Annotated in this window: 44 protein-coding genes; 28 read left to right on the top strand and 16 right to left on the bottom strand. The window is 39.5% G+C overall.

Features of this window, described 5'->3' with window-relative positions:
• Positions 1-1,725: filamentous hemagglutinin N-terminal domain-containing protein (locus tag RM368_RS15335; protein WP_322694846.1), on the bottom strand; the 1,725-nt coding region annotated here is incomplete at its 3' end.
• 198 nt (positions 1,726-1,923) lie between these two features.
• Here RM368_RS15335 and RM368_RS15340 point away from each other — a divergent pair.
• The 3 genes from RM368_RS15340 (at position 1,924) to RM368_RS15350 (ending at position 7,890) form a co-directional block, all read left to right on the top strand.
• On the top strand, positions 1,924-3,429 hold the full coding sequence (locus tag RM368_RS15340) for a toll/interleukin-1 receptor domain-containing protein (RefSeq protein WP_322694847.1): 1,506 nt from the start codon (positions 1,924-1,926) through the stop codon (positions 3,427-3,429).
• Positions 3,429-7,022, top strand: a complete 3,594-nt coding sequence (locus RM368_RS15345) for a hypothetical protein (protein ID WP_416212234.1) — start codon at positions 3,429-3,431, stop codon at positions 7,020-7,022. The genes RM368_RS15340 and RM368_RS15345 overlap by 1 nt, the downstream gene beginning before the upstream one ends.
• Before the next feature lie 322 nt (positions 7,023-7,344).
• Entirely contained in the window at positions 7,345-7,890 is a 546-nt protein-coding gene (locus tag RM368_RS15350) for a hypothetical protein (RefSeq protein ID WP_322694849.1), read from the top strand.
• 137 nt (positions 7,891-8,027) lie between these two features.
• Here the strand turns inward: RM368_RS15350 and RM368_RS15355 are convergent, their stop codons facing one another.
• Positions 8,028-8,225 (bottom strand): hypothetical protein, encoded by a 198-nt coding sequence (locus RM368_RS15355; protein ID WP_322694850.1) that lies wholly within the window; start codon positions 8,223-8,225, stop codon positions 8,028-8,030.
• Positions 8,226-8,269: 44 nt separating this feature from the next.
• Positions 8,270-8,767 (bottom strand): hypothetical protein, encoded by a 498-nt coding sequence (locus tag RM368_RS15360; RefSeq protein ID WP_322694912.1) that lies wholly within the window; start codon positions 8,765-8,767, stop codon positions 8,270-8,272.
• A gap of 491 nt (positions 8,768-9,258) precedes the next feature.
• Between RM368_RS15360 and RM368_RS15365 the strand changes: the two genes are divergently transcribed.
• The 3 genes from RM368_RS15365 to RM368_RS15375 all read left to right on the top strand — a co-directional run bounded on the left by RM368_RS15365 (position 9,259) and on the right by RM368_RS15375 (position 10,417).
• On the top strand, positions 9,259-9,423 hold the full coding sequence (locus RM368_RS15365; RefSeq protein ID WP_322694851.1) for a hypothetical protein: 165 nt from the start codon (positions 9,259-9,261) through the stop codon (positions 9,421-9,423).
• A gap of 132 nt (positions 9,424-9,555) precedes the next feature.
• A complete protein-coding gene (locus tag RM368_RS15370) occupies positions 9,556-10,074 on the top strand; it encodes a hypothetical protein (RefSeq protein WP_322694852.1) in 519 nt (172 codons plus the stop codon).
• A gap of 127 nt (positions 10,075-10,201) precedes the next feature.
• Complete coding sequence (locus RM368_RS15375; RefSeq protein WP_322694913.1) at positions 10,202-10,417, top strand: hypothetical protein; 216 nt, start codon at positions 10,202-10,204, stop codon at positions 10,415-10,417.
• Positions 10,418-10,478: 61 nt separating this feature from the next.
• Here the strand turns inward: RM368_RS15375 and RM368_RS15380 are convergent, their stop codons facing one another.
• On the bottom strand, positions 10,479-11,447 hold the full coding sequence (locus tag RM368_RS15380) for a tyrosine-type recombinase/integrase (RefSeq protein ID WP_322694853.1): 969 nt from the start codon (positions 11,445-11,447) through the stop codon (positions 10,479-10,481).
• 338 nt (positions 11,448-11,785) lie between these two features.
• Here RM368_RS15380 and RM368_RS15385 point away from each other — a divergent pair, with 338 nt between their 5' ends.
• From RM368_RS15385 to RM368_RS15420, 8 genes are all read left to right on the top strand, one after another.
• Positions 11,786-11,947, top strand: coding sequence for a hypothetical protein (locus RM368_RS15385; protein WP_322694854.1), 162 nt, complete (start codon positions 11,786-11,788; stop codon positions 11,945-11,947).
• A gap of 255 nt (positions 11,948-12,202) precedes the next feature.
• Positions 12,203-13,291 (top strand): AAA family ATPase, encoded by a 1,089-nt coding sequence (locus RM368_RS15390; protein ID WP_322694855.1) that lies wholly within the window; start codon positions 12,203-12,205, stop codon positions 13,289-13,291.
• A complete protein-coding gene (locus RM368_RS15395) occupies positions 13,288-13,938 on the top strand; it encodes a DUF4276 family protein (RefSeq protein ID WP_322694856.1) in 651 nt (216 codons plus the stop codon). Before RM368_RS15390 ends, RM368_RS15395 begins: the two co-directional genes overlap by 4 nt.
• Before the next feature lie 500 nt (positions 13,939-14,438).
• The gene (locus RM368_RS15400) at positions 14,439-15,131 is read left to right on the top strand and encodes a hypothetical protein (RefSeq protein WP_322694857.1); all 693 of its coding nucleotides are present in this window, start codon (positions 14,439-14,441) and stop codon (positions 15,129-15,131) included.
• 16 nt (positions 15,132-15,147) lie between these two features.
• On the top strand, positions 15,148-16,185 hold the full coding sequence (locus RM368_RS15405; RefSeq protein WP_322694858.1) for a DUF1822 family protein: 1,038 nt from the start codon (positions 15,148-15,150) through the stop codon (positions 16,183-16,185).
• A 104-nt stretch (positions 16,186-16,289) separates the two neighbouring features.
• Positions 16,290-18,569, top strand: coding sequence for a caspase family protein (locus RM368_RS15410; protein WP_322694859.1), 2,280 nt, complete (start codon positions 16,290-16,292; stop codon positions 18,567-18,569).
• A 342-nt stretch (positions 18,570-18,911) separates the two neighbouring features.
• Complete coding sequence (locus tag RM368_RS15415) at positions 18,912-22,673, top strand: hypothetical protein (RefSeq protein WP_322694860.1); 3,762 nt, start codon at positions 18,912-18,914, stop codon at positions 22,671-22,673.
• Positions 22,674-22,833: 160 nt separating this feature from the next.
• Complete coding sequence (locus RM368_RS15420) at positions 22,834-25,839, top strand: CHAT domain-containing protein (RefSeq protein ID WP_322694861.1); 3,006 nt, start codon at positions 22,834-22,836, stop codon at positions 25,837-25,839.
• A 174-nt stretch (positions 25,840-26,013) separates the two neighbouring features.
• Here RM368_RS15420 and RM368_RS15425 read toward each other — a convergent pair whose 3' ends face one another.
• The 11 genes from RM368_RS15425 to RM368_RS15475 form a co-directional block, all read right to left on the bottom strand.
• Positions 26,014-27,012 (bottom strand): hypothetical protein, encoded by a 999-nt coding sequence (locus RM368_RS15425; protein WP_322694862.1) that lies wholly within the window; start codon positions 27,010-27,012, stop codon positions 26,014-26,016.
• 266 nt (positions 27,013-27,278) lie between these two features.
• Positions 27,279-29,180, bottom strand: a complete 1,902-nt coding sequence (locus RM368_RS15430) for a hypothetical protein (protein WP_322694863.1) — start codon at positions 29,178-29,180, stop codon at positions 27,279-27,281.
• On the bottom strand, positions 29,180-29,746 hold the full coding sequence (locus tag RM368_RS15435; RefSeq protein WP_322694864.1) for a hypothetical protein: 567 nt from the start codon (positions 29,744-29,746) through the stop codon (positions 29,180-29,182). The genes RM368_RS15430 and RM368_RS15435 overlap by 1 nt, the downstream gene beginning before the upstream one ends.
• Positions 29,747-29,800: 54 nt before the next feature.
• Complete coding sequence (locus tag RM368_RS15440; protein WP_322694865.1) at positions 29,801-30,406, bottom strand: hypothetical protein; 606 nt, start codon at positions 30,404-30,406, stop codon at positions 29,801-29,803.
• Positions 30,403-30,528 (bottom strand): hypothetical protein, encoded by a 126-nt coding sequence (locus RM368_RS15445; RefSeq protein WP_262984711.1) that lies wholly within the window; start codon positions 30,526-30,528, stop codon positions 30,403-30,405. Before RM368_RS15445 ends, RM368_RS15440 begins: the two co-directional genes overlap by 4 nt.
• Entirely contained in the window at positions 30,525-30,956 is a 432-nt protein-coding gene (locus tag RM368_RS15450) for a hypothetical protein (protein WP_322694866.1), read from the bottom strand. The genes RM368_RS15445 and RM368_RS15450 overlap by 4 nt, the downstream gene beginning before the upstream one ends.
• Positions 30,957-31,020: 64 nt before the next feature.
• Complete coding sequence (locus RM368_RS15455) at positions 31,021-31,200, bottom strand: hypothetical protein (protein WP_322694867.1); 180 nt, start codon at positions 31,198-31,200, stop codon at positions 31,021-31,023.
• 7 nt (positions 31,201-31,207) lie between these two features.
• Positions 31,208-31,474, bottom strand: coding sequence for a hypothetical protein (locus RM368_RS15460; protein ID WP_322694868.1), 267 nt, complete (start codon positions 31,472-31,474; stop codon positions 31,208-31,210).
• Positions 31,474-31,635: a hypothetical protein gene (locus RM368_RS15465; RefSeq protein WP_322694869.1), complete on the bottom strand. Its 162-nt coding sequence runs from the start codon at positions 31,633-31,635 to the stop codon at positions 31,474-31,476. The genes RM368_RS15460 and RM368_RS15465 overlap by 1 nt, the downstream gene beginning before the upstream one ends.
• A complete protein-coding gene (locus RM368_RS15470; RefSeq protein ID WP_322694870.1) occupies positions 31,632-32,042 on the bottom strand; it encodes a hypothetical protein in 411 nt (136 codons plus the stop codon). The genes RM368_RS15465 and RM368_RS15470 overlap by 4 nt, the downstream gene beginning before the upstream one ends.
• Before the next feature lies 1 nt (position 32,043).
• A complete protein-coding gene (locus tag RM368_RS15475; RefSeq protein WP_322694871.1) occupies positions 32,044-32,976 on the bottom strand; it encodes a ParM/StbA family protein in 933 nt (310 codons plus the stop codon).
• 332 nt (positions 32,977-33,308) lie between these two features.
• On the opposite strand from RM368_RS15475, the gene RM368_RS15480 reads away from it, so the two are divergent.
• The 14 genes from RM368_RS15480 to RM368_RS15545 all read left to right on the top strand — a co-directional run bounded on the left by RM368_RS15480 (position 33,309) and on the right by RM368_RS15545 (position 52,470).
• On the top strand, positions 33,309-33,527 hold the full coding sequence (locus RM368_RS15480) for a helix-turn-helix domain-containing protein (RefSeq protein WP_181927076.1): 219 nt from the start codon (positions 33,309-33,311) through the stop codon (positions 33,525-33,527).
• A 1,441-nt stretch (positions 33,528-34,968) separates the two neighbouring features.
• On the top strand, positions 34,969-37,146 hold the full coding sequence (locus RM368_RS15485; RefSeq protein WP_322694872.1) for a hypothetical protein: 2,178 nt from the start codon (positions 34,969-34,971) through the stop codon (positions 37,144-37,146).
• A gap of 884 nt (positions 37,147-38,030) precedes the next feature.
• Entirely contained in the window at positions 38,031-38,519 is a 489-nt protein-coding gene (locus RM368_RS15490; RefSeq protein WP_322694873.1) for a hypothetical protein, read from the top strand.
• A 373-nt stretch (positions 38,520-38,892) separates the two neighbouring features.
• Positions 38,893-41,949 (top strand): helicase HerA domain-containing protein, encoded by a 3,057-nt coding sequence (locus RM368_RS15495; protein ID WP_322694874.1) that lies wholly within the window; start codon positions 38,893-38,895, stop codon positions 41,947-41,949.
• The gene (locus tag RM368_RS15500; RefSeq protein ID WP_322694875.1) at positions 41,946-42,503 is read left to right on the top strand and encodes a hypothetical protein; all 558 of its coding nucleotides are present in this window, start codon (positions 41,946-41,948) and stop codon (positions 42,501-42,503) included. The genes RM368_RS15495 and RM368_RS15500 overlap by 4 nt, the downstream gene beginning before the upstream one ends.
• Positions 42,445-43,215: a hypothetical protein gene (locus tag RM368_RS15505; protein ID WP_322694876.1), complete on the top strand. Its 771-nt coding sequence runs from the start codon at positions 42,445-42,447 to the stop codon at positions 43,213-43,215. The genes RM368_RS15500 and RM368_RS15505 overlap by 59 nt, the downstream gene beginning before the upstream one ends.
• Complete coding sequence (locus tag RM368_RS15510) at positions 43,205-44,257, top strand: hypothetical protein (RefSeq protein ID WP_322694877.1); 1,053 nt, start codon at positions 43,205-43,207, stop codon at positions 44,255-44,257. The genes RM368_RS15505 and RM368_RS15510 overlap by 11 nt, the downstream gene beginning before the upstream one ends.
• Complete coding sequence (locus RM368_RS15515; protein WP_322694878.1) at positions 44,254-44,970, top strand: hypothetical protein; 717 nt, start codon at positions 44,254-44,256, stop codon at positions 44,968-44,970. The genes RM368_RS15510 and RM368_RS15515 overlap by 4 nt, the downstream gene beginning before the upstream one ends.
• A 4-nt stretch (positions 44,971-44,974) precedes the next feature.
• Entirely contained in the window at positions 44,975-46,492 is a 1,518-nt protein-coding gene (locus tag RM368_RS15520; protein WP_322694879.1) for a TrbI/VirB10 family protein, read from the top strand.
• A 92-nt stretch (positions 46,493-46,584) separates the two neighbouring features.
• The gene (locus RM368_RS15525) at positions 46,585-47,424 is read left to right on the top strand and encodes a hypothetical protein (RefSeq protein WP_322694880.1); all 840 of its coding nucleotides are present in this window, start codon (positions 46,585-46,587) and stop codon (positions 47,422-47,424) included.
• Complete coding sequence (locus tag RM368_RS15530) at positions 47,421-48,695, top strand: hypothetical protein (protein ID WP_322694881.1); 1,275 nt, start codon at positions 47,421-47,423, stop codon at positions 48,693-48,695. Before RM368_RS15525 ends, RM368_RS15530 begins: the two co-directional genes overlap by 4 nt.
• A 2-nt stretch (positions 48,696-48,697) precedes the next feature.
• Positions 48,698-50,548 carry a type IV secretory system conjugative DNA transfer family protein gene (locus RM368_RS15535; RefSeq protein ID WP_322694882.1) on the top strand — a complete coding sequence of 617 codons (1,851 nt, stop codon included), beginning with the start codon at positions 48,698-48,700 and terminating at the stop codon, positions 50,546-50,548.
• A gap of 154 nt (positions 50,549-50,702) precedes the next feature.
• A complete protein-coding gene (locus tag RM368_RS15540; RefSeq protein WP_322694883.1) occupies positions 50,703-51,104 on the top strand; it encodes a hypothetical protein in 402 nt (133 codons plus the stop codon).
• The gene (locus RM368_RS15545; RefSeq protein WP_322694884.1) at positions 51,097-52,470 is read left to right on the top strand and encodes a hypothetical protein; all 1,374 of its coding nucleotides are present in this window, start codon (positions 51,097-51,099) and stop codon (positions 52,468-52,470) included. The genes RM368_RS15540 and RM368_RS15545 overlap by 8 nt, the downstream gene beginning before the upstream one ends.
• A gap of 230 nt (positions 52,471-52,700) precedes the next feature.
• Here the strand turns inward: RM368_RS15545 and mobF are convergent, their stop codons facing one another.
• Positions 52,701-57,161: a MobF family relaxase gene (gene mobF, locus RM368_RS15550; RefSeq protein ID WP_322694885.1), complete on the bottom strand. Its 4,461-nt coding sequence runs from the start codon at positions 57,159-57,161 to the stop codon at positions 52,701-52,703.
• Positions 57,162-57,671 lie beyond the last annotated feature (510 nt).

Raw genomic sequence — 57,671 nt, forward strand, 5'->3', positions numbered from 1 at the left:
ACCATTGCCTGTTCCAGAGGAGCTATTTATCGAACTAGTGTCAATAGTGCCTGAGTTAGAATTTATGGAAATCGTTCCTCCGTTTCTTCGCGAAGAGGAACTATCAATTGAATCTGCACTTATATCACCAGGAGCGCTCAAAATAACCGAGCCACCCTCTACATTTTCTTCACTGGAAGCAGAAGTCTTGATATCTCTTGCTGTGATACTGGCTGGAGATGACGGTCCGCCAGGAGAGGTAAAGGAGGTTCCCTGCTGGGACTGAGGCACGTTGGCAGGGTTTGCTAGTGTATTCAAGCCAGCCTGTAGGATTAAGGCTCGGCTACTAGTCAAAGTTGAAATATCCGAATCTGAGCCAGTAAGTGACGTATCCGGACCCGTGATAGTGATATTTCCAGCGCTAATACTTCCTACTGCTTCTACCTTGAGGGCTACCCCAGTGTAATCACCAAAAGAAACATCTCCATTAGAACTAATAATGGGGTCGTAGAGACTGACAAAATTTCCCGGTTGACCCGATAAATTAAGGATTGAAAAATTACCCTTACTAGCAAAGTGAGAATCACCTGAAACAACACCATCACTGACCAAGCTGAGGTTTCCACCACTTTGAAAGGGGGTTCCTGGATGGTTTAGTGCCAAGATATCTATGCCCTGATTGCCTTGGATGTAGAGGTTCCCTTGAGAGTGGGCAATGAAAGGATTGGCGATGCGATCGCGCACTTGCACGGTGTTCCCAGCTAGTAAATTTAAGTCTCCAGTGGTATTAAGTTGGCTCTCTATTAAAGTTAGGTTACGGTTGGCTGACAGTGTAGCTGTTTGGGTTGTCACCTGCTTTGCTATTACATCTCCAGCTTCTACAGGCAGATTTGACCCTGCCAGGTTTACCTCACCGTTGCTATTAACGCTCACACCGCTAACGTATTGCCCACCTTTACCAGTCAACAGTTCGGGGAGAGAGGCTATTGGAATAGTCCAAGTATTTGGTTGACTTCCAGTAGCTGAAGGTGGACGAATTTCCAGACTTACCACCTGCCCCGGCGGGCTGATACGCACCCAGTTTCCACCTGGAACTGCGGACACCATAATTTGTCCTTGGGGTGCTGAAAGCTGCCCGGTACTAATTACAGTGCCGCCAATTAAAGTTAAATTTTGTCCCTGTGTCACCGACAGGTCGCCTGCATTGATGATACCGCCAGGTTGTGACATTGTGAAGGCAAATGTACCAGGATTACTTACTAGGGACGAGTAGTCGTTAAGACCAGTGGCATTAAACCAATTTGAGCCAAAGCCAATACTGTTTGCTGTTGTTGCAGTAAAACTACCTGGTAGATTCAGGCTGGCGTTGGTGCCAAACACAAACCCCACAGGGTTCATCAGGAAGAGGTTAGAATTACCACCACTGACTTGAAGTAACCCATTAATTACTGAGACATCCCCACCTGTAATCCTTCCCAAGATGTTTTGAATTTGGGGGTTGGAAAGAAAATTAGCAATTTCGCCTTGGCTTAAGTTTAGTTGGATGAAACTGTGAAAGAGATTTGCACCATCTCTAGAAAGCTGTCCACCACCGATGTCTAAGCGATTACTGTTGGGAGTAATGATAGTACCTGTACCGTCAGTGTCTGGAAGTATAGATTGAGCCTTTGACGGTACTGAGACTGCTATTGAAGACAATACTCCTAGTACGAACAAATACTTATATTTATTTTGAAACAGTTGCATTTTTATCACGCTGAGATAAAATACTCAGTAAATTCTATTATAAATAATGTACCTCTATCTATATATCTATGAATTTTTCACTACTCATCGCCCTAAGCAAAAAAAATTTTATACTAAAATTCTCTTAAAACTAAGCAGTAAGAGTACCAAAAGCTGATTAGTGCCGATACATAACTGTATTTAAAGCTGAGTATCATTATGATTACAAATGACGTTTCTACAAACCATGAGAGATTTGTTTTTATTAGCTACTGCCGTGATGATAATGAACCCCAAAATAGCGGATGGGTGACACGTTTTGATAAAACTTTGAACGAATACGTTAAGATGCGCCTTAAAGGTGGTGGAAAACTAAAGTGTTGGCGAGATGAGAGGTATTTAGAAGCTCATGCGGTATTAGATGAAGCTCTTGAAACGCGAGTAAGAAGTTCTGAGTTTATGGTTTGTGTAGTATCACACAACTACATGAACTCAGCATATTGTATGATGGAGGTTAGGTTATTTCATCAACACTTAGGTCAAAGGCTCTATATTGGTGAAAAAATGCGGTTATTTAAAGCGCTTATAAATAATATACCTCTTCACGAACAGCAGCCAGAAATTTTACAGAAGTCTTTGGGGTATCATTTTTATGATGAACAGGAAAGAGAACGCAGATATCCAAGACAATTTAGACCCGAATTCGGTGGTAATGATAGCAACCTTTTTTATCAAAATATAGATAAGTTAGCTCGTGATATTAAAGAACTTTGCTACACCATAGAAAACAATGATGGCACTCCAACTTCGCCAAGTAATTCTCATCACAAGACAAGATGTTTATATTTAGCAGAGACAACCTCTGACCTTAACGAAGAACGAGAACTTCTTCGCTATAAACTTGAACAAAGTGGCTATCAAGTATTTCCAAAGATAGATAAACTATTGCCTAATGATAGTAGTATTGAGAAAACTATCAACACTTATTTAGACCAGTGTATCCTCTCAATACATTTAGTTGGTATTTCGTATGGTATTATACCTGAAGGTAATGAACGTTCAGTTATGGAAATTCAAGGTAGATTGGCAAATCAATGTAGCCAAAATTCTAAAGAATTCTCTTGCTTAATCTTCATGAAAGAGGGCTTAGAAATAAAGGATGAACGTCAAAAACAATTTGTTAAATTTTTACATAAAGAAGCTTACGTAATAGAAACGAATTTACTGGAAGAGTGGGAAACTGAAATTTATCAAAGGTTAAAATCAACGAATATAAATAACTTCCAATCAATAAATATTTCAGGATCTAATCAGCGGCAGGTTTATTTAGTCTACGATAAGACCGATATTGATGCTGTTAGTGCGATTAGAGATGATCTTAAGCAACAGCAAAGATTTCAAGTCATAGAGTCCCCATTGCCAAGAAACGGCTCTGATAATGATTTTCAACTTAGACGAACTCACAAGGAGTATTTGAAATCATGTGATTCTTTAATCATCTACTGGGGAAATGCTGAAGAAAGCTGGGTAACAGCAAAGCTTAGAGAGCTACTCAAAGTGCATGGATCTCGTTCGTCTCCGATCCCAAATGCGGCTCTTTGCTTGAGTGAGCCTTTACTAAGCTTGAAGAGGGATTATCAAACTGATTATGTTTCCTTGGTCATTTCAGGTTTTGAGGTAGTTTCATCAGATGACGTTGCCGCATTTATAGATAGGATCGTTTAATGGTTAGCGCTGGCACCTCCTTTAATCCCTTTCCCGGACTACGCTCCTTTGAAACGGAGGAAAGCTATTTATTCTTTGGGCGGGAATTCCAGATAGAAGAACTGCTCCAAAAACTACAAGAGCATCGATTTATTGCAGTTTTTGGGGTGTCAGGAAGCGGAAAGTCATCTCTTGTGAAAGCAGGGCTTCTGCCTGAACTCTATGGTGGAGGTATGGTTGGGGCAGGTTCAAGATGGCGGGTAGCTGTCGTTCGTCCCGGCAATGCTCCAATTAATACATTAGCAAACGTACTCAATAAGCATGATGTTCTTGGTAATGAGCTAGGAGAATATTCGACGAGCAAGCAGTTTTCAATTCTCTTCACCGAAACTATGTTGAGGCGCGGTCGTTTAGGTTTAATCGAGGCTGTTGAGTATGCTGAACTACCTACCGACGTTAACTTGTTAGTTGTTATCGATCAGTTTGAAGAAATATTTCGATATAAAGTTACACATAAAGATACAAATGCAGCAGATGAGTCAGCAGCTTTTGTCAAACTCCTTCTTGAAGCAATAAAAAGAAAGCAACCTCCTATATACATTCTGCTGACAATGCGATCTGATTATTTAGGAGAATGTTATCAATTTGAGGGGTTGGCTGAAGAAATTAATAAAAGTCACTATTTGGTTCCTCGCATGACTCGCGACCAGCTACGAGAAGCTATTCTGAGTCCTATCGCGGTGGCATCTGCGAGAGTTGGAGGAGCAAACATTACAACGCAACTGCTCAACCGTTTACTAAATGATGTGGGTGACAACCCCGATCAACTACCTATTTTGCAGCACGCTTTAATGCGAACTTGGAATAATTGGATGCAGGATGAGTCCACAAGCCATGATAAATTTATAGACCTCAAGCATTACATAAATATTGGTAGTATGCGCGAGGCATTATCCCAACATGGAGACGAAATTTATAACGAACTATCTCTTCATCAAAAACAAATTGCTGAAACGCTCTTTAAATGTTTAACTTTAAAAGAAGATGGTAAGTATATTCGTCGTCCCACTAAATTAGAAAGAATTTGTGATATTGCCAAAGTAAGCGAAGAGGATGTTATCCAGATTGTTGACCAGTTCCGCAGTGAAGGTCGCTCGTTTTTAACGCCATATACCGGAGAAATAAATTTTAAGGATGTGATTGATATTTCTCATGAAAGCTTGATACGACTTTGGAAAAAGTTGCAAAAATGGAGCGATGAAGAAGCAGATAAAGCTGAAGATTATCATCGATTAGTGGAAGACTGGAAGTTAAAAGAGCGTAAAAAAGGCGGTTTACTAAACATTCGCCGACTAGAAGTTGCTTTAGATTGGTGCGAGAAATATAACCCTGATGAAGCTTGGGCAGCAATGTATGCTGATAAATCTGGAGACGCTACTGACTTTAAAGCTGTGATGCAATTTTTAAAAGATAGCAAAATAGAAGATGAGAAAAAGAAAGCAGAGGAAAAGCGTCAGCAGCATATAAAAATTAGGTTGGCATTTGGGTTAACTGCGGTTGTTACGCTTGCTTGCATTTTTCTTTTCTTCCTTTGGCGAGAAACCAAAAAAGGTCAGTTAAATGCCCTTAGTTCATCCTCAGAAGCTTATTTTGCTTCAGACCAGCAGCCTGATGCATTAATAGAGAGTTTGAAGGCAGGTAGGGAACTGAAACAGTGGTATTCTCAGGCGATAGATTCAAAAACAAAATCGCAAGTGTTAGCTGTACTTAGAGAAATGGTTTATAAAGTAAATGAACGCAATATATTAAAAAAACATACAGGTTGGGTTACTTGTTTATCATTTAGTAAAGATGGGAAATTACTGGCATCTGGCAGTGAAGATAAAACTATTAAACTTTGGGAACGGGATGGTCGTTTTTTCAACGAAATGGATAACAAGAGTCTTGTTAAAAGTTTGGCTTTTAGTCCAGATGGAGAAGTTCTTGTTTCTGGAGATGACGAGAAAACTATAAAACTTTGGAGCATACACAAAACTCATCCTATTATGGAGCTTCCAAAGCAGGAAGATTCAGTTACAAGTGTTGACTTTAGTCCGGATGGAAAGAGATTTGTTTCAGCTTCTGGACGTAGAATTACACTTTGGGAACGAAATGGAAGACTGATTAAAATTTTTCCTAATCTGCATACTGCATTGGTAAATAGTGTAAAGTTTTTAGATAACAACACAATAGCTTCAGGAAGCGACGATAAAACCATCAAAAATTGGAGAATTGATGGTAAAGAAATTGCGACTTGGGAAGATACTAATAAGATTGCAGATATATCATTCAACCCAAAACTGCAATTAATAGCGTCAGCTAGTGGAGACCAAATAAAGCTTTGGAGTCGTCGAGACGGAAAACAACAAGGAAAACCTCTAGAAGGACACAATAGCACAATCTTGACACTGAATTTAAGTCATGATGGACAATCACTTGCTTCAGCCGATCTCGATGGTAGGGTTATAATTTGGAACTGGAACACTAAAACTTTAACTTTTGAGCCGATTGAAAATATTAGAGGTCATCATGATGATGTTTCCAGTGTAAGGTTTAGTCCTGATGATAAAACACTTGCTTCGGCAAGTTACGATCAAACCGTCAAATTTTGGAGCCGTGATGGTAAAGAAGCGCTAACTATCCTTGACAAGCATACAGACACTGTGAATGAAGTTAGCTTTAGTCCTGATGGGCAGAAAATTGCTTCGGCTAGTACTGACAACACAGTTAAACTTTGGAGCCGTGATGGTAAAGAACTTAAAACACTAAATGGCCATAGTAATCCGGTTTATAGTGTCAAGTTTAGCCCTGATGGTCAAAGAATTGCCTCAGCTAGTGAAGATAAGACTGTTAGACTTTGGGATAGTGAGGGAAATTTACTTAAAACCCTTGATAAACATACAGATGCAGTTCGTCATGTCAGCTTTAGCCCTGATGGCAACATACTTGCTTCAGCTAGTGATGATGGTAAAATTATACTTTGGAATCGAGATGGTAATCTTCTCAAAACTTTGGAGGGAAACGACGGTGCAGTTGTTAGAGTAAGTTTTAGCCTAGATGGACAGAGGATTGTTTCAGCCCATGAGAAAACTATCAAGATTTGGAATCGTGAAGGAATTTTCCAAAAGAGTCTTCCAGTAACTGGAAGCATACGTAGTATAAATGTTAGCCCTGATGGAGCAATAATTGCCTCATTTGATAGTGGTGAACCCATAAGACTTTGGAATAAAGATGGCATAAATCTCAGTTCCCCAGCAATAGAGGATAAAGATGTTTGGGACTTAAGTTTTAACCATGATGGACAGATGATTGCCTCAGTCGGTTCAGATGATAACACTACAAAGCTATGGGACCGTAACGGAAAGCTTATTAATAGCTTTGAGGGACATACAAGCACTGCTTACAGTGTTGTTTTTAGCCCAGATAACAAACTTTTAGCTTCAGCAGGCAGTGATAAGAAAGTGATTATATGGTATTTGTCACTAGATGACTTACTTGTTAAAGGCTGCAACAAAATCCATGATTATTTAATTCAAACTGATATTGAACAATACAGTTATCTTTGTAATAAATAAGAGCTAATTACCTAAAAAAATGTGAGACGAGCATCCAAATTAGTAAATCAACAAGGCATTCTCTGCAATATTTATTTACAACGTGTCCCAATTTGCAGGTATCCCGGCGGTCGCCCTAATATATGAAAAATTAATTTAATCTCCCTGCACCCTGCTTTTTCAACTCAGATAGGCACAAATAAATCTAGCTATGTAACGAAACATTTATTGATTGTTAAAACTCCCTGTCATTGAATCATTCTACTACGTTAGAATCGCAATGAAATATTTGTAAATTTGATTGCCGACTAAATTGCTGTTCAATAAACATAGGGTTTCTCTAATGAACAATAGATCAATGTATTTTAATTGTTTATCTTGTTTAGCTATAACAACTTTTAATACACTGGCTTTACTACCTATAAAATCTAGGGCTGAATTATCGCAAACAGATACAAACCAATCAAGCAATGAATGCTTTTCTCAATCAGGAGAAACTGATATAGATAATAGCTTTAAACACTATTTTCAAAGTAGTGACTATTTTGAACAAGGAAAACTCTCAGAAGCAATTGAGAGCCGAAAAATAGCGATAATATTTGCTCCTGACTACTGGTTTTGTGAATTACAACGTGTTCGTGGTCCCAAAGAAGAGGAAGAAGGAAAAAGATATTACCAACGCGCTTTAAATGAATATAAAGCTCCAAATGGAAATAGAAAGAAGGGAAAAGAACACCTTATGAGTGCTTTTAAGAGGTTTGAAAGTATACAAAATACAGAGTGTAAGAACGAAGTTAAGAGTATACTAAATAATCCATCATCGAGTAATTTTAAATTAAAAAACCCTAGCTCCTCGTGCCTGCCATCAAAATCAAAGGCCTCGAATTAGATAAGCTTGAGATAAGTAGGTGGGCGCTAAAAAACACAACTAGATTAATAAATGTAAATCGCTTAAAAGCTTATATTCAAAGCGTTTCTGGTGCTTTACATAAGTTTATGTAGTTCGGTTTAATTGTGCCTACCTACTTATTTTTGGTATTGAGTTAGGTCGAGGGGGAGTATTATCTCCCGCCCCTCAACACACTGAGTATACAAACTTCTTAATTCTACTTTCTGCCATCTTCCTAATCCATATTTACCAATAAAGAAAGCAGCAGCTTTGATTCGTGGAATTACTTTTTGAATCTCTTCTTGAATAATTTGCCTTGGTAAAATTGTTTCCACATCGATCCTTTGATTAAACTTAGTTTTGAGTTTGCAGACACACGCTACTTCTTATTAATACCAACAATTTTTCCCAAAACATTTGTATACTTTTCGAGTTCTTTGCTTAAATTCTTCAACTCGCTGCGTAGTTGAGGTTCCCTATTCCACCTCTTTTCATGTTCTTTAGGACTTTCATTTTGGGATCGTTGTGCCTCCCATGCTAGAAGTGCAGGATGCCACTCAGAGAGGAAGGGGCGTAAGCCTTTATTGAGTACCTCAATAGCAACCCCTCCAACTGAATCGGGCGAAGCGCCAACATTAGGTCCAGCTTCCCTCAAAATTTGGCGCGTAGTTGAAAACAAACTGTACAGAGAATTCAGTGCTTCTCTCATTAGTCCCTCATCAGCTTCAAGCTGTTGAGTAGCGATGCGTGTCGTCAACTCAACATAAAGTGCCCATGCAGCCCTTCTTGCTGTTTCGTCTGTCTGTAATTCAACTTGCCCTAAGCCGAATGGAAGACTTACTGATGCTGTTTTAATTTTGAAAGTTTTCTTTTTGATTACAGAAATAACTAAAAGTAGTCCCAAAAGAACTAGAACAGTGATGATGCCAATCCAAATGTTCCTGCGAATATCATTTTCGCGCTTGACTTGCTCAGTATAAGCATCGTCATAAATTCCCCTGATTGCAGGAGCAGTTAAACTTACTGCATTATTTTTATACAAATCAAGAATCAAATTAGTTCGTCTAGGAATATCATTTTCAGCATCACTACGAGCCAGTGCTTTAATTTCCTTGGTAAGCTCACTTTGAGGATTGGATGCTGGAGTTTGAGCTAGTGCTGGCTCTACTGGTTTTAATTCAGATAAAAATGCTAGCAACAGTGCAATAGTAGCAGTGGAGAATGTTCTTCCAAGCTTTTGGTGTAAAAGCTGCCTTATTTGTTGAGATCGTTTAATCACCCTAGTTTTATTCCAGCCAGTTGATTGAAGAGGTAATATCATATCCGGATAATCGCTTACGATAAAAGTAGTGAGTGCAAAGATGAGTAATGCCAAAACGAATTCGTGTAGCCACGCATCTAAATCTTGAAGAATTAGAACAACGTTACCGTCCAGCTAGTGATGGAATACAAAGCCGTCAGTATCAGATTATCTGTTTATGGCGTTCTGGTAGCAAGCGTACAGAAAGTTACGCTAAGACAAACTTTGCCTAAAAGAGAACCTAGCCAAAAGAAGCGATTTCATGCAGCTTGCGCCCTACGAGGGTTAATGATGAGCCAAGTTGTGGCAGAGGTAATTGGGCAATGGCTAGAATCAACGATAAATAAACAAAAGAGTAAAATATTATGCCTGTTAGTAAAGAGATCAAGGTTAAAATTAAGCTACCTTTTATAGGCGAAATAGAAGGTTCCTGGCAACCTGATGAAAACGATGAGAAAGCAGCTTGGGAACTTTATGTGGAATTAATAACACGTATATCTATTGTAGAGCTAAAACCTGATGAAGGTTTGCTGCGAGAAGCCTTGTCTTCTCTTTATTCAGTTTTCGCCAATACTAGAGAAATATTGAAAAAATATGGTGCTTCCATCGCTCGTTCTAAAAATGAAAGCCCAATATCTTTTGGTTATTTAGCAATAGCAGTTCTCAACACAGTTTTACGCCCTGTTTTAGCGAAATGGCATCCTTTACTATTAGATTATGAAAGTAAAAAGCCTAAAGAAATGTCGCCAGTTGAACATGAAAAATTGTGGGAGAGAAATCAAGAATTAAGAACCGAAATAAATCAAGTTAGGCATATTTTAGTGGAATATGCGGAAATCTTATCAGAAGTTGCCAAAGTACCACTTTTAATTGTAGATAGATAGCTTTATGTGTAAAGACCTAAACAATAAACAACATGGAGATTGGAAGCACAATTAAGGTAAGAACTGGAATCACTGAGAAAAGATTTGGAACAGTATGCTAATGCGTTGGCAATTATTGCTGGTGTAAATGATTAACAGGAGGAACAAAACAGAAAAAGTATTAGGTTTTCTTCCTTTATTTTTGCAAAATTGGGATGCTCCCGACGATGTAGTCATTGCTTTAAATGCACCTCAGAATATGCAATTAGAACATACTGATAATTCTTTTGACTACTTATGTCCCTCGATTAATCAGCCTCATTACAAACATCCGTCAGAAAATCAGATAGTTACTAATATATGAAGTAATGACAAACAATAATTGGAACTAATCAACTTAGTTCGGAGAGAGCAACTAGATACCATCAAACCAAATCCGCCAGCACGCTACTCACCTTCAACTGGTGCTGCTGTCGATTATCGTCATAAATCATTAACGTCTCCAACTTGGTGTGCCGACTCAGCTTTTGCACCTCCCGCACACTCTGCCCCGCATCCAACGCCGCCGTAATCGAACTGTGCCGAATGCGGTGCGGACTTAACGGCTTACTAATATTCGCCTTTTTCGCCCGCGTTCTTACCATCTTGGCAATCCCCGTATCCGTCAAAGGATGCCCCGGCGTATTCAGATCCAACGCCACAAACAACGCATCCTTAGTTGATGCCAACCCCCGAAACGCCAACCAATAACAAATTGCATCCCTAGTCTTGGGAGTCAAATCAATCGTCTCCCGTTGACTACCCCTTCCCTTACCCAAAATCAGCAGTTTGCTATTTTGACGGTCAAAATCCCCCATCTTTAACTTCGCAATCTCCCCCCGCCGCAGCGCATTATCCCAAAGCAAGCGCAGCAAAGCATAATCCCTGACCCCCTTCGCCGTCGTTGGATCGCAAGTCAAAAGTATCTGCTTAAATTCCTGGGGAGTAACACCACTGGTATCTCGGTATTTAATGACAGTTTCACCCTTAATATCCTCCAAGGTGTAACCACAAACCCCCAACACCCTACCCTTATGCACCAGCGCCCGTAGAGCTGACAACCGCCGGTTAACCGTGGCCTCCGATAACCTCTGCTCAATCATCTTGGCTTTGTACTTGACCACCCACAAGAGTGCTTGCGCCCCCGGCAGTGCCAAAAATCGCACTACCCATTCCGCCGTCGATTCCACCCCAAACATCTTGGTAAAAAAATCTTTAATGTCCCGATCATAAGCTTGACGCGTGGACTCACTACGCTTCTCTGACAACAACATCGCCAACACATCCGGCTGAGTCCACCAATCCAGCACGGAAGGCAAAGTATTATTATTGACTTTCAGGATGCGACCGGACATAAAAACTAGGTGACGATAATAGTTCTTTACGTAACCTTATACCCCAATTTGTCACCTCTCGCCTAGTTTTTTTACCTCGTTGCCCCAAACTCGATCTAACTGTCCCAAAAAAAGTCATTCTGGTGCGATTATTTGACTATCTCTAAGATCATCTATGCTTTGCAATCCACCCTTAAGCGATTGATTGAGTTTGGCTCTAACAGCTTCAACTCAGTGATCATTCCTTACTAGGTGTTTCTGATATTCGCAAATACTTTAACTCCTATGTAAAAACCCATAACATTAAGTAAATTTTGTGATTCCTGGTAAGATGTGAGCTAGTAGAGGTAAGACAACCTGTGAGTGAAGTACGAGCCGACTATGACGGTGCTTGGTTGGAACGTTTTGAGGCTGAACAGCAAATGACATACATGACAAGCATAGAACTTCCCAGGAAGCTTGCTCTGATTAAGTTTCAGATTGAGCAGTTTCCAAAGCCTATTACCCCGCAAGGGGACTGAAACCTACCTTAGTCATATTTACACTTATATATTGTTCATGGGGAGCAACGCGATTTTGTGACGTGCTAAAAATTATGGGTATAAATCACCTGTTTAATAGTGCGATCGCGGTGAAATACCTGTTTTTATTGAGAATCTAGCTATGTAACTGAGAATTAAACCCCGATCTCACTTTTTCGCGTTGCTCCCATGACTCCAATTACCAAATAAAATGAAACCAACAGATAAAAAGCCTGTATATTGGGAGACTGTTCTATGACGGGGACGAACCGTGACAAACAACTGTCGAGAATAGTTTTAAAAGGCTTCAAGTCTATCGCCAAGTGTGACCTTGAACTCTCCAGAGTGAACATTTTGATTGGCGCTAATGGGGCGGGTAAATCCAACTTTATCGGCTTCTTCCGCATGGTTGGGCAGTTGCTGGAGGAGAACCTGCAAGTTTTTGTTAGTCGCCAGGGCAGTCCTGATGCCTTATTGCATTTTGGGCGGAAAACAACGGAACAATTAGAGTTTCAGTTATACTTCGGCAATAATGGATACTTCGCTACCCTTGAACCAACCCAGGATAATCGCTTGATGTTCGCTAGGGAATCCTTCTGGTGGAACAGGAGTGGTGAGTATGAAATAGGTAGGGGTCATTTCGAGACAAAGGCTTTGACCGGCACAGGAACGGGAATTGATGAGTACGTTTTGTCAGCTATGCAACAGTGGCGAGTTTATCATTTTCATGACACAAGTGACAGCGCCTACATCAAACAGCCGCAGGGTATCAATGACAATGCTTACCTGCGTCCTGATGCACGTAACCTTGCATCCTTTCTGTATCTATTGCGCGACAGCTACCCAGCCTCCTATCAAAGAATCGTCAAAACTATTCGACTTGTTGCTCCGTTTTTTGGGGACTTTTACCTGCGTCCTGCTCCACAAAACAAAGAGGTAATTGAGTTGGAATGGTTCGAGCGGGGGCAGGATATTCCGTTCAAGGCACACTTGCTTTCGGATGGCACGCTACGTTTTATGTGTTTAACAACGGTTTTTCTGCAACCTGAAGACCTCCAACCGGAAACAATTTTAGTTGATGAGCCAGAACTAGGACTTCATCCCTATGCTATTACGGTACTGGCTTCGTTGATCCGTACTGTCTCCAAACAAGTAATTGTTTCTACTCAATCCGTCGAACTGCTCAACGAGTTTGAGGCCAACGATGTGATTGTCGTAGACCGCAATGAAGGGAATTCTTACCTTCGGAGGCTAAATCAGCATGAGTTGGAGGCATGGCTATCGGATTATAGCTTGGGTGAGCTTTGGCACAAGAACCTCCTGGGCGGGAGACCTGCACGATGATCCGGGTCAATGTTTTCGTGGAAGGGCAAACTGAGGAAACTTTCGTTAGGGAACTGCTCTACGGGTATTTTTTGTCGAAAAATATCTACCTAAATCCGATTCTCGTAAAAACCAGTTCCACTGGGAAGGGTGGGGTGGTGAGTTATGCCAAAATCAAGCCGCAGTTAAATCGTAAGTGTCTGGAGGATAAAACGGCTTTCGTCACTACAATGTTTGATATGTACGCCTTGCCTAATGATTTCCCAGGAAGTAATTCCATACCTAAAACTAGCGACCCATTTTATAAGGCTGAATATCTAGAACGGGAGATGGGCAAGGATATTGGTTACAAGAATTTTATCCCGAATTTGCTGGTGCATGAATTTGAAGGGCTGCTGTACAGTCAGCCACAAGCGTTTGCTTTGTGGTTCGATGATAGTGTGGTCAGTATTTTACAAGCCGAACGTAACGCCTTTCCTTCTCCTGAGCATATTAACGATCGCCCACTAACAGCACCATCAAAACGAATTCGTAATTGTTGCAATGGCTACGACAAAGCACTACATGGTTCCCTGCTGGCGATCGATATCGGACTGGATACAATACGCCAGGAATGTCGGCATTTTCACCAATGGTTGTTGCGCCTGGAAAATATAATTCCAAGCTGACTGGATTTTATAGCCTATATCGAAGTGACGACAAGCTCAGTACAAAGAAGGCGATCGCTGTTTGTTGGTATTGAGCCGAGATGCGCGACGTGAAAATTGTGCCTCTAGGCTCAATACCAATTTACCCTGAAGACTCCTCAGCAGCGTTCTCTAACCGTTGCGATTGTTGCAACTTGTTCGTGAGAAAAAATCTCAGTTTACTTTCCTTACCCAGATTAGCACCGCTAATTTTGGGCGATTTTACATTAATGCATCTATCTAGTAGAGTATTTTTCAATAAAAAATAATTTTACGGAAAATGCATAAAAACTCACTCTTGTTATGGAGAGTGATATGGGAGCGCGAAAGAGGAGGAGAAAAGGTTCTTCTGTTTCGAGCATCTCATGATTAGCGATCGCTAAAAACCCACTCCTTATGCAAATTTTTGTAAACAGTGATTACAAGAATAGCCAAATATACAGAAACAGAGATAACAGGAACGCACGCAGGAGTATTTTGCTATGGGGAAATCTTTTTCTTCTCTAGAAGAACTAGCTGTAAAAGCTCAACAAGCAGGGATACAAGCTGAGGATAATTCGCTTAGTTTTGAAGTAAGACAACAAGCATTGTTAGACAAACAAATGGCGCTGACAGAACTAATGACTCTATTAATGGAGCGAATAAAAATTGAGTTACCAAAACCAAGCAATATTGGTTTATCAGAATATATTTATGAAGAAACACTGCAAAATATTATGATGTATATATTTCAAAATATAAAGAAATATAACTCTAATAAACCAGTGATGGCTTGGGTGATGTTTTTATTCAATAAACGCAAAAATAATGTTTTTCATTGGCTGAATTGGGATGAAAAAGTTAGATATAAATATGAAACAGAAAATCAAGATGGAGATGAATATCAAGTAGATATTATTGAAAGTTACCAACCTCCTAATATGAATCCTCTTCCATCTGAAAAATTGATGGAATTTATTAAAGAAGACCCAGAAGGATTATTAGCAGGCAAGTTGTTTAACAAAAACCCCAAAGCAAGCTTCCAAGCTATTTTGCTCAAAAAGTATGAAAACAAATCATGGAAAGAAATTAATCAAGAGTTAAATTCTGAAAGAACTCATGGTTCTATTCACTCATTTTATAGTCGCTGTTGTAAAGAATTTGAACCTTATTTCCGAAAATACTTATGGGATTAAGTTAATTAGGTCAATAATGAAAATTATTGATCTGAATAGATTGCAAAACAAGTCAGGAGAAACAGTAATGAATTCTAATCATTTGGCTTTTATAATACCCATTGATGGCAAAATGTTTCAAATTGCTGAAAATTTCAGTCAGCAACAACAAAATAAACAAAAATCGCGTGCAGTTTATCTCAATACTTTAGCGATATTGGCTGTTGACTTTTACTGTCAGTGTGTAGGTATAAAAACAGAAGCAAGCAAAAGTCATGGTTTAGATAATATTATGTCATCTTTAATGAATACAGCTAGTTTGTTTATTAAAGATAACGGTTTACTAGAATGTCGTCCCGTACTTCCAAAAGAAGAGTTTTGCGAAATACCATCTGAAGTTTTATCAGAACGTATTGGTTATATGGTGGTAGAAATTGATGAAGGTAATAGACAAGCAAGAATATTAGGCTTTGTCGAATCTGTTGAAAATGAGAGATTACCTTTAACTAAATTAAATTCTCTGCGAGATTTCTTGATTTACCTACACAAATTACCACCAGTAGAATTAGTTTCAGAAATATCAACTAATAAAGTTGATATGGTTGAAGAAGTTGCTGTTAATCAAATCAGCGCAGGAATAGTGAAATTAAGCAAATGGTTTGAAGGGTTATTAGATGATGGATGGGAAGCAGAATTAGCATCTGCGAAAGATTTAGCTATTTCCCAAGATATTTCTTCTGCCAATGAAATAGAAAAAAGAGAATCTGGTGCTGCAAAATTTATATATCTACAACATTCCTCAGAACGAGTTTTGCTAATACTGCGTCAAACACGAGTCAGTCAAGATGAAGTTGAGATTGTTCTACGACTTTATCCCGCTAGTGAATCAATATTTTTACTAGATGGGATCAAGATAGCATTACTAGATGAGTCAGATAAATCAATTCCTCAACTTGAAAAACAATCCAAAGCAAGTAACTGGTTACAACTTAGATTCAAGGGAAATCTGGGAGATAAGTTTAGTTTAAAAATTAGCCTGGGAGAAGATAATATCATCGAACATTTTATTATTTAGTTAAGTTATTAACTTTAATATTTCACATCTGGCAATAATGTCTGTGCCAATATTACCAATACAAACAAATTAGTTTTGATGTAAGACTGATAAACGGAGATAAGATGATGGTTCGGAATATTTATGTTTTAGCAGTTGGGATTAATAATTATAAATCTTCTATGATTCCTCCCTTAAGAGGTTGCGTGAATGATGTCACTGCGCTAGATGAATTTTTAAAAAGGCATTTAGCAACGAATGGGGAAAAATTACATATTAAAAAACTGATTGACGAACAAGCAACTCGTCAAGCAATTATTGATGGTTTCCGCGAACATTTGTGTCAAGCTAGAAATAATGATGTAGCATTATTTTACTTTAGCGCACATGGTTCTCAGGAATATGCTGGTAAGGAATTTTGGCATTTAGAACCAGACCATTTGAATGAAACTTTGGTTTGTTGGGATAGTCGTACAGATGGTATTTGGGATTTGGCTGATAAAGAACTTGCGAAATTAATTGCAGAGGTTTCTCAAAATCATCCTCATTTTGTTGTGATTTTGGATTGTTGTCATTCTGGTGGAGGAACGCGAAACCAAAATCATGTATCTTTGGTTGAATATACAGGTATACGCACAGTTAATACAGAATTGCAAGAAAGACCATTTTCCAGCTTTATATTTTCAAATGAAGAAAGAAATAGTTTACTTTCTGCGTCTAATAGATTTTCTTTACCTAGAGGGGAATATATATTACTAGCAGCTTGTCGAGATAATGAGTTAGCTAGAGAACATCAATACCAACAAAGAGGAATTTTCTCCTACTTTTTACTTGATAGTATACAAAGAAATAGTAATTTAAGTTATCGCGATTTATTGAAACGCTCTAATATTTTAGTGCAGAGTTTTTATGCAAATCAATCACCACAAATTTTAACGACAAGCACTAGCTATTTAGACCAACCTTTTTTAGGTGGGACAATTACTAGAAGACAAACTTACTTTACTGTTATGTATAACGGAAGTAATGGTTGGATTATTGACGTTGGTGCTGTTCATGGTATTCTCTCTCCTCACGGAAATCAAAAGACAATATTAGCAATTTTCCCCATAGGTTTAGAAGATATTAGTCAATTAACAAATGCAATCGCCGTGGCTGAAATTATAAAAGTTTTCCCCCAATCAAGCATAATTAATATATCTGGGGAAAGAGAAGAATTAAACCCAGAGTTAATTTATAAAGCAGCGATTACTTATCTGCCACTATCTTCTTTAAAGGTTTATATTACAGGGGATACGTCTGGAGTTAGTTTTGCACATCAAGCTGTGCAAACAGCTAGTTTTGGTGAAAATGCTTCGCTTTATATTTGTGAAGTAGATAATTCCCAAGAAGCTGATTTTCACCTCAAAGCTATCAATGATGAATATCAGATTATTCATGCTAGCGATAATCGTCAGTTAATATTTCCGATTTCTGGTTTTACTCTGGAGAGTGCATTCCGAACAATTTATATTTTAGAACATATTGCACGGTGGAGAAATATTGCTTCTATTACTAGTCCTGCAAATAGTTTGATTCCAGCTAATGCGGTAAAAATAGAGTTTTATCCCCAACATGTAGAAACTTTTGAAACTCAAAATTATCAACTTTCTTTGACATATCAAATCACAGATGGGAGATTACAACCTCCGGCAATACAAGTTAAATTAATTAATACAAGTCATATAAAACTTTACTGTGTTTTACTAAACTTAACGGAACTTTTTGCCATAAAAGTAATTCCTTTTACTGGGGGTTGTACTGGAATTTGGCTGGAACCGGGACAAGAAATATGGGTTTTAGAAGGGGAATATATCCCGATATCTATCCCAGGAAATTTTCAGCGACGTGGAGTTAGGGAATATAAAGATATTCTGAAATTGATTTTGAGTACGAGTGAGTTTGATGGTAATTTATTAGTACAAGATAAGATTGAAAACCTCAATATACGTTCTGCTAGCTCTAATAATGTTGGAGAAGGCGATTGTCTGATTCAACAAATGCAAAAGCGTGCGATCGCACCTTATCCAGATGAACCCGAACAGCCTCAAATATTGGATGATTGGGCAACTAATGAAATTTTGATTGTTACTACAATACCCAGACATATTAATTTACAAATTCCTGACAGTCAAATCTGCAATCAAAGTTCACAATCGCCGCCGACAAATGATATATCCACTGATTCGAGGAAATTCAAGTCTTCGCAATTGATGGTAGCTATTTCTGTTGTTTTTATTTTGACGTTATTTGGAATTGGAAGTTGGATAATAATTCAGAGAGGAAAACAAGATAAACAAAAGGCATCAGAATACTTACTATATTTTGATGAACCAGTTAGCATTACAAAAAATAAAATATATTAATGTTTTTTCATAAAAATTGCATAAAGCTTCTATCAAGATTAAATATTCTACATGCGAATAAATATTTGGAGCAACATAATATTTGTACAACGAAGTTCCTTTAGATGAACAAATGGAATACTTAATTTTTGTAATATATTTCCGAGGTACTAGACCTAGATAATTTCGGCTGACTCTTATTACCTATCAGTTTATTTTTCCATTATAAGCATAGTAAATAATTCAAGAGGTACTAATGTTTTCCACTGGATAACAACAATTCAATTTTCTGACTATTTCAGCAAAGCAAAATCAAGAAAGATATAAATCATTTAATACTTATCACTAAGGAGATAGATATTCATGAGAAACAAAGTTGTTAGATTCGTATCTATAGTAATGGCAGTTGCTTTGTCTATTATCTTTTATTTTTATTTTTCTCAATTACCTAAAGCAATTGCTTTCAACGACTTTCCATTAAATCAACAAAAAGTTATTGACTTTCGTCCCGATGATGATAGCTTTAAGCGACTGAACACAAAAGAACAAAAAGGTCAGTTTCTGGATTGGTTACTTTTCACAGTTGTATCCGATCGCGATTTTGAAGCAAATACAATCAACAAAAGTTTATATGATTTTTCCCCAATTCGTAATGGTTACATGACACCAGTTTCAAACTTCGAGTATGGGGATACTCGTTCACTGTATGTTGGAAATGGGACTGTTGCAGCATTAATACCTAAAAAGATAAAGGAGAATGACAAACAAGTTCCAAGAGAGATAACAAAAGAAGAACGTATTGATTTTTTAACTCATATTGCGGATAAGCACCGTCAAAATGTTGGGGAAATTCCCAATGTAATGCAAGTATTTGACTACGACATAGATGTAAATAAGCAATATGCTTTGCTAAGTCGTACAGAAAAAATCGATGCTCACAAGTTATTTACTGATGAAAAGTATGGTTATCATGAAACGACCATTACGAATCTCAAAGACTTTGAAAATTTCATGCAAAAAGTCGATGATATTACTTTTGCTCGTGTCAATGGTTCTAATGTGACTATTGGTGGACGAAAAATATTTGGTCATTCTTATCAAAATATTAGAGTAGAAGATGTTGCGGTTATCTGGAAATCAGAGAAAAAAAGACGTGAAGATATTGAAAAAACTTGGTCTGATCTGACACAGAAACCAAAAGAAGTAGATGTCATAACAAAAGAATTACTCAACTTAGATTCGGTAGACTCATCAGATTCACCAGAGGAACTAAATAAAAGGTTCCAGAGAGAACTAGAAAAAAGAAATATACCGAATGGAAGTGGATTTTCTTTAGATTGGGGTGTGAACTATCAAAGTCTTTTGAAGAGTTTCAAGGAAGCCAAGCCAGAAATACAATCAATTCTTTTGAATGGTAAACCTTTAATTTCCAATAAGGATATTCAAGAAGTAGAGCAGGATCTGTTACAAACAAATACAGAATCTTATGAAAGAATAGTCAAAAAAATCAAAACCTATTTAGAATCCGAAAAAAATTATGATGCTCTTAAGGGCGAATTGTATAAAGCTGAATTCGAGAAAGAAAAACCTTATTTGGCTCAATTAGAGAAAGAACTTAAAGAAGAAAAGGAACGGTTTTATCAACAGTTACAAGTAGAAATTGAAAAAGAACTACAATTAGGTAAATCAGATGAACAACTCAAACAAGTATGGGAGACTAAAGCACAACAAAAAGAGCAAGAATTTAAAGCTTTAAAAATTAATAAATTAAAGGAGAAATTTTATCAAAAAATTGAAAATAGACTGAAAAAAATTGATGATTTTTTGAATACACCAAGATCGCAACTTTTCCAATATGCAAATTATATTGGTGATTTAAAAGGAACAGAAGTTGGCATGACTCTGTTTTATACAGACTTGTTAGCTAAACTTTGGGGATTTGACTATGCTGGATCTACTCCCCAAGAATATATCGAAGGATTTCAGCCTAAAATCGATATAACTGTCTCGCCAATATATAAAAAAGAGTTGCAGAAAAAATCGAGTACTAGAACATGGTTTGAGCCAGATGACAAAGGATTCCAGAAAGTAAATCGAGATAACATAATCTTTGCGCGTAAAGCAACCAAGGTATCTTCTCGTTCTTCAGACTCTTCAGATTTTTTAGACTCTTCAAAATCTAAAAAAGAAGAGCCTCCTACAGTTGTTGATGCAATTTTTATCAACTGGTGGAATGGAAATTATGAGGAAATAGCCCGCTATGAGCCACAATATGAAAAGCTCAACGAAATAATGAAGTGGAGTCTCGTCATTAGCTGGCTAAATGAATCAAATAGAGGAAATATTTTAGGATTTTTAGAAAATGTCCAGTTTGAGGATACATATTGGTTTCCTGACTGGGTGAAAGCCAATAAGGAGCAACTTAAATTTAAAAAATGGGATGAAAAAACCTGCAACAAGCAATCTGAAATTAGACATCCTAATCCTATATGCTTTTTTAAGCCTGGGGAACAAAAAGGCTTCGACACAGAGACAATGCCTGTACTGTTCTCAAAAGAGCATGAAAGATTTGGGAATAAACGTTATAAATATGGCGGAGTTTCATTAGCGTCTGAAGATTTAGTCAGTAAACATCATTCTCTACCAAAAAATGCTGATGATATCAGTAAGTTGAGCCAGCGTCCAAACATAGACTATAATAGCGTAATTTTAGAGGATAATACTCTTACTTTCAGAAGCTTTCCAAATGCAGAAGACTTAGCGAAAACAGGAAGCTATAAAGACGGGACAAAATATGTACTTAGATTTGATAAATCTCAACCATCAACTACAATAAATCCAGAAAAAGGATTAAGATTCCATAGTCCAGACATTGAGCTAGAAAATGTAGACTCTATTACGCGTAAAGTTTCCCGCACAGATGACAGCATTAATATTGACATAACAGCAGATCAAACCAATTTTGGAAGTTTAAACGCAAACAAAACAGAAAACGGTTTTACTGTTGGTTGGAAGAGTCGTGATATAGATATGGGAAATTCTCTGGTATTAGAACTAAGTATGTCAAGGCAAAAAACACAAGACTTTTTAGTTTCGCATCCAATGGTCGATTCAATTTTACAAGATGATTCTGTTTATTATGTTAAAACCACAGATTCCAAAAGTTGGCTACGTTTAGCAGAAGATGGAGGTGGTAGTCCTCCTAATATTCCTCCTGGCTGGAATTCCCATGTAGCAAGTGCGCCAGACCCTAAAAAGCCTCTCAATACTATTGGTAATTCAGGTGGTACTGGAAACCCAGGTGGTCCCGGTTCGCCCAGTTATGGAGGAGAACGCAGCTACTTCTTAGCTTGGTTAGATGATAATCAGGTCAAACAATTAAATCAGAAAAATCTCAAGACAATAAAATCATCTCAAGCAGATGTAATCCCTCTAAAAACAACTGTCAACGCCAAACATCTGAAAGATTTACCCAAAAAGCTCAACTACATAGATGACCTAATTGTTAACAATAAAACGGCTAAAGCTGCACAGCAAATAGATGACTTAATCAACATTTACGGTAAGCAACCCGATTTAATGTTCCGGAAAGCGATAGTAGCTGTAAAACGCGATAGACTCAATGCTATATACAGCAAATTTGATGGCTCACAATTAGATGCTCTACAAAGTAAAAAGATTTTGTACGATGAGATTAATATCTTACTGAATAATCCCAAGCCTACGAGCCAATTTAAGGGGATTAAAAAAGATGATGCTTTGATATATATCCAAGACCATCCAGGTTTTAACAATATAGACTGGAATCAACCGATAGAGTCAAGTGTTTCATTGATTCCTAGTAAGACAAAAGTTTACCAGTTACAAGATGGTGATATTGGAGATATTAGTTTAAAAAATCTTGGGTTTGTTGAAGAAACAAATTCATTATCTAATACTCCCGATCGACAGTATAAGCTACATCCAGGTTTGTTCTGGAAACCTAATACAATAACAGAAGAATGTAATGCTAAAAATAAACAAGTAACTCAACAAGAGGAAAAACAGCAAGACGATCAATGTGGGAAAAAATCTGATCCTGGTACTAAAGTATACTTCATGTTTGTGTCGTCGGACGCAGCTTAGTATATAGAGTTTTAGCGGAATAAAGGAAAGCATTTAGATAATTAATTTGTGACACCAACATTTCCTTATCTAAATGCTTTTTAAATGCTTTTTTCAATAATGATGATTTTGTATAAATACTTACTTTTGGATACAATTCATAATCAATAACTTAAATTTAATGCTTAATCTAGATTTTAATTCTTTTGATAATATTCAAGCTGCATACCTCACAGCAGAAAATGAGCGGATGCGAGGTAATTTTTTAAACGCTTATGATATTTATGCAAACATTCTCTTTCAACGTTTATCTAAAACTTCAGCTTTTACTGCTTCAGATACAATAGTAATTCAATCATTTGCTGACCTTGCAGTACTGTTTGGTCATTTCCAAGTAGCTGATGATTTACTTCATGGGTTAATTACTCTATATCATCAAGCTCAAAATTACCCTCTAGCTTACTTTACCTTGCTCAAGCGCATCAACTTGGTACTAGATAGAGGCTCTTTACATCAAGCTGATATCTTAGTGCGATCGCTTACTCCCGAAATAGGCAATATTGAAAGTATTGATATTTCTGCATCTGGATTAGAATATTGGGAAACAACTTGTAAATGGAAACAAGTTAATAGAGACGATCAAACCATTTTATTTGCACAATTATACCTTGCAATGGGCAGATTGTTATGTGCTAATGGTCAATATAATAATGCTTTAATTACTTTAAAGCGAGGCTTATTCTATACTGGAGAAAGTACTCTCTTGCTGGCTCGCTTAAATGCTTTACCGATAAAATTTACCATTGTCAGTGCTTATTTAGAAAAAGGAGAACTAGAAACAACTCAAGCTCATTTAGACAGTCTCATAATTGAGTTTGATGATGAGCAACAACCAGAAGCTTTAGTTCGTTGGCTAGAACTTTCTGCCAAACTTAATTTACTTCGCGGACAATTTGGACAAGCACTTGAGAAATTTCAGCGTGTTGAACTAATTGCTTATCGACTTCGTTTACCAAATACTATTTTACAAGCAACACTTAACCTCGCTCAAGTATTAATTTCCTTAAATCAAATCAGTCAAGCCAAAATTTATTTGCTAAGTGCATTAGACCATGCTCAAGCTAGTGCAGGAGAAGCAGAATTTACAAAACGGATTCATTTGTTACTTCAAATAGCTGATGCTAGAGGTCAAACTTTGGTGAGCGATAGTCCAGTCAGTCTTTCTGTGTGGTATATGCGCCAAAGACAGCAAAATGAAACTCTTAATTCTCTAAACGAACAAGAGAAACAATTTTTTATTTTTCAATCATCAAATTATCTGGCTTTATTTGAATATCGTGTACTCTTATTTCATTGGTTACTAAGCCGCTTTGATTTGTCTAGAGCAAATATTATCTTTACTGCTATTAAAGAAGCTTTTAGTTTATCTGACTCAAAATTAATTCAAGTCAATATCCAAATCTTAGAGGGAATACTAGCTTATTATCAAGGAACTCAAAATAATGACTTTCAAAGTATTCAAATGGCAAGTTTAATATTGGATGAGTTACGCCCCAGACTCAAATATTTAGGTTTGAAATCTGAATTATGGCAAGTAAATATAATTTTAGGTTGGTGTTGGTCGAGGTTAAAATACTCTCAAAATTCGCGAGATATTCTGGCTCAAGAAACTCAAAATTTGCTTGACGAATTAACTGAATCTCTGTCTCCTTCTGACCAGGTTGCATACCTGCTCAACAAATGGACAGCAGATGAGGAATATATTAAAGGAAAAATAAACCAGCTACAAGACTTGCAACGAAAACTCAGCACAACTAATTCAGGACTTACGCAAAAGATAACGAAAGTAAAGATAATTCATGAATTATTACTACGGAAGAATAAGGTTTTTGGTCACATCTTGCGTAAGTCCTGTAATTTTTTCCTACGTCCTTGGCTACACTTACAATTAATGCAAAAGCTAAATGCTTTAGTTGAACATATCGATCGCTATAAAGATGCTTTAGCCAAACGCACAATTAAAGGCGATCGCACTCAAGTGCAATTTCTACCCCCAAGTTCACTTTTACTGCGTATCTTCACTCACCCCAAAAATCGAGTCACCCTTTCATTTCTGATTTTGCCCGATTGTGTTTTAATAGTCAAAACAAGTCGATTTTTATTTGATTTTGAAGTCATTTCCACCACCCGTTTAGCAGTACGTAATGTCGTTAAACGCTGGTATCAAAACATCGATATAATTAATGATGGTCGAGATTTTAATTTAGCTGGTAATAACGATTACGAGCAACAAATGACATCCGCAAACGCAGTTGGGCAAAAAATTACCGATAACCTTGCAGACATTTTACAACTGCCTAAAATACTGGATGGCATACCCAAACATATTCAAGCATTAACAATAGTACCTGACGACATTTTACATGGATTCCCCTTTGCCTCTGTTATTTACAAAGGCAAGTATTTAATCGAACATTATGCTTTGGCGATCGCATATGAATCTAAAAATAAACCAATCAAACCTAAACGAACCATACCCTTGAAAAAACAAGCGCTTGTTATTGGTATTTCCAAGGGTAATAAAAACTTTTCTAGCTTAGGTGGAGTCAGAGCAGAACTCCAGCACATCAATGAATGGTTACACTCTCATCAAATTAACTATTTGCAGTTAGAAAATAATGATGCTCACAAAGCTGCAATTATAGAAACCATATCCAAAGCAAGCTTACTCCACATAGCTTGTCATGGAACTTTTGAGCCAAATCAACCCGATAGTTCTGGATTGGTATTGATTTCCGACTCACGAGAACAGGAAATTCTCAGTCTCAGGGAACTCTCCGAAATCGATTTAACCAAATTACGTCATGCAACCCTCTCTTCCTGTTGGTCAGCAGACCACTTTATTCTTCCCAGACGCTGGATTATCAGCTTACCAGAAACTCTCTGGCGAGCTGGGACTCAAAGTATTTTAGGATGTCTGTGGCAAATAGACGATAATGTTGCGGTATCATTTATGGCGAGATTTTATAATTACTTAGATAACTTTCCGCGGGATGAAGCCTTGCGTCGGACACAATTAGATTGTCTCGAATGTCGCTTGCCAAATTGTAGCGCTGAAACTGCTAACCCTCTGTTTTGGGCTGGGTTTAACTTGTATGGGGACTACCGTCCTTTGATGAGAATTTAACCTTAGCTGTCTAATTGGTATCTGACTGAACATAGAAAAAGATAGGTCTATTTTATTATTTGGGACAATTTATTCTTCGGAAGTCCCAATGAAGTAGTCAATACTCGTGCAGCCCGCCCCTGACACTGTGCTAGCGCCACCTGCTCTACTCCCAATTCTTGAACTTGGCTCTCCTCAAAACTGATAAGCTTGCTGCTGCCGCCAGTTTAGTAGAGAAGCAATCAGCGCCTCCTTTTTCAAATCCTGCCCATTTATTTTTTGAGGCAGTCCCAACTCACTGGCAAGTTTTCGCGCAGCCCGTAGCGTTAAATTTTTGATATTGTCGATAGTTAAAGTATGATTTTTCGGTGCTTTTAGCTTTTGATAGCCGTAAAGGTGTATTTGAAAGAAGGTATAAACTTCTGAATATCCGTTGTCCCAATCTATTTTGGCTTTATTACCCTTAACGTCGGCGATCGTCCCAGAACAGCCACCGCTTTTTAGCCGATCTCCTCTAGTCCAAGAACTGTCAGGTGTAGTTTCACTCTCTACTTCCAATTCCACATCGCCTAAAGCAGCAAGTTTTTGAGCAACGACTTGAGGTGAATCAACAGGGTAGGCAAGAGTAACACTTTCTAAATCAAGACATAACTGCACTGCAACCGGGGATTTTTGTTTCCCGTTGGTGATGTAATCGAAATACTGTTTGTCTAACTTTTGTTGCTGTTGAAAAGCCCAGCGTTGAGCATTATCTTTAAACCATTTGGCAATAACATCAAGAATGGGAGTTTTATTTTCTCTAACAGGATTGATTTCATTGGGTGCAAAAAGTTCAGGCTGTAATGTCATACCCGAAGGTAACAGATTAAATGCTTCATGCAATAGCTGTTTTAGTTTGTGTGCAATATAACCAGTATATTTGCAGACTCGAATATAGGCAGTATGTAGATAATTAGCTACAGTTTTTATTAATGCAATAGCTTTTTCATTATCTAAATTTATACGTACTAAATGATTGATTGAGCTAGCAGCATTTTTTACAAGACTGTAAACCATTGTCGCTTCAGCTTGTAAAAATAAATATTTGTTATCTTTCTCCAGTCTTGCTACTTCTTGAAGTGTGGATTTTAAATTTTGAGCTAGGCTTTCAATTGCAGGAAAGTTATTTTTTCGTAATTGTAGAAAAACTGTCATATTTGATGCCTCATTTAATGAAATTGATTGACCATTTTTAACGATTAAATATAGTAATATGCACAGAGAGTAAGGTGTATAAATATGAATGTTATCTAAAACTAATTAATGCTGGATATCTGCCGTAAGTGTCCAATGTTCCGTAACTATGCCGTAGGCTAAGATGCTTTCAGCATCAGGATTGCCGTAATTTGAGCGTATGCCGTACAAAAACAATAAACTACTTGGGTGCAGTCTCTAAAATTTACGGCACTACGGCAGATACTTTACCAATCAGGTAAGAAATAAGTATTATTTTCACCAGTGTTGAGCTTCTCAAATTGAATTAATTCCTTTAAACTAGCAATTAATTCTTGTTCTGAGTAGCTGGTGAGTCTGTCAGCTTTCTTCAAATCACGTAATGTCTTTGGGGCTTTATTTTTCACATTTTGGAAGTATTCTAAAACTTTGCTGGCTACTTCACTTACTTGCTGTTGATGTTTTGATACTTGACTGCTATTATTCAAATCAAATTCTAAGTCGAAAACTCTATCGAGATAAGTTTTTTCATCAGCAACAGGATTAGACTGTTTTGAGAATTTAGGCATCAGTGCCACAACAAAACCACCCAGAGAAGCAATCAATATGGGACGTAAATTTTTATAGGATATGGGTTTGATCTGAAGGTATCTAGATTTAATCTCTTCTCTTTCTTGCTTACCAGGGATAATGTCACCCCTATTTAAAATCAACTCCAGCACCCCATAAGATTCCTGTTCTCTACCATTTTTGATGTACCTGTTACCTAACAACAGTAAATTTAGGCAGAGACGAGTTTGAGAATCCATCTTTTCAATACCCAATGCAGCCAAATTAAAAGACTGGAGGGAGGCAAAAAATTTGGTGTTAAACTCTCTGCCAATCAGTAAGACATCTAGTAATTTACCTCCATAGTTCCAGTCCGAGAAAGCTTTACTGAGTTGGTCAGCGATAACTAACCAATCATCCAAAATCAGAATTAGCGGTGGTAATGATTCGCGCTTATGTTCGGGTAACTGCTTACGTTGTTTGTAGGAGTCGTAAAAGCGATCAATTGTGCGTTTAGCTGATTCTGGTTGCTCCTGATCAAAGACAATTACTCTACCTTTGTCCCGTAAACCGCAAAAGCTATCATTTTTCGCACTGATTACCCAAATATCAGCACTGTCGTCATCATCCAGAATCCTTTGAATCAGGTAATCAAGGGTAACGGATTTCCCTGAGCCAGGGGCAGCAACTAAGGCAGTAGAACCATCAGAACGGGCTATGGTTTGCAATGTTGTTAGTGCTTCAGTCTCTGATGGGTGAAGATAATCGCCTGTTGACACTGGTTGAGGTGCAAATGTTGACTGTTGTACTTGTTCTTGTACAGTTCCGGGTGTGCCATGTGGTAATTGTGCGGCTGGCTGTTGCTGTGGCTCAAATTTCTCAAAGCTCTGCCCCCCATCTAACAAGTGACCAAATTCGTAATAATCATCAGCCGACATAGCCATGAGTAGGGCTGTCTGCTGTTGTGGGGTAATGTTGGCCATAAACTGCTGTCTGGCTTCTGCAATTTTGATGCCACGCAAGTATTTCAGCAGTTCGTTACCAGAGAGGTTTAACAGTTGCTCACCAAGTTTTACACTGTAAGATGCTCTAATACCTTCAAACTGTTTGGTAGCTCGGTAATGAGGTCTGATATCTGCTAGATAATCCTGTGTCTTACTGGTTGCCCATAACCCTATCCCCCCGAACACGATCGCTGCAATACCCAAATGAATCTTAAATGGGTTGTCGGCTGGCAGTTCGCGGAACACGTACAAGCTTTCATGCTGGAGGAATGCCCAAGGGTTAAAGTTTGGGTTGCTTGTCCGGTACTGATTAGCCTTCAGGTAGGGTTGTGGTATTTGCGATCGCTGTTCATAGCGACAATACTTTTTACCCAGCAATAGTTCTTCTGGGTTGCCCTCACCAGCTTGAATGGGTGCATCGTGGATTCTGGCTGATTTTGGGTAGAAACAGATGTCTTTTTTAGCTATGCCATCGCCGATATGGGCAGCTATGCCACAAACTACAGCACTTGCCACAGACAGTTTGACAGCCAAGCCTAAACGCGGTGGCAGGCTGTAGGAGCGCTGATTTAGTTCTGTTGGTTTAACATCTTTCATTATGTCTTTTTCCGTAAAAATAAGTACAATGTAATAGCTGCACATACGGAAAAGCCCAGCAAGAAGCCAAAATGATTTTGACTAGGTTGCTGAATACCTTCAAACTCTCTCACCTGCTGAGTAAATACTTGGAAACTGCCACGGGCTACAAAGTCCATCTGTTGGGCATCCCCGGTTAGCTTACTCGAACTAGCAGCCAGCATCGCGGTGCGAGTCACACCAATAGCCAACTTTTGACGATTGGTAATCTTGGGAATCAGACTATTTTCAAAGCGCAAGTAGCAGAGGGTGGCAGCGAAAGAAGCACCCACTGGTAAGCCAGCAATAACGGCGGGGAACAGCCCCACACTGCCAGCCAGATACAGAGATTGCGTTGACGTGAGTTGAAAACCTGCTAAAACTGCACCTTGGGCAATACCACGAAATATAGTGATAGAACTGTCAATTTCTGCGATCGCCTGTTGTACCTGTTCACTATCGTATTCATCGCCAGTTACGGAGGTAGGCGAATCGTCAACAATAAGAGCATCAAAATAAATAGGCGTTTTCTGATTTTTGGTTAGCATTGGCCAAACCTTGTAAAGAGTTATCCCCAGGGGTGAACCCTGGGAATTTACTTGTTAGTCAATCAACCGTCTAAAGAAACCTTTTACTCCTCGCATAGCGTTAGAACCATGTCTGTGGATGTCTTTTAGTGTTTCTTTAGCTCTGTCTGCGGGTGAAAGTCCTTGCTGTTTGTCCTTTACCTGCTGCCAAACCTGAGATTGTGCTTTGGTAGCGTCAATCTCAATGACTCTGAGGGCGGCACGGTGCGATTCACCAAGCAGGTTGAGCGTCCGTCCGTGCCGAAACTGTTCTTGGGCTAGCTGGTTGTCAGATGCAATAACTTTTTCCTGTAGACCATAGCCCAAACGCACATCGCTGACTCTGACCTTTGACCAACCATCAGCCATTTTGTTGATGCTTGTACCTGCGGCGGTGAGAAACTGGGTTTCTTCTGCCATAACAGCTTCAGTTGCCTGCAACCCTTGGTTTAAGTTACCGAATACCGCCTTGGCATTTTGGGCGCGTTGAGTTTGTTTAATTCGGAAATCAGCCACCTCTGCGGCGGCTGTCTGGTTGCCGTCAAGTGCTTGGAATATGGTTTCTTGGCTGATGTTCGTTAGGGACTGTAAAGCAGCGTATGTGACGGGTGCATCCAGCTTGAGTTTTACTGTTTTGCTCATGTTTGCTCCTCTGCCCAAATAATTAAACCTCGTTTATCCAACTCATCCAGGCTGACAGCATTGATTTCTTCTACCAACTCATCTGGTAAGATTCGCATCAACAATGTAATCAAAGCTTTCATGCCTCTTCACCCCAATAATTCATTTCACCCAGTCTGGATTGGATGGATTCAGCACGTTCAATCACATTCTCGCCAATGCCCAATTCCTGCATTACCTGAAACGGGTAATCCTCACCTTCTGCCAGTGCAAAAATCAGATTGTCAGGGACTAACCCACCTAAATTAGCCAAAAACTGCCCGTGAGCCAGTGGATGCGGTGTATCATCAATAGTCTGATAGCTGTCATAAGCTCCTGTTGAGTCCCAAGTCTGATTCTGCAAATATGGCAGCGTCTCTTGAATAATCTGCTGATCTTCAGTGGTTCTGCCTAAATCTGGTTTCGAGGGATCATCATTAGCCACAATGGAGGCGGCTGAGTGTGCCAGTTCCGGGGCGCATCCATTCAGGGTTAGCGCGTTCAGGGCTGCAAAGAAGATGTTGTCGCTCATCTTGTAAAATCCATTATATTGATACCTGATGCTGTTGGCAGGCGATTCGCATTACTGATTGGCGTTAGTGGATGCGAATCGCCTTTGATTTGACATTCAGATTGCAAGGTATTGAAAAACTGACTAAATCACCCAGAGTGATATCACAATCAAATTGCAAAGCTTTGTATTGTGGATGTTGAGGAATTTGTGTGAGCAATTGTTGGGCTTGTACAATCAATTGGGGTAATGATTGCCGACTCATATTCACCTCAAAATAAGGACAATTGTTGTGATTCTTGATTGACTACAGAACTGTTTGTAGATAAGCCTTCTACGGCATAACAACGGGTAGTTAAAGCTTTCTGATTCAGCTTGATATCCGCCTTCTTCTTCTCTCCAGAAAGAGGACGGAAGATATACTGTGGTGCTTTGACTGTGCCTGTTTTTTCTAGATATCGGTACAAAGTTCTATCTATTTGATAAACGCCCGATTGAGTCAATAATGTTGAATCATGGATGCGAGTGAGATTTTGCATTAGTTTTCACTCCCACCTCTTAACGAACGAACAAGAGTGTCACCGTAGTTCACCAACAGGATGGTAAATAGTTGTGAATATGTATTAATTCCTGTTTGCTCAATGATTTCCTTGGCTTTAGGTATGTGCTTCTCGTCCAAGACTACACGGGTCTGATTCATAACTTAAGACTCCTAACTAATAGCTGACCTTTCAGTTTTTCGGTCGTTTGTTCTCGTGGAGAGATTTGTGGAGTTAATGCAAGATTTTCTGTTTCAATTTTTGGAATCTGAGGCAAAACATTCATCGTATTGCCTGCTAGATATTCACTAATCAAGAGATTTGTGGCAGATGTGACGCTAATTCCCCTCTCGGTTGCATATTGAGACACCCAGGCTTGATGACGTTCATCTAGTCTGACTTTGGGGTTAATTGTCCCAGTTTGGGGCAAGGATGACAGATTCAGATGCCATTGATGTTTGATTGCGTCCAATAGCAGATTTACAGTGTCACTCAGTTTGGAATAGTTAAGTGAAAGACGGACTCCTTCAACTTTGCTGGCGACTTGAGCCGCTAAACGTACTTGCATTTCACATAGCCAACAGTGCTTGAATATTTGATAACTGTGGATTAGCAGGAATGTAAAAGCCTTGCTTGGCACTCAGCTTTTGACGGACTAAATTAGCACATCCACCAATCAGCATCACGTTGGTAACGTCTGCAAGATAGTCATTAGCAGCTGTAGAGATGCTGTCCATTAGGTTGTTAAACCAGTTTTCTAACAACCCTGGAAAGACTGAGCTAAAGTCATATTTGCGTCCGTAGGTGAGAGAGCCATCAGCGATCGCGTCCATCATCTTCGCCACTTTAAAAGCAACGTTATCGCGCTTGGCGTAACTCTGCATCAAATCACTATTGATGATGTCGTTAGCCAGAGAGACACCGCCCACTTTGGGAATTGAGCGACGGGTGAGAACTTCAGAGGATGGGGTGATGACGACATAATTAGTTGTGCCGCCACCGATATCAATAGCGAGTGTGTCGCCGTCCATGTCAAGCTTGCCGTTTCTGTAAGCATTAATTACAGCAACATCTGTCTCAAGGAAAAATTCAACATTTTTGATTCGGTGTCTGTAGTTTGTGCCGTTGACGTTAATTTGATGCTCTGCAACTAGAGTCCGTCTGATTGTGTCTTCGTGCCATTGAGAATGTTCTGGGACGAGAAAGCGGACAACACCATCAAAATCCTGCCGCAATCCCGCCAAAGTGAACGGTTTAAAGAATTCTGGCAGGTCTTTACCCCTTTCTGCTGCGGTTTGTGAATTTTTCTGCTTAGTAGCGCGGTCTCCGAGGACTAAAACCTTATCATCTAGTTTGACAGAGGGTGAATCGTCAGTGTCGTAATCTCTAGCGCTGGTATAAGTTACATCTTGGAAGACTGAGCGCATCACGCGAGGTTTTTCACCTTTGAGGGCAGTGATACTGCTGTAGTTACCGATATCTGCACAGTAAATATTTATCACTTGCAATCTCCTAATAAAGCTAGTAGCAGCCGTTATTGGCTGTTGCTAACTTTTTCAAATAGCTATATCAGTTGTGATTGTTTCGTTTACTTATTAATACAGACACTTACAGAGGTGTATTACCTCAAAAGTACCTATCACGTCCTGGTTTTTATGGTTTTGTTATGAACTGTTCCTTTAACGTCTATTAAGATTATAACTAGTTAGCTGACTAGCTAGCAAGCAATTTAAGTATTTAAACATCTTATCCGTTTAATGATAAAATATCGATCAGCTTATACATTAGCTAACTAACTGACTAACTGCTATATTGAAGTGAAAGAGTTTGGTAGATGAAATTGATCTGTAAACTAAAAAATTTAATGGAAAAAGAAGGGATTAGCCAATTAGCGCTCTCTCAAGCCACAGGACTAGCACCTGGTACGGTTGGAAAACTGTATAGAAATCAAGTCAATAGGATAGACGAGAGAACAATTAAGGAAATTTGTAAATACTTTCGCCTAAAGAGTGTTTCAGATTTATTTGAAATTGAATGGGAGGAAGCAGACTAGGTTAAGAAACTGCATAGTCCCTATTTGACATTGTTCAAGCTTCAGGTATTCGCTTTACTTGTGTAGGCATAGTAACGAATACGGGATTTAATTGGTATAAAGTAGTTCATTGATGTGGAGAAGGGATTAACTGGGTTAAGAATGTGGCTTAGTGATAAGTGATCGCTGACTGACTATTAAGCAGGTCAACAAAAACAAAATTACTCAATGCCTTTAAAAAACGTAGATACAAGAAATGGGTTGATTGCAGCATGAGTGAGATATCCTTAAAATTACTTAACATTTCAGGAGAGCTATTTAAAAAAGCGATCGCCCCAGCCAAGGAGCGATCGCTGTTTGTATGTAATTGTTTAAATGTTCGCTTTATGCTTTGTAAGCCTACAAGACCAGACAGACAAATCTGTTTTTATACGGTCGAGCCGCTTTTCATGCTACTCTAGCGAGAGTAAGTCTGCACGTAAAACTGCAATTAGTCTTTACAAGGGAGGAAGTAACGACCAAAACAGCATATTCAGATAGTCAAAATAAATGTGAGTCGTTTTAGAACGGTTCCGGTGCGATAAAGACTGCCAGGTCAAAACACCAAATTGTTCCAGATAAACGAGGACTCACCACTCGTAATTAACCTATTTTACCTGTTCGTACCTGTTGCCAATATTAGCACACAGGGCGGGACACTTTATGCTTTTTTTTGAACAAATAGTAAAAAAAGCATCTACCGCTATAATTTATCCCCACTCTGAATTCAAGCGGAGTATTGGCAAAAGCTATTGAGCCAGAAATAATTAAGGGATGATTTGACGGCTAGATGCCTCGCAGAAGAGGATAACGTCGTGAAGAATGGATTTTTTCAATCAAAAACTGCACTTTTTTTTCTTAAAAAAATAATACAGAGGGCTGATTTCTGATTTCTTTACTACCCACAAGCAAGCGCCAAAGATTACACCAGTCGCTAGGAAAGTTGTGTCAAGTAGCTAAAAAAAGAAATCGGCCAGCTGCCCACACGCCAGACATACGTTTAGCGGTTAACAACTAACCGTAACATTTTTTTAAAAGCAATTTCAATGTAGCAATGTCTGGGTCATAAAGGCAAAATTAGTGCAACTTGAATCAGGTGGCATCAACCCTCTAAAACTAACTATGAGAGCGTCAGACTAAGAATTACAGCCATTTTTACAAGAAAATTAATTTTTGAGCAAATTGGAAAATTTTTGTTTGTAGCCGTTGGTGACATTTGATATAAGCACCGCTAATGAACCTTCAAATGAGAGGGTAGGGGGTAGGGTTTAAGAACCAAGAAGGGCTTAGGGTATTGGATGTTGGGTGTAGGAAAAGATTATCGATTACACCCTACGCCAACACCCCATACCAAGAAAGATACACCCCGAACCTAAAAAGTGTGGGTAGCTCCGATGAACCAATCATCATCGGAGAGAGAAAAATGGCAAAAGCCAAAGCAAACACAGCATTACAACCTACCCTAGAGCCATTAGACCCACTAGGACAAAGGTTTCTAGAATACTTCCATCATGGCTGGGGCTTCATCTATGCCCCCACCCCAAAAAGTGGTGAACGCCCACAGTGGCTAACAGAAAACCGCTACCCCTTACAGCCGCGCAACCTGTGGCAACAATACTTAAACCCCGATGTCTTAATAGGACTGCGGTTTACCAAACAAACCAACTACCTACTAATAGACCTAGACAGAGGCAGCCAGTTACACCCATCAAACAGCCAAATAAAATACCGGCAGCTACTAGCCAGCCTAGAAGAAATCGGCTTATGCAGACCAATACCCATACAATCAAGCGATAGTGGCGGACTGCATATATATTATTTTCTAGAAGAAAAACAACATTCCTACACCCTAGCTTGTGCCATCCAGCAGACCCTAGAAGCAGCAGGCTTCAAAATCAAAGGAGGAGAACTAGAAATATTCCCCAACTGTAAAGTGTACAGCAAAGGCAGCCCCAGTAACTTCAACGCCCATCGCTTACCCTTACAGACAGGCTCTTATGTACTCGATGATTGCCTAGAACCTTGGTCAGACGACATTGAAGACTTCCTCAACGCCGCCGACTGGTCAGCAAAAGGGCAAGACTATGAAGCATTAGCCCAAGCACTAGTCCGAGCCAACAGCAAAAAAATTATAAAATTTCCCTACCGTCAGCGCAGTGCAGCCGAGCAATGGAAGCAAGACCTAGAACAACGCATCTCTGAAGGATGGACAGGAAACGGACAGACCAACGAACTGCTCAAAGATATAGCGTGTTACGGCATAGTCTTTCGCCAATTAAGCGGACAAACACTAGTAGATCATATAGCGATCACAGCCTGCCAATCTCCAGGTTACGTAAACTGGTGCCGCCATCAACATGAAATCGAACAACGAGCCAAAGAATGGGCAAGGTGCTGTGAAGGATTTTACACCCCGTACCCAGGCACACCGCAACGGGTAAACAGTTATAAAGAACAATTTGGCAGAGTAGATGAAAATAAAATCATCAACCTGCACCCTAATGAACAACGTCAGCAAGAGACAATAGAGCGGATTCGTTCGATTGTTGCACAGTTACAACAAACTCTAACATTTCCTCTAAGGACAAGCGATCGCGCTCTAGCAATAATCGCCGCATCCAAAGCCCAGTATGGCAAAGGAGTAAGTCAGACAACCCTGCACAAAGCAATATACCTACCCCTATGGCATCCCGACTATCAAGAAAAAAACGCATCAAAACAGCCTGTAAATGAGCTTCTAGACAGTAACACAGCGATTTTATCTCCTGAAAAATACTCCCAAATACCAGACCCGTGGTTAGAAGAATTGCAGTCTGAAACTCAGACAAAACAAGGGATACAGGAGCAAACAGCAAAAATTTACACACTCCCCCCATATATGAAGGTGTTGTACTTGAGTTCAGCTAAAGCGTTGCCGTCGGCAACGCAAGAAGCTGAATTTAATCAAATTCAAGAATCTTCTCAAATTCAAATTCAAGAATTTTCTCCCAGTTTTAATTCTTCAGATCCTAGTTCTAATTCTTCAGAAATTTCAAATCTTAATCATAAGCAAAACCTATACCAACCTTTCCGAAGCGAATCGTTTGATGACAATAAGCAAGACTTATCAAATGAGGAAATAATTACTCTTGTAGGTATTTCAGACGTAGTAACCACTGCTCATAGTGATGTTGATAGCACCTCATCGAACACTTTAGAGGGTGAACATACCTCAGAAGCCGAACCCTCTGTACCAGTTTCTATACCAACTACTACACACCCAAATGTAGGATGTGTAGATTCACTACCCATTCCTGTAGAAGCGGATGATCCACTTGAACAGCAAACCTTTAGCCCAGATGATTACCGTCAGGCAATCAGACTGAAACTTCAGGCAACTGCTCAAGCACGTCATTGGCTGAAATTATACTGCACTATAGAAAAGTTATCCTTCCTGCCCCAGGAGCGAATCAAACTAGAAAAGGTGGCCATACGTCTGCTAATGCTAGAATCGCCATCGCTGATTTTACAACAGGAAGCGCAGGAATGGCTGGCAAGTAACCCCTCTGCCCTAGAGATGGCAGAGCGTTTGAAACAAAGCAGACATAACTACAGGCTATAGAATTTGCGATCGTGCAGGCTTTTTTTGATTAAAAATGATTGACTTAGCTGCAAAAGCTCAATAAAAACCCCACTTAGTTGTGGGAAAATCAGAACCGGGATATTCAGAACAAATGTACTATACGCGGTGATAGAAAGCAAATTTTTTGCAGTGTTTTTTTCTCTAAACGTAGTATTACGGAAAATGTTACTCAATCGGCATTAAGATAAAGCCTTTAAATTTTTGTATCTATGAACCATTCTTATAAAAAATTAACAAAAATAAATTGCCCCATTCTGAATAAACAAGAGTATAAAAACGGTTAAAGATGTGCAACGGCGCAACCATAGGTGCGTTGTTGTGACTGATTTTAGTTTTTATGGCATTTTCGTCACAAAAAAGATAATTATGTCCCAAAAATGGGCATTATGACATCAAAATAACTGTTTTTGATGCCAAGCATAGATATTAAATGATGTATAATAAAAATAGATAAAGAAAGTTGTAGTAAAATTTATTTGTATACAGAGAAAATAAATAATAAATTTTACACAAATAACATATTTTGTCAACTATTCATAGTAATAAAAATCTTACTAAAATTGGGTTTAATAGTAAAAAAATATATAGAAATTTGAATTAAATTTACAAAACTGGTTTGGTTCTAGTTAGTTGCACTAGAGTTTTTTTATTGTTCCTTTGCAAAATAATTGATTTTGACAGGACATCAGATTTATTCCTAGTAATTAAAATGTGTCTTTTTGGCAAAGGACAGTTGGGAGCATTCAGTTTTGGCAGATAGACTTTTTTAGACAACCCATATAGTGGGTTTATGATACGAAATAATTATTTTTCTTCCAAAAGTGGATGCTCCAGGACAGTTAAGCAGTTTCCTAGTCTTTGTTATGCAGATAAAACACTTACCTTTGACTTTGGCTCGGCTCAAAGCATCTATATCAGCAAATGAACGTGCTGATAGTAGAGCGACAAAAAATAAAGGTTCAAAAAGCTTATTCGAGATATTTTTTAAGGTACGTTGGCAGCTTATTTCAGTTGCAACAACGCTTTTCATTGGTTTACAGTCTAGGGCAGCGAGAGCAGATTCTATATTTTCTAATGCACAAAAAGCAATGGAATGTATAATTACCAATTCCTCAGCAGGTGGAGCGATTAATAATGCGGTCTTAACTAGTCTGCCAATGATTTTGTTTACCGCTTTGACAATAGTTTTATTCGGTTATTTCTGCTTCTCTGTTTATCAAGGGGTTGCGGCGTATGGGCGTGGTGAAGAAGTGAGTAATGTCATTCAGCAGCCAATTTTTACCTTCATATCTGTGATATTGATTGTAGTATTCCAATCACTGCTTTTTGGCAATAACACAGCTTGTAACTAATGACCGAAGAATTCAGGAATCAGAATAATTTACGTTAAGTAAATTTAAAGAATCAAAATCAATTCGTGTCAGATAACCTCAATCTGGTTTGGATAAGCTTTTTTCCTCCCTCTCTTTGCCTTCCTCGTCCTGTCTGCTTCAACAAATTAATTTTCCTTTACTTAACTGAACCGTATTGGTAATGTCTTATGGAATTTAGCTATGATTTCATAGCTAAATCAATATCCATACTGACTCCTAAACAGCATTTAACGGCAGTTGCTACAAATCAAAAAATTACGAGGATGTACTGCCTTATTGATGCTGATAATACCTGTACTTATTCTGAAATCTGGCTTCTGATTTCTGATTTAATGGCAATTTCTAAAAGCTCATGAAACAAGAGATAATCAAAGTCAATCAGAGCTTAGGTGAAAGCCCCAAGTTTGGCCCGTTTACAGGTAGACAGTTCGTAATTTTCGCCGGAGTATTCTGCGTAGTTTTTGGACTGCTCTGCTTAATTCTCGGATTAGATATATTTTGGGGTTTAGGCTTGGCATTTTGGGCTAGCTTATCAATAGCTTTCCTCTCAGGAGATAAGCCTTATCTGTACTGGTCAAAGATTTATCCTATTCTCCCCAAATGGACAAGAGGATATGCTAATTACACCTCACCACAGCATAAGAAAAAAGTCGGTACTAGAAAAGTCAAGCTAACTCGTTCATCTAAACCTAAAACCCTCAATCCCTTTGAAGATTGGTTAGATTTGACTACTATAGTCAGACTCAAAAAAGATTCTTATATAGTTGGAGCTTATCTACTAAGTAAAAAGAATCTGACGGAAAGTAGTAACACCCTGCAATTAATATTTGGTTTTGCTTGTACTGGAATTCATCCTTTATTTCATTCAGAACAAGAAATAGAAGCGGTGGCTCAAGCCTTTGAAAACGGCTGTAAAGAAATTCCCCAAGGCGAAAAAATCACTTGTCGTTGGAGTTCATTCTGCGATGATAGTGATAGTACAGATTATTTAATGCAACGTTTGAATAACCCAACTTCTCTAGAAAGTGAGTTTTTAGACTGGGGGAGGTTAGCAAGAACTCAAAAACTGACAAAGGAGAAAGCTCGTAAAGATATAAAATTAAATATTTATTGGTCATTTACAGTCACCTCAGAATCGCTAGATACTTCAGACCCAGTAGATAAGTTTTTAGCGAAATTGACTAACTTCCTTCAAAGAAGATTCACCGATTCAGGAGTCAGTAAAATCACTAAAAAGCGATTTACACAGATTTTAACAAAAGCCTTAGAAGCCTCATTGAGATACCAACAAATTCTTTCAGAAATGGGCTTAAATCCTCAACCTAAAACCGATAAAGACCTATGGAGAGAGCTTTGTAAAAACATCGGAGCAAAAGAAGTAATCATTCCGCATACTCTAGTATTTGATGAAGAGGGATTAAGAGAAGAAATTGATGAACAGGCTGCATTGGATAAACCACTGGAAATCATCAGTCAACCGCATCTCACCTCAATCATTCTCAATAATGGTGTACCTTTCGCCGATAAACGATGGATTTGCTTACCAAACGGTGATGAGAAGAAGTATGTCGGAGTAATGGTACTAACCCGGAAACCAGAAATCTTTGCCTCCACTAAACATCAAATTCGTTTCCTGTGGGATTTATTCTCACGCAACAACATTTTTGATGTAGAAATCATCACAGAATTCTCCCCGGCTGACCGAGGGATAACCCGTGCAGCCCAGCAGATGATTACCAAACGTTCTAGGGCATTAGATTTGAATGTTCAGCAGAAAAAATCAATAGATGTTTCTGCCCAAATCAATGTGGAACGCTCAGTGGAAGCACAAAGGCAACTATATACAGGAGATGTACCACTAAATTTAAGCTTGGTAGTGCTGGTTTACCGAGCTACAGCAGAGCAAGTAGACGATGCCTGTAGGTTGATAGCTGGCTATATTAACCAACCCACAGAACTAACCCGTGAATATGAATATGCTTGGTTAATCTGGCTGCAAACATTGCTGATTAGGCAAGAACCAATTTTGATGCGTCCATATAATCGACGGCAGACTTTCTTTGCAAGTGAAGTTTTGGGATTAACTAATATAGTGCAGAATAGTCCCGCAGATCATCAAGGGTTTGAGTTAATTGCAGATGAGAGTGATTCGCCCGTCAAAATTGACCTATCAAAAACCAAAAACATTTTAGTTCTCGGTACAACCGGCTCAGGTAAATCAGTTTTGGTAGCCTCTATCATCGCCGAGTGCCAAGCTCAAGACATGAGTATTTTAATGATAGACCTGCCCAATGATGACGGGACAGGGACATTTGGGGACTACACACCCTATCACAACGGTTTTTACTTTGATATTTCCAAAGAGTCTAACAATTTGGTGCAGCCGTTAGACTTATCAAAAATCCCAGAAGAGCAACGGGAGGAACGAGCTAAAGCCCACAGAAACGATGTCAACTTGATTGTTCTTCAGTTAGTCTTGGGTTCGCAATCATTTGATGGTTTCTTGTCCCAGACAATCGAATCTCTCATCCCACTAGGGACAAAAGCCTTTTACGATGACCACGATATTCAACAACGGTTTGCTCTTGCCAAGAAAGGAGGATTAGGTTCTGCGGCTTGGGAGAATACCCCAACCCTTGCAGACATGGAGTATTTCTTTTCTACAGACCACATAAACTTGGGCTATGAAGATGAAAACGTAGATAGGGCGTTGAACTATATCCGCCTACGTTTTCAATATTGGAGAAATAGTACCATTGGCAATGCCATCTGCCGTCCCTCCACCTTTGATACTGATGCCAAGCTAATTACCTTTGCCCTCACCAATCTGCAATCAAGTAAAGACGCTGAAGTTTTCGGGATGTCTGCTTATATTGCCGCCTCCAGACAATCGTTATCAGCACCCAATAGCGTTTTCTTCATGGATGAATCCAGTGTATTGTTGCGGTTTGCTGCTTTATCGCGGTTAGTGGGTCGTAAATGCGCGACTGCTCGAAAATCCGGCTGTCGGGTCATACTTGCAGGTCAAGATATTTTGTCGATCGCTAACTCAGATGCTGGTGAACAAATTTTACAAAATATGCCCTGTCGGTTAATAGGGCGGATAGTACCAGGGGCTGCAAAAAGTTTTTCAGAGCATTTAGGCATTCCAAAGCAAATTATTGATAAAAATGAAAGTTTTCGTCCCAATGTAAAACAGCTATATACGCTGTGGCTATTGGATTACAACAACAAATATATACGCTGTCGTTACTATCCTTCTTACCCAATGTTGGCGTTAGTTGCTAATAGCAGAGAAGAGCAGGCAGCACGCGATAGGTTTAAAGCAATGTACTCAGATAAGTTTCAGTGGGTGTCTGAATTTGCCAAATACTATGTTGGTTGCATTAAGCAGGGTAAGCCTTTATGAAAAAGTTAGAAATTGCTACGGTGTTTGCACAATATAAAGTATTGTTGGCTATTTTAGGAGTTTTATCATCGTGGGCATCATTTGAAGTGTGGAAGTGGCATCAGCAACAGCATGAGAAGTATATTGCCCAGAAACAGCAAGCTTGTCAACAACGTTTAAATTCTGCTAACCGATATGTACAAAGTGACCGATTTCTCAAAGCGGCATATTATGCAAGTAAAACTCAAGATAAACTTCAAATTCAATTAAATAAACCTGGGATTAATACTGATTTTAAACCTGAACAAACATACATATTAATGTATGAGCGTCCAGTACCTTTAATTCCTAGTAATCCTAGATATGAAGGCAATTTATTTGAAAGATTATCTAGGCAACCAGATAAATATCCACCAGAACCACTAATAGTAACTGGCAAGAAAATTTTAGGAAATAAAGCAGAGGTAATATCTGCTTGCGCTCCCACATCTTTTACAGTCTCCTTGGAGAATTTATATGAAATTACTCAGCCAATTGACATTAGCCCCTATTTACCGCCGTTTAGCAGTTTTTAGTAGTTTGGTAATTGTATTCATTTCTTGTTCATCTTTATCGGCCACAGCCAAATCTTCGTTTCTAGAACAATTTCAGCAAGTAATGACAAGCTTACAGTCATACATTAAGCAGTATAGCCAAGAATTTAGCCAGCTATCGAAAGACGCTAACAAAGATGACGATAAAGACCTAGATATAGCCATCACTTCTACAAATGGAGTTATGGGTATACCTGACCCATTAAAAGCAGGTAAAAATATCAAGGTGATTATTCAACAGCAAGATACTGATTTAGTAGAAACTGATTCTCAAACCCAAGGTGAAAATGCTCAGAGACAATGGCATCAAGCTTATACTTATGGACTATCTGGATCTGTTTTAGGCAGAGAAGGGCAAAAAACTCAAGTGCAAGAAGCAGAAATCTCTAATTATGCTGTAGAAAATTCATCTAATACTGCTGATGAAGTACAAAATGATGTCATCACTCAAGACATCTTGAAAAAGATGGCAGTGCAGAATCTACAAACAACAGTTATTACTAAATCAATTCACAGTGAAGCACAAAAACAAACTAGAGCTTTATCAGCAGCCAATATCAATTTGAGTGACATTTCCAGTAGGTTGGATGAACAAGCAAGAAAAGAGCAAGCTAATAATAATTCCAGTGCAAGACAAATTATAGGTGCGGCTGCTTTCGCTGATGCTTTTTGGGAACAAAGTAATGCTAAATAATTTAACTAACTTCTGGTATTTACTAGCAGTTACTGGAGATACAAACGCGGAAGATATAGTTGACGGTGCGATCAACGGCTCTCGCATGGTTGTGTCTTCATTTAACCAAGACTGGCAAGATTTAGCTAGCGGTAATAGTGAAGTTTTTAAAGCAGTAGTTGCTGTTTCTGCTTTATGTGGAGTGGTTTTTGTTTCCTTCTGGTCTATCAGTTGGTATTCTAGGTTAATTCAGGAAGGATTTAGTCATGAAATTTTGAATGAGATGGTCTATCCATTATTAGTCTGTTTAATGTTGACTGTTAATAATGGGCAGTTACTTGCTACCACGTCTTTGATGTTTCGTAATGTAGCGGTCAATTTGAATGACAAAGTATTAAGTATTACGCGAAATGGCATTACTTTGAGAGATGCTATTCGTACTGCCAATATGGATCAGGCTTTTACTATTTCAGTTCAAACACAACTACAAGAATGTGAAAAAGAGCCTGAGAATGGCGTAGATGACCAAGGACAAAAAATTAATCCCAGAGAAATATGTAGAGATGAAAAAATAAATCAAGCGAAAAATAACGCTCAAAAGTATAAAGAAAAGCACGGTTTATTTTCCTATTCAAATAGCTGGAATCCATTAGATATAGCTGGGCAAACTATTAATTCAATGGTGCAAGCCTTGTCATGGATTATATTCAGTGGCTTACAAGCAGCCTTTCAATATGTTGTGCAAGTAGCATTCTTACTAAATGCCTATATAGCCCCTATTTTTTTAGTGCTTTCACTTTTCCCTTTTGGAGCTAAACCCATCTATGCTTGGGTTGCAGGATGGTTAGCACTGACTTTGGTACTCATGTCATACTCAATTGTTTGTGGAATGGCGGCTAGTGCAATAGTGAATGCTAGTAACAATAATCCCTTGTTCTTACAGCTAGTACAAGCAATTTTGTCTCCAATACTGGCGTTAGCAATGGGGTCTGGTGGAGGAATGGCAGCTTTCTCATGTTTCTCTAGCAGTGGGAGGTTAATCTCAGGGAGGGTATTCAGATGAGATTACTGGATAAGAAAGAGATAAACTTTACTCCCTTAGTATCAATAGGGCAAGCTGTTATCTTACTCTTCTTGTTACTGATAAATCTGACTAATTCCAGTAAATTAAGTAATATTTCTAACCATAGACCCACCTTAGTGGAACTTCAAGATGGTACTTCCCTAAGAGCAATTGCAGTAGGAGAAAAAGACCGTACTGACCAAGCACTTATGGACTTTGCAGGGCGGACAATGATGAATTTGATGAGTTGGAATGCCGTTCCTAAGTCATCTGATAGTAACTTAGATCCAACCAAATTAAAACTTGACCCTGGTGTACAAGTATCTGATAAAAAGCTTACTACAAATACCTGGAGCGCAGGATTTGCGTTATCAGAAGATTTTCGCGCTAGTTTTCTGCGAGAAATCGCAGCTTTAACACCGCCTGACGTGTTTAATGGTGATACTCAATCAGCTTTACTTGTACGCCATCTTTCGCCTCCTCAGAAAATAGAAGAAGGTAAATGGCGATTAGAAATGGTTGCCAACTTAGTAGTTTTTAAAGGTCAAGACCAATTAGGTAAGGCTATTTCTTTTAATAAAACTGTATTTGTGAGAGCAGTAGATACACCACCTTTACCGAATAATCCTTCTGTACCACAGATAGAGGCTTATAGAGCTAGAAAAGCGGGAATGGAAATTTACCGCATCCAAGATTTAGATTTAGGAAAGTAGCTTTATGTCAAATCAAAGTCAAGTTGTAAATACGAATTCTGAAGCTACTACTGGTGATACTTCCCATAGAAGCCAAGAATTTGCTCGGATGAATGGGGTAGAAATTCCTAATTCTTCAGAAACATCATCACCTGTGGATGAACAAAAAACTGAACCAGAAGAAATTGTCACTACTCGCCCTGTAGCTAATCACCCATTACTAAAAGGGTTAACAGTCTCCGGTAGCGTGTTATTAATAGTTGTCATGTTTGGGACGATGATTAGCTCAATTACAGGGGCTTTGAATTCTCCCGGTGATAAGCCAGCCCAGCAATATGCAAAAAGTATTCAGACAGATATTAAATCAGATGATGAAAATGAAAAAGGAGACCTAAAAACAGCAATAGCTCTCACCTCTCAAAAAGGGGAGTTACAAGCTGTTACTAAAAAAAACGCTGAAACTGCACCACCAACGCCAACAATTATCCCTACAGCTACAGCCACTCCTACACCTACCGTCAAAACTCAGCCTACACCAACGCGACCATTAACTATTCATCAAGCACCACCGCCACCTACTGTTACTAGACCTAGTAGAAGCGATCGCGTGGCTGCTCAACCAGTAGTCAGACAATCTGTGTCTGCTCTTATACCTAAACCCGTAAAATCTCAAGTTGTCTCCAATCCGTTACCCGTTCGTACCACTCCTAAAGACCCGATGCAGGAGTGGTTAGCAGCTGCTAATGTCGGTAATTACTCCTCTACTGACACTGGCAATGCAGATTTAAACCAGGAAGAGGCAGAATTGGGTAATGTTCAAGTGAATGGGGGTATAGGGATAAAACCAGATAGCTTACCTCGGAGTGATCGCAATTCTTCACCACAGCTACCACTGACTAACTACGATGGCAAGCGGGTTTTAGTCGGAACTCGTGCGGCGGGTGTGATAGAGACTCCTGTAGCCTGGGTGGGTAGTGGTGTAAGTAATCAGCAGCAACAAAATAGCCTGATTCGTTTAACTCAACCCCTGAAAGCATTTGATGGGTCTGAAGTTTTACCCAAAGATGCTTATGTTGTGGCTATGATCAATCCCACTAACTCAGAAATAGTGCAAATGACGGCTGTTTCTGTATTAGTGAACATCAACGGTAAAACCGAGGAAAAGCCACTGCCCCAGAATTCGATTTTGATATTGGGTAAAAACGGCAATTTACTTAAAGCTGAATCTCGTCAAGGTGGCAGTAATTTAGGCAATTCGCTCATGGCATCTATGCTGTCTGGTTTATCTAAGGTGGCTGAGATTCAAAATAGAGCTAATTCCGAGACAACAATTGGCTCTTTGGGTACAACAACCACTACAACAAGTAACAGTGATAAGAATTTACTGGCTGGTTTTACTGAAGGCAGTATTAATCAAATTCTCAGTAGGATGAAAAATTCCAATGAGCAGCAATTACAACAAGTACAACAGCAACAACAAGTTTTTGTAATTGAAACAGGTAAACCAGTGCAAATCTTTGTCAATCAATCAATTTCGATATGAAATTAGGCAATGAGTAATGAGTTAAAAGGATAAATTTGAAATTCTGAATTTATAACTATTACACAATTTCTTGCAGATAAATCCGTTGTGATATGAAACGTTTAGGTTTTTTACTGCTAACTACGTTAGTTATCAACGCTAATACAGGCACAGCTTTAGCACTACCAGCCGCGAGAAATGTTTATTCACAAGATGCTCAAGGTAGTAATTCTCATGGAATTGACTTAAAGATTTGGGCTGGTTACGGTTTGACTATCAATTTCATTCCCACAGGTGAAACCATCAAGCAAGTGTGGTTAGGAGACCCTTCCCGCTTTGCTTTAACTTCCAATGGCAACTTATGTCAGCGTGGTGCATCAGATGAAAATTGTGGTAGTGGAGGAGCTACAATTTTATTCCTCAGACAAATTAAACCAATTAGTTTTCCGGTTTTAACTTCCAGTCAAGATGGTAGTACCGTGATTACCGTGATTACTGCTAGTGCTGACGGTCAAAAACAATATCAATTTCAGTTGATTCCGGCTAGAGGTAAACCAGAATATACCAGTTTAATTATTAAGCCAGATTCGGATAAACCACAGTCGTTATTAATAGCTGAAAACCCGTTAGTTAATCAAAATAGATTAAACAATACCAGTAATATCACCAATAACACCGCACCTCGAAATTTTGATAAAAAACCACGTTTAACAGTCAATACTTCTTCGCAAACCAGCACTGTTTCACAAAGAAATGATGCTAATGCCGTAGCTTATGGTTTAGCGGTGGCGGTGGGTAATGGCGCAATCAAACCTAAGTCTATAGTATGGCGACAAACGCAAGATACCATCCGTTTATTGAGGAGAGGTAAAAGTAGGACAGAGGCTATTAGGTTATCAGGTATTCCCCAAGAAATGTTCAATAAACTGATGCAATGGGGGCAAACTCAGTGATTAACAATAGAGCTTTATTATCAATAGTTTCTGCCTCAATGGTTGCGACATCACTTCTAGAATTACCCAGCGTCGCCAATGCAGAAATTCCAACAGTTACTTATAATTCTGGTAAATATCAATTAAAGTCTCCAGACTGGTCAAAAATCAATTGGAGTAGCTTAGATCCATTACAACAGCCCGGATATCTTGATATTTCCCCAGATATAGCCGCCAAAATTGGCTATAATCCCTCCCGTTCTTGGACAGCCGGACAGAGTATTGATTCTGTAATTATGTTGGGGGACGTAGATGATGCTTTTCAAATGTCTGCCTTCAGCCTGAAAACTATCTCTGTTATCGTACCTCTGGGCCCCAAGCTTACACTCAAAGACTTGGGATTAATGCAGTGGCAAACTCCTAACACCCTAGTCAAAGCTATTCCCAGCTTGGGCAACCTTGATATTAATCAAGTTCCACCTATTTATGATTTATTCGCGCAATCTCGTTACAGTAGCATAACTTCTAATTCAATAGCCGCAGCTACTATAAAGTCAAACAAACCTGACAAAAATTCGCTCAAAATTGGACTGAACGGTAAGATTTCAACTATTTTAAAATCTAATCCACAAGCTGCTAATACCCCTTTGGGTAAAAAACTGGATCTAGGTCGATATCCCATCAACTCAATTCCTAGACTTAATCAGACGCAACTATCAAGATTTCCCGGCTGGCAGCAAAGCTACATTAATCAAGTGCCGGGGCTAAATCAAGTACCTTTTGACAAGATGCCACAGCCGATTAATTCGGGTTTGGATGTCGTGGGTATAGCTTCTGTAGTTTTAAGTAATTCGGAACGTGGTGATTCTAGGGCAAGAGAGAATTACTTTGTTTCTGGTAGGGTAAATCGTTCCAACAAAAATGTTGTTGTCGCCTGTAATGTGGGTAAAGAGTGTCCATTCCTAGAACTAGGTGATGTTGCAGGGCAAGCTGGCAACCTTTACGGTAAGCGATGGGCTTCTGGTTCTGCTCAGAAAGTAGACGGTGGTTTTGGGATCTTACAACGTGTTAACGGTGGTAAAGAACCAACAGGTAGGCTTGTCTACGGTTCTAGTTTCAAAGTTGTGCTAACTGGTGTAAATGAGTCCACTGGTACAGCCAACTTTGGGCTATTTTTTCGTTTTTGCATTAGCTTTCTCTGGGGTGGTAAATCTTGCACTCCCTACTTTATTGGCCCTGTACCTTGGATTCCCACTCAAGAGAATGATTTAGTCATTCTAGAGAGGGGGTGAAAATGGCTGAAATATCCAAAACTACCCAACAAGTAAAGAGAGCAGGGGGAGGTGTGCAGCAGGGGGAGAAAGATTCATTGAAAAATAGCTCTCTTTACTCCCCAGCGACCCCTCCCCCAGCTTATAACCTTGTTCCTGAGAATTTTAAGGATGCCTTTTTCTCCCCAATGGGTTTGGGATTATTTGTAAGTGTGGGGGCGTTAATGTTAGCGAAAGCAATGGAGGGGCGAGGGGCAACAAACAAACTAGCACGGGCGCGATGGGCAGGAGGTAGGGAGAAAACAGCAGCTCGTAAGCTGGCCTGCAAACAACTGATTGAACGCAAACATAACAGGGTAGCTTTATACATTGGTACACCTAAAGGTACTACTTTTCAGGTTGTTGACAATAAACGCATTATCAATATTCCAGAAGATAAAAGCAGACTCTATCTGCCAGATGTACAACGTGGAATTTTAGTTTGTGGCGGGGCCGGTTCTGGTAAAACCTTCTCCATGATTAACCCTCTGGTGCGTTCTGCTATCGACCAGGGACTACCAATTATCCTTTACGATTTTAAGTATGCTCACCAAGAATCGGCTACAGCTGACGCTAAAGGGCAAGCACCCAAATTAGCAGGATACGCCGCCATGCGTGGGTATGAGGTTTCTATCCTCTCCCCTGGTTTTCCTGAATCCTGCGTAGCTAATCCCTTAGATTTTCTACGGAGTGAAACTGATGCAGAGATGGCGCGTCAGTTAGCAATCGTCCTCAATCGTAATTTTAAGCTGACAAGTGGTGATGCTTTAGATAGTGGATTTTTTGCTAATGCAGGGGATCAGCTGGCACAAGCAATCTTCATGCTGGCGCGGGGTACTTGTTTTCCTGACATTATGATGTGCCATGCCATTCTTAGTTTGCCTAAATTAATTGACCGCATTCAACAAGCTTCTTTAAATCCTTGGGTAAAAGTTGCCTTTGACCAATTCTTATCTGTAGCGGGTTCTCCAGAAACCGCCGCTAGTATTGTCGGTACAACAAGCGGATTATTTACTCGCTTTATGACCCCATCCACCCTTTCTGGCTTCTGTGGTCAAACAAATATCCCCTTAAATTTGAAGGGGCGGAAAATGGTGGTTTTCGGCATGGACAAGGAGAAACGAGATGTAATTGCTCCTTTATTAGTTTCTATCTTGCACCTTTTATGTTCTCGAAATTTAGCTGGTAAACGCACAGAACCATTAGTTTTGGCACTGGATGAATTACCTACTTTATATCTACCAGCTTTAGTTGATTGGCTCAACCAAAATCGTGAAGATGGCTTGATTTGTTTACTGGGATTGCAAAACTTATCACAGCTTGAGAAGGCTTATTCCAAAGAAACAACCAATGCTATATTTGGCGGTTGCGCTACAAAAGCTTTCTTTAATCCCCAAGATGATGTGGCGGCGGAACGTTTTAGTAACTTCTTAGGTGACGAGCAAATCAAGCACAGAGAACGTTCACGCAGTTCCGGTGGTAAAGGTGGTGCAAGTACCTCAATTTCTGAGCAAAACAGTACCCGCAATTTATTTGAGATTAACCAATTTAATACCTTACCGGAAGGCAGAGCCGTAATTGTTAGTCCTGGGTTTCGCTCTGGTAGAGATGTAAGTATTCCGCTATTAGAGCAAATTCGTATTCCACAATCTGATATCAATTTGGAGGCGAAAAGTATTGAAAAGTGGTATGGACTCCAGCAACAGTTTATCTCACAATCTACTCTGCGTGAACCATCTGGGGAAGAGTTAGAAATCCGGCGTTTAGAGGCAGAGATGTTATTGCCTTTAGTTGATAAAAAAGCAGAGGCAAATAACAGATTGAAAAATCTTTAGGAGGTAATTTATGACCGAACAAATGCAGAGGGCAGTTCGCGTAACCATTCCCGTAGTGTAGGCAGAAAAGAAAAATTTATTGTCCCTCCGGTGAAAGGGTTACAAAGCCCTAAAATTATTTATTTTTGAATTCTTGAATTTGGAGCAAAGCAACGTGACTAATTTATCTGAATACGAATTGCGATTGTTAAGCAAACTGCCGCTTGATATTGCCTCGTTAGTTAACACTTATCGAACTGATATCTTCAATGCAGCAGAGTTTTGGGATGAACCACCGTTCCCTGAAAATCATGTCCCAGAATTCATTGAAATTTACTATGGCGATGCAGAAAGCCCTCATATTTTCATAGTAAATGGAGAGCTAAAAGATTATAAAGTGACCAACTTACCTCATAACACAAAGTCAATTTCAGTTCTAATTGATGACCAATGGGCTTATATCCAAATTGAAGGAGATGTAATTCTCAATCGTTTAGGAGGTGTAGTTTTACCAGATGTCTTAGTCAGTCCATCGACTCTCATTAGTTCCTTAGTAGGAGTTACAAATCATGGATGAAATAAAATCTGAGGCGAAACAAGTGCAACATGATTATTTAGAAATCCTCAATGACATTCTGCATAAGCTGCTAGAAAAAGGAAAATTTCAAGAGTTAGACACTACTAAAGACTTATCAATTTACGTTGGCAACCAACCCAAGTATAAAGGGCATCCTGATGGCGAAGTGTCCGTAAATTTGATGACTCCAGAACTGGTAGATAAAATCAAGACGGCTATCAATGACCCGCAAAACTTGAAAGGTTCTGTCCGCATCATGATTGGTAAGGATAAGGTCTATCATGTTAAGGATGGAGAGGTTTTAAGTGATAAACTGGGTTTAAGTAGCCAGATTAGCCAGAATCAATCCCAGTCTCAACAACCAGCCAAACCAGTACAAAAATCTTCCACCATTGAGAATTTACAAAAGCAGGTAGAGGCTTTACAGCAAAAAGTTCAAAACCAGCAAACTTTGATTGATAGTTTTGCTACTCAAAAGCAATCAAGCGTTGAAGGTACTCAAAAGTTATCGACAGACTTGATTAGTCTTAAACAAGCTTTTGATGCTCAACAAAAAACTATCGATCAATTGCAGAAGGGACTGGAAGCTATAAATAATCAAAATAACCCTGCGGTCAAAAATGCAACTTTGCATGATTGGATAAACTCGGTTGAGACTAAGGTTAAGAACACTGCCAAAAATCTCTATGAACAGGTAAAAACTGCCCTCACTCCCAAAGTTGATAAAGTCAAAGCCCAATTAGAAACTCAAATTGTGACTTTAAAAGAGCAGATGAATCAACAGATGGAATCTCTTAAAACTGAGATGAGGTCACAAGTTGCAGCTATTAAAAATGAATTTGAATCACAGTTGGGTGTAGTTAACGATGGTATTGATGAAGTCAAGCAGTTAGTCACTGATGAGATTCAGCATGGCATGGAGCGTCATCAAGCTGCTATGGGTGCTATTCACAATAAGGTTTCAGAGGAAGTTAATACAGTCCATAAACAGATAACTCAAGCTGTTGGTGATATCCATTCAGCAGCTAATCATACTGTGAAGCAGAATCTCGAAAAAGTTACTAACAGTCTGATGGATATTAAAGGCAAGGCTCTTGCCAAGGGTGTAGATTCCATGCTGCGTCTTTTTGGTGATCGGCATTCTGATGGTTCACGCAGTTATGAGAGTAAGAATTACAACTTTTACCAAAATGGAGATAGTATTACTGTTACAGCTAAAGATGGTCGGGCTGTGATGGTTGACGGTGATTTGACTGCTAATGCTACAGAGAATGATGTTGAATCGTTAGAGGAAGTAGGAGAGGTAGTTTCTGATTATTTAAAACATACTAATACTCAATCACAGTCAACAAAATTGAGAAGGTAATAGGTTTTATCTGACTTGTGCAGGTATAAAACTCAGATAATAAACTACCTCTGGCTGTGCGAAAGTTTGAGCCAGGGGTAGTTCATAGTAAAATTCCTTGTTGTATCAGTAAACGGTTAACCATTTTGATGAAAGCAATGCTTTTCGATATAGTTTAACCGCCTGTGTTTGATTAGTTTCACAGATCATTTGTCCCCATTGATTTAAGGGTAACTAAGGTTGCACATAATTCACCTTCTCAAACCTCGACGCGGTTGTGGTGATGGCTGCTGAGAAATAGACAACTTAGCTTGACTTTGCTGTTGTTTAAGTTCTATCTCATCCAAAATACTCGTTAGTCGTGACTGTAATTGAGGAGAGTTTAGTATTTCAGCCATAGTCTTCATTTCAATAGTCTGCTGTTGGTTCTCCCAGGAGTAATGATTTTCTACCTGGGTTTCGTATTCCTGAAGTTTGGACTGAAGGTGCTGCTGATACGTGACTAATTCTTTGATAGTTCCAATAGTTTGTAATTGCTGCTCTAGTGTCAAGTTATACTTATTACTCAACTTATGAAGCGGAAAATGCTCCATTGCTCTGATAGTTTTCTCTTGGATAGCGTGTTCTAACCACAAACTATCAATTTGTGGCCCAAGCTGACTAATTTCGTTTTCAATAGCCTGCCTATCAACAGGTGCTGGTACTTTAGCAACTGGCTGGGCAAAATATTCCTTGACCGCTTGTTCTAAGTACAATAGTTCTCGGTCAGTCAGTGCATCGATCGCCTTCTTAAATGCCAATTGAGAGATTTGACCAGAAAAACGTTGTTGAAGCCGTTGTTTGCGCTCAATATCACTCAACTTTTTAGGTGGTGCTGGCGGTGAGTGTCGTTGTTTATTATTGTTATCCCGCCATGCTTTGAGGGTTGATGCTTCGTAAAACGCCTTTTCGTATGCTAGTGGCCCCTGAGCCACAATCAGATCATCAACGCCTTTATCTGACCCAGGCAATGTCACCACACTGACAGATGCTCCACTTTCCTCCAGTAATCTACCAGTGCGTGAGATAGCAATCTCTATATTTCGCTGAGTGTCTGGGCGTGTCTCGTAATCAAAGCAGAAAGTTATCTGCCGTTCTGGAGTGGCGAAAACAGCTAATTCATCCATCAGCCGAGCTTTGGTCTGCTCCCCAAACTCATCTTTACTGCGATAACCAGCATAGATTCCCGGTAGCCCGATCGCTGCATGACCCTGGCTCAACAAACTGGCTGCTTTCTTTGCTCCTTCAGTAATTGTGACTGGTAAGTTGTGCTTCCAAACGCAATACCAAAATCCACTTTGGCGATCGCAATCGGTTGGTTGTACCCCAGCTTTTTCATAGATACGCCCAGCAATATCATCAGGTACATCGAGCAAGAAAATACTGAGTTCAGTTTGTGGTGGATGTTCATATTTGATGAATTTGCCGGGTTTATCAGCTTTTTCTCTGGGGTTATTGGGTTTGTAGCATCCCCATATCTTTCTATCAGGTTTATCCCCTGATTGGAGATTGGCGAAGGAGTTGGGATTAACGCCAGCATCACACCACCAGCCGCCTGATTCAATATGAGCATATTTAGTTATGATCCCTGAAGACAGCCTACCAGTGTTAGTGCGTGGCAGTTTATCACTGTACATGAGGTATTCCCAAGCTTCATGCTCCCAATCAAGAGTTTGATGCAAGCTAGTGAAATTAAGGCTGGCAATTTCGGGGTGGATGGCGCTACCTTGTATTAATTCTTGCCAGTGTTTAGAATCAAGTTTTTCTGGGGCTTCACCAATATTATTAGGAGTCCAAAATGCTACTGTTGGCTGTGCTGTTTTTGGAACTGGTTTTCTAATAAATGGTTTGGGAATAGGAACAACAGTTTTTGGTGCTTCCGGCGGTAGAGTTTTAAAAACAAGAGGCAGAGGGGAAGAACTTGGCAGAGGTCTAGGGCAGGGGGGCAGAGGGGAGGACTCAGTATAAGATTGCTCCTTTGCTCCCCCGCTCCTCCGCTCCCTTGCCTCCACCTCTTTGCTCCTCTGCCCCTCCGCTTCTTTACTTTCCTGCTCTGTAGTGTATGTTTTAGCTACAATCGGAGCAGTTACAACCATTTCTTTCTCTAATTTTGATTGGTGCTGCTTCTCTAACTCTTTCTGTCGCAGTAGCACCAGTGCATTTTCTTTAGCCCTACTCGACTGCGCTAAGGCTAGTAAATTGTCTTTGTCTTCCGTGTACAGTCTCAATTCATACCTAGCACGGCTGACCGCAACATAAAAGCTTTCTTGCCCAATAGTATTGTCAGCAGCAATCAATACTTGGTCAGCCGTCTTACCCTGACTACTATATGTAGTGCTGACGATCGCATAATCTAGGTGTTGTGCTTGTTGCAGGTTAATAAATTCAGTTTGACCACTTTCTAAATACTGAATTTGCGCGTTGTAACCTGCAATGGCTTTAACTACAAACTCTTGACCGTTGCGCCGTCCTAATTGTCGGTCGTTTTTCGTCCAGCGTAGGCGATCGCCCTCGGCAAGTTCAATCTGTTGACGTTGGTAAACCGCCTTTTTAAATCCCGTGTCTACTTGAAAATGCTTACCATCACTAGCTTTGAGTATTAGTTGGTCACTGTCCTTATCTACCACTTCATAAAGCTTGCCCTTGGACAGCCCCCGGCGCTTGTAATTGCGGGTGGGCATGACCATATCACCCAGTTCAAAGTTGTGGGTGTAGCGCATTTGTACTGAAGTTAAGTTTTTGGCTTGCAGTTGGGTGATGGCGATCGCAGTTCCTAAACTACCCTCAGCCTTTAAATGCCCCCGAATGGCTTGAGTGATTGCCAAACGCTCAAAATTTGTTCCAGCCAGTACCAGGGTTCGCGCTCGTTGTTCTGGTGTGGCTGTTACATAGTCGCGGGCAATCGTCTCAATTTTGGATTCTGCTTTTACACTCTGGATGCAACCGTTTTCATCAAGGCGTGAAAATCCCTCCTCAATACGGCCAGAAGCAATCAGGTCTACTGCCAGTTTCAGTTTTGGCGCACGTTGCCTCAAAGATTCGTTGAGATGACTGGTTTTAATTCCTGCTTGTTGTAGAGACTTGAAGGGATTGCCAGCCTCTACAGCTGACAACTGTTTTGTGTCTCCCACTAACACCACCCTAGCAAGTTCTTGGGTTGCACGTTCTAAAAGAGCAAGGGCATCTTTAGCACTGAGTAACCCTGCTTCGTCCACAATCCAAATTTGATTAGGTTCAATTTCTTGGGGTGGTTCAGAGACCAATAATCTAGCAACAGTCTCAGCTTGGATATCCAACTCTTGGCCCAGGACTTTAGCAGCCATCGAACTAGGAGCAAAGCCTTTGATGGTGTAGCCAGAGGCGGCAGCGATCGCTTTGAATTCCTTGAGGGCGAAAGTTTTACCAGCGCCAGCTACCCCCTGCCATGCCATAAATTGGTCTGTTGTGGTTACTGCTGTCAGTACCGCTCGACGTTGATCCGGGTTTAAAGCTGTTTTCTCCAGGTGGCTTTCAATTACTTCTGGGTGAGCAAGTGGGCTAACTTTACCCATCCCAGACTGCATCAATTTAATGGTTGCCAGTTCTCGGTTAACTGCTGCCAGGGTGGTAAAGTCGCGGTTTTCTTGAGACAGGCTGAGTAATTCCGGGTTAACTTTAACTAGCGGTTCAATCTGACTAACTTCCGTGGCTAGCCCTTGGTTTAGGATGAATTTTTCTAAATCTTCTTGGGTGAAAGCGACATTTCTTTCCGAGCAGTGAGCGATCGCATCTTCTAAATTTTCATAGCTCACTAACCTCTGTTGTAGTTCTGGTTGCGCTTCTCCTGGCTGTACAAACTTGATCCCCAGTGCTGCTGCTTCCTCTCTCCACTTGGCTTTTAACTCCACAGGGTTAATTTTCTGCTTCAAGTTACGGGTGGCAGTCCAAGCTGCTTCGCGTTCTGCCCAAGTCGCATTTTTACCTGCTGCACTTAATATTTGCTGTCTTCGTTTAGAAAACTCCTTTAAATCCGCTTCCTGAAAACCTTTAATCTCAAACTGCCCATGATTCCTAGCTTCCACCTCATACCCTAATTTTTGCACCTCCACTGCTAGGTAGTTCTGGTACACCATGCCTAGAAATTTCTTATTTTTGAAAATCTCATCGTTCAGGAGACTGTACCATTCTTCATTGTCTAGCTGTGTCATGTTCATGACCAGGGCATGAGTATGCAGATGCGGGTCTAGTTCCCTGGTTTCAATGTGGTCAAACTCCGCGACTACTAAATTTCCTGTTCTGGTAGTTTCCCGTCTTGTGTCTGTTGTTACCCTGGTGTAGCTATAGCGTTCTTCTATCAGTTCTAAGGTTTTTTGCACCGCGAACTGATGGGCAGTAATTAACCTTTCATCACCACCCACTAACGCTTGTAGACTGACACTCTTTGGTGCAGAGAAAGTAAAGTCAGTTGCCGCCCGTCGTTGTGATGAGTCTAACTTTCTAGCACAGAGGTTTTGGCTGCCGTCAGGCGATCGCCCATTGACTACATTAGAAAATGTTTCTTGGTTATCAACTGCTCCTGATAGTCCCAATTTTTTCACACCTTTCCCAGACCAGCGTGAAGTACCCTCTTGGTAATACCCTTCCATGAAGTAATGTACTGCTTGCTGTGGTTCTGAGTTCTTGCCTGTTAACACTGAACACTCCTCTCATAGAATGTCAGGTTTAGTGGTTGAAACAGTTCGGGTACTTGATCGGGACTGCTAATTATAAATTCAAGTCCTATATCCACATAATTGTTGAGTTCGCTTATTACCTTCTCAAAGTGCTTATCATCAACGCACCAGACTTTGAAAGAGATATAACAATTAGGTTTTAGCTTATAAAAGAATTTTTCACTCTTTGGCAGTTCTTGAAATATTCCCACTGCCTCTGCATGGTATTTACAAAAATTAAAACCTACCCAATTGACTTTTTTGAAATAAGCTACCCGAATCACTACACCAGAAGAACATTGTCTTCTGGGTGATGGTTGACTACTCCAGTAATGGCTATTCTCCCAAAAACACATCGACATCATTTGATGCGCTTGGGTCTTTAACAGCGCTGAACTTACTTTGTGTAGTATTGGATAATTCAAATCTTAATATTTGTTAATACAGGTTTTCTGCATAATCAAATTTTAAATCCAACTCGATTTTTCTGCA

The organism is Nostoc sp. DedSLP03 (genome assembly GCF_034530815.1).
Lineage (GTDB): Bacteria > Cyanobacteriota > Cyanobacteriia > Cyanobacteriales > Nostocaceae > Nostoc.

Coding starts and splice junctions, on each gene's coding strand:
- RM368_RS15435 (WP_322694864.1), bottom strand. CDS start 29,746: ATGCTAACCAAAAATCAGAAAACGCCTATTTATTTTGATGCTCTTATT.
- RM368_RS15365 (WP_322694851.1), top strand. CDS start 9,259: ATGCCAAAACGAATTCGTGTAGCCACGCATCTAAATCTTGAAGAATTA.
- RM368_RS15455 (WP_322694867.1), bottom strand. CDS start 31,200: ATGAGTCGGCAATCATTACCCCAATTGATTGTACAAGCCCAACAATTG.
- RM368_RS15390 (WP_322694855.1), top strand. CDS start 12,203: ATGACGGGGACGAACCGTGACAAACAACTGTCGAGAATAGTTTTAAAA.
- RM368_RS15440 (WP_322694865.1), bottom strand. CDS start 30,406: ATGAGCAAAACAGTAAAACTCAAGCTGGATGCACCCGTCACATACGCT.
- RM368_RS15525 (WP_322694880.1), top strand. CDS start 46,585: ATGAAACGTTTAGGTTTTTTACTGCTAACTACGTTAGTTATCAACGCT.
- RM368_RS15345 (WP_416212234.1), top strand. CDS start 3,429: ATGGTTAGCGCTGGCACCTCCTTTAATCCCTTTCCCGGACTACGCTCC.
- RM368_RS15480 (WP_181927076.1), top strand. CDS start 33,309: ATGAAATTGATCTGTAAACTAAAAAATTTAATGGAAAAAGAAGGGATT.
- RM368_RS15470 (WP_322694870.1), bottom strand. CDS start 32,042: ATGCAAGTACGTTTAGCGGCTCAAGTCGCCAGCAAAGTTGAAGGAGTC.
- RM368_RS15505 (WP_322694876.1), top strand. CDS start 42,445: ATGAAATTACTCAGCCAATTGACATTAGCCCCTATTTACCGCCGTTTA.
- RM368_RS15495 (WP_322694874.1), top strand. CDS start 38,893: ATGAAACAAGAGATAATCAAAGTCAATCAGAGCTTAGGTGAAAGCCCC.
- RM368_RS15420 (WP_322694861.1), top strand. CDS start 22,834: ATGCTTAATCTAGATTTTAATTCTTTTGATAATATTCAAGCTGCATAC.
- RM368_RS15410 (WP_322694859.1), top strand. CDS start 16,290: ATGATGGTTCGGAATATTTATGTTTTAGCAGTTGGGATTAATAATTAT.
- RM368_RS15395 (WP_322694856.1), top strand. CDS start 13,288: ATGATCCGGGTCAATGTTTTCGTGGAAGGGCAAACTGAGGAAACTTTC.
- RM368_RS15490 (WP_322694873.1), top strand. CDS start 38,031: ATGCAGATAAAACACTTACCTTTGACTTTGGCTCGGCTCAAAGCATCT.
- RM368_RS15515 (WP_322694878.1), top strand. CDS start 44,254: ATGAGATTACTGGATAAGAAAGAGATAAACTTTACTCCCTTAGTATCA.
- RM368_RS15430 (WP_322694863.1), bottom strand. CDS start 29,180: ATGAAAGATGTTAAACCAACAGAACTAAATCAGCGCTCCTACAGCCTG.
- RM368_RS15460 (WP_322694868.1), bottom strand. CDS start 31,474: ATGCAAAATCTCACTCGCATCCATGATTCAACATTATTGACTCAATCG.
- RM368_RS15375 (WP_322694913.1), top strand. CDS start 10,202: ATGATTAACAGGAGGAACAAAACAGAAAAAGTATTAGGTTTTCTTCCT.
- RM368_RS15380 (WP_322694853.1), bottom strand. CDS start 11,447: ATGTCCGGTCGCATCCTGAAAGTCAATAATAATACTTTGCCTTCCGTG.
- RM368_RS15445 (WP_262984711.1), bottom strand. CDS start 30,528: ATGAAAGCTTTGATTACATTGTTGATGCGAATCTTACCAGATGAGTTG.
- RM368_RS15370 (WP_322694852.1), top strand. CDS start 9,556: ATGCCTGTTAGTAAAGAGATCAAGGTTAAAATTAAGCTACCTTTTATA.
- RM368_RS15520 (WP_322694879.1), top strand. CDS start 44,975: ATGTCAAATCAAAGTCAAGTTGTAAATACGAATTCTGAAGCTACTACT.
- RM368_RS15340 (WP_322694847.1), top strand. CDS start 1,924: ATGATTACAAATGACGTTTCTACAAACCATGAGAGATTTGTTTTTATT.
- RM368_RS15465 (WP_322694869.1), bottom strand. CDS start 31,635: ATGAATCAGACCCGTGTAGTCTTGGACGAGAAGCACATACCTAAAGCC.
- RM368_RS15545 (WP_322694884.1), top strand. CDS start 51,097: ATGGATGAAATAAAATCTGAGGCGAAACAAGTGCAACATGATTATTTA.
- RM368_RS15400 (WP_322694857.1), top strand. CDS start 14,439: ATGGGGAAATCTTTTTCTTCTCTAGAAGAACTAGCTGTAAAAGCTCAA.
- RM368_RS15485 (WP_322694872.1), top strand. CDS start 34,969: ATGGCAAAAGCCAAAGCAAACACAGCATTACAACCTACCCTAGAGCCA.
- RM368_RS15425 (WP_322694862.1), bottom strand. CDS start 27,012: ATGACAGTTTTTCTACAATTACGAAAAAATAACTTTCCTGCAATTGAA.
- RM368_RS15450 (WP_322694866.1), bottom strand. CDS start 30,956: ATGAGCGACAACATCTTCTTTGCAGCCCTGAACGCGCTAACCCTGAAT.
- RM368_RS15510 (WP_322694877.1), top strand. CDS start 43,205: ATGCTAAATAATTTAACTAACTTCTGGTATTTACTAGCAGTTACTGGA.
- RM368_RS15500 (WP_322694875.1), top strand. CDS start 41,946: ATGAAAAAGTTAGAAATTGCTACGGTGTTTGCACAATATAAAGTATTG.
- RM368_RS15535 (WP_322694882.1), top strand. CDS start 48,698: ATGGCTGAAATATCCAAAACTACCCAACAAGTAAAGAGAGCAGGGGGA.
- RM368_RS15405 (WP_322694858.1), top strand. CDS start 15,148: ATGAAAATTATTGATCTGAATAGATTGCAAAACAAGTCAGGAGAAACA.
- RM368_RS15350 (WP_322694849.1), top strand. CDS start 7,345: ATGAACAATAGATCAATGTATTTTAATTGTTTATCTTGTTTAGCTATA.
- RM368_RS15415 (WP_322694860.1), top strand. CDS start 18,912: ATGAGAAACAAAGTTGTTAGATTCGTATCTATAGTAATGGCAGTTGCT.